Source organism: Gelidibacter sp., assembly GCF_035515035.1.
GTDB lineage: Bacteria > Bacteroidota > Bacteroidia > Flavobacteriales > Flavobacteriaceae > Gelidibacter.
Map to the genome: position 1 here is coordinate 1 of NZ_DATJCA010000169.1, position 57,671 is coordinate 57,671.

Genomic DNA, 57,671 nt, shown 5'->3' on the forward strand with positions numbered 1-57,671 from the left:
GTTTAATGACTCCACAATTTTTTCGTGTTGCCCCAACAATAGCGTGGTAAGAAAGTTCCGATATAAAGGATAGAAATCACAGAACCTTATAAAAAGAAAGAACCGAGGTCCCTCAACCTCGGTTCTCCTAATTTGCGTTTAATATATTGCGTAGATTTAGGGTCACTAAGTCAACAACATATGCAAATATTAATTAATTAATCCATTGAACTAAAACCTAAATTTCAGTACACTTCAAATGTAAAACTATTATTCAAATTATCAGTTAAAATACATAATAAATCGATGAAAAGCGTCAAATTTTAACATTTGCCGACCAAAAGCTGCATTTCAACGACAAAAAACAGTGATGTTTTATTGAAATTTACATCCCAGGAGGATCAATTTTTTTGAGATATAAACGTTAATTATTAAAATTAACTTGCGAGACGTATCTTCGTAACGTAAGAAATAAATTTATGAGAACCTTAATTCTTCTTTTTAGCCTAATTACTGCATTGTCTTTTGGTCAAGAACTAGGCTATTCTGAAACACAGATTAGCGTTTCAAAATGGATTGATGGCAGTTTGATGGTTCCTAATACTGGATCTGATCAACTTGCCATTATTATTGGTGGCTCTGGTCCTACGGATAGAGATGGCAATCAGAACTTTTTAAAAACCAACAATCTCAAGAAATTGGCACAAGAACTTGCCCTAAATGGGATTGCTACTTTTAGATATGACAAACGGATCGTAAAACAGATCAAAATGAATTCTGTGGATCCCAACATTAAATTTGATGATTTCGTTTCAGATGCCATTGATGTGGTCAATTATTTTAAAACAAAACAGAAATTTAAAAACATCTATATCATTGGTCATAGTCAAGGGAGTTTGATAGGTATGCTGGCCGCGCAACAAAATGTCAACGGCCTTATTTCTCTGGCGGGTGCAGGCCAATCCATTGATGCCGTTGTTATCGAACAGGTCCAAAAAACCGCACCTATGTTTACTGATGAGACTAAACGGGTTTTTGACATTCTAAGATCTGGAAATACAACCACCGATTATCCACCGGCGCTTGCCTCTATCTTTGACAGCAGCGTACAGGAATTTATGATGAGTTGGATGAAACATGATCCCGCGGTAATCATTAAGAAATTAGACCTTCCCATTTTAATTATTAATGGTACGAAAGACCTCCAAGTTAGTGTTAAAGAAGCAGAGGCACTACATCAAGCCTCAGTAAAATCAGAATTAAAACTTATTGAGAACATGAACCATGTTTTATTTATAATCCATGGAGACGATCAGGAAAATGCCAAATCCTATAACAATCCCAACGGAAAGGTTTCAGAAGAATTAATAAAAGATATTGTGGCTTTTATAAACAAGTAAGCGCCAAGGATTGCCATAAAAAAAGCATCCCGAAATCGAGATGCTTTTTTACTAACTAACCAACCAAATCATAATATTAACGTCTCTAAAGGTTAACTACTCCTTGTTTGTAATGTAGAGCATAATTATTACAACATACTCTATCACTTTCCAAATTCCGTGCCAAAAACATTATATGGGTTAAAAATCCTAGAATTGTCCTCTTGATTCTTCTATGATAACATTTTCTATGGTGGTCGCATCAACTACATCCCTTTCAAAGATCATCTATATAAGAACTCAAAAACAAGATTGGTGATGTAGGATATAGGATCGCGCGGATTTTTATAATACCAACTACCCTACAAGATAACTAGCAGTGCTCTTTCTAAAAGCAACCATAAAATTCCACTTTTTTTAAAACTTAAATTGTGGTATTTTGCGGTTCAAACTCACTAACCATGTCGCATTTTTATAAATTTTTCTTGTTTTTAGGAATAGTTATTCTCACTTCGGTTTCATCAAACGCTCAAACTTTGACCTTTGATAAAGCTAATGACAACTATTCTGAAAATTTTGATGTCTCAGTAAACATCGATTCTATAAGCTTTAATAGGTTTCAGATCAAACTCTCTACCAGCAATCCTGCACTCATTATCAATCAGGTCATCTTAAATAAGAAATTCTCAAAAGGAAGCTTAAAATTTGCCTCAAGTGGCTCCACCTATACTATTGATTATTCAACTGAAGCCCCAATTACGATTACAAAAAAGGAGAAAATATTCGATTTAAAATTGAATACGACCAATCGTTTTTCTGATGAAAACTTAATTGTTATCAAGGAAAACAATTTTTATAACCAAGCAAATCTTCTGTCTGTCACAGGACATGTTAAGCCTTCAACAGTCAATCAATTCGTGCTTTTTAAGAATGACGCCATCGTTTTTGGACTTTTAATGCTCTCACTTGGTTTTGTTTTTTATACTGAATCGAAAAAAGAAGGTTTCTGGCCAAAGTTTTATAAGTACATTCCAGGACTTTTAATGTGTTATATGATTCCGGCAATTTTCAACTCCTTAGGATTGATTTCTGCTGATGTTTCAGAGACTTATTATATTGCGAGTCGCTATCTCCTACCGGCTTCATTGGTTCTATTGACCATCAGCATCGATTTAAAAGCGGTTTTCAACTTAGGATGGAAAGCTTTGGTCATGTTTTTTACCGGAACTATCGGAATTATAATCGGCGGTCCAATTGCAATCTTGATCATCTCGACATTTTCTCCTGAAACCGTAGGAGGTGCCGGTTTTGACGCGGTCTGGAGAGGCTTGGCCACTTTAGCGGGGAGTTGGATTGGCGGAGGCGCCAATCAAGCAGCAATGTTGGAGATTTATGGTTTTAACCAAGAGTTATACGGAGGTATGGTTTTGGTTGATATCGTAGTGGCCAATATTTGGATGGCTGTACTTCTATTGGGGATTGGCAAGCGAGAAAAGATAGACAAATGGCTAAAAGCTGACAATACCGCAATTAACGCCCTACAGGAGAAAGTCCAAACGTTCAGTGAAAAAACAATCCGTATTCCGTCATTGACCGATTTTATCATGATCCTGTCATTTGCCTTTGTCGCCGTAGGAATTGCACATTATGGCGCAGACGTCATTTCAACCTACCTCTCCAATAATTTTGTTGCGGTGAGCGACCCTAGAAGTGCCTTATCATCTTTTGGGAGCCAATTCTTTTGGTTGATTTCAATTGCAACTTTAATTGGTCTCTTATTATCCTTTACAAAAGCTAAGAATTATGAAGGTGCTGGCGCCAGTAAAATAGGGAGTGTGTTTATTTACATCTTGGTGGCGACTATTGGGATGAAAATGGATTTGGGCAAAATTTTTGAAAATCCAGGACTTATTTTAATCGGTTTGGTGTGGATGGCTATTCACGCTGCATTCCTTATCCTTATTGCGAAACTTATTAAAGCCCCATACTTCTTCTTAGCCGTTGGAAGTCAAGCAAACGTTGGTGGCGCGGCTTCAGCTCCAGTTGTCGCAGCAGCCTTCCATCCATCATTAGCAACGGTTGGTGCGCTGTTGGCTGTCTTTGGTTATGTCGTAGGAACCTATGGTGCGCTTTTATGTGCTGAGCTCATGAGAATAGTTTCTGTAGGTTAGCTTTTATAGGAATTTTATAAGATATTTGCCGACTTTTCGAGTTCAGGGTTTAGAGTTTAGAGTTTAGAGTTTTAAAAATAGAAAGTTAAATACGAAAAAAGAATAAATGAAAAGATTAGCGTTTATCATCACCTTACTTATTGTATCGTCCTGCGCAAAGGACAAGTCAAATTTCACACTTAAGGGTACCATTAAAGATTTAAAAAAAGGAACAGTATATCTTCAAAAGATTGAAGATAGCACCCTTGTGTCTATTGACTCTCTTAATATAATTGGGGAATCACCATTTGAGCTTCGCACCTATTTGGATGCACCAGAAGTTCTCTTTTTGAAACTTGATAAAAATGGTGAAGACAGTGGCATTATCCCTTTTTTCGCCGCCGAAGGAATTACAGAAATCAACACCACATTGAAAAACTTCTTTATGGATGCAAAAATCAAAGGCTCCGTTCAACAACAAAAATTAGAAGAATATAAATCGGTAATGGACAAGTTTAAGGATAAAAACCTTGATCTTATCAAAAATAACTTAGAAGCAAGAAGAAGCCAGGATTCTCTTGAAATAGATTCTAGTTTAAAGGAATACAACAATTTGATTATCAGAAAATATTTGTACACCATTAATTTTGCTATCAACAACAAAGAAAGTGAAATTGCGCCTTATTTGGCAGTGACAGAAATCCCTGATGCCAATCTTAAATATTTGGACACCATCAATAAGGTATTGCCTCCAGAAATTAAAGCCTCCAAATATGGAAAGGAATTGCAACACTTGATTGATGAGCGAAAAAAAGAATAGTTTTTCGCTTTTAATATCTATCGTTATATCTATCGTTAATCAACCATAAAATTGAAATACTTAACATAGATATCCGTTACTTTGTAAAAGAGATACAGAAGAATGGACGTTAATAAGGCAAAACTCATCAAATGGGCTAAGAGAACAGGCTACGGTTTAGGCATTCTCTTAGCTCTTTTTATTTTCTTTTATGCGAGTATTTATTTTGGTCTCTGGGGGAAAATACCGGATTCAAAAGAATTGGCACGTCTAAAACAAAGTCAAGCCACCCAAGTATTGGATGCTAACCATGATTTGATTGGTAAAATTTATGTCTACGATAGGCAGTCCATCAAATACTCTGATTTCCCTCAACATCTAATTGACGCTTTAATTGCTACGGAGGATGTACGGTTTTATGAACATAATGGTATAGACAACAAGAGTTTACTACGTGTGTTCTTCAAAAGCATATTACTGTCCAATGATTCATCGGGCGGAGGGAGTACGATTACCTTACAATTGGCTAAAAATCTCTTTGGAAGAAAAAACTATGGTGCCTTTGGGATTTTGATCAATAAAATCAAGGAAAGTATCGTCGCAAAACGGATTGAAAATCTTTATTCCAAAGAAGAGATCCTCACACTATATCTTAACACGGTGCCGTTTCCGGATAACACTTACGGCATTGAAAGTGCTTCAGAAAAATTTTTCAATTCCCATACCAAAGATCTGACCCTAGTACAGTCGGCAGCATTGGTTGGATCTCTTAAGGCAAACACGAGTTATAATCCGCGACGTTATCCCGAGAAATCAAAAGCTAGAAAAAACGTGGTCATCCAGCAAATGGAAAAATACGGCTATCTCTCTGCTTCTGAAGCCACCAAAGCCAAAACCGATAGCATTGCCATAGACTATCAAAATTATGCGCCCAATGAAGGTTTAGCCCCTTACTTTAGAGCACAGATTAAAAAACAATTGGACAGTTTACTCAAACAGGAAAAATACTTCAAACCTGATGGTGAGATGTATAATATTTATCATGATGGTTTAAAAATCTACACCACCCTAGATAATACCATGCAGCGTTATGCCGAAGCAGCGATGAAAGAACACATGAGCGATTTGCAACAACAATTTGAAAAAGCCTATGGACAGAATGCGCCTTGGTTAAAGGGAAAACATGCCTTTGATGCTGCAAAGAAACGCTTACCAGTGTACAAAAAACTCAAATCGCAAGGTTTAGATGAAAAAGCCATTGAAGATTCGCTAAAACAAAAACATCAAACCGATCTCTTTTCTTGGGATGAAACCACCGTAAAATCCATGTCTACATTAGACAGTTTGGAATACTATTCAAAATTTCTCAACGTTGGCCTAGTGTCTCTGGATCCTTCCAATGGTGCCATAAAAGCTTATGTGGGCGGAATAGATTATGGTTTTTTTCAGTTTGACCATATTGTGCAAAGCAAACGACAAGTAGGTTCTACATTTAAACCCATTGTTTATACCGCAGCTTTGGAAAACGGGATGGATCCGTGCACTTATTTTCCCATAAAAGCCATTACGTATACAGATGTAGATAATTGGCGCCCCACAAATGCTGGAGGTTCTGAAGATGATGACATGAATTATTCACTTCAAAATGCTTTGAGCAATTCCATAAACACCATTGCTGTAAAAGTTCTTTACGAAACTGGCATACCTCACGTTATAGGTCAAGCAAAAAACATGGGCATCAAAAGTAATATAGAGGCCGTTCCGTCCATTGCGCTGGGCTCTTCCAACCTTACGGTCTTGGAAATGGCAACAGCGTATACTACTTATGTAAATGGAAGCAAACCTTCAAATCCTGTTTTTATTACGAAAATAGAAGACAAAGACGGGAACATTATTGCCTCCTTCGAAGATCTCCATCCAGAGGAGAGCTCTCGGACCGATATGGCCTTTAGTGATGATACTAGGCAAGTGATGTTAGAATTCATGAAAGCCACAGTCAATGACGGCACTGCGGCGAGATTAAGATCAACCTATCAATTACCTAATGCCATTGCAGGAAAAACGGGAACCACGCAAGATAACAAGGACGGGTGGTTTGTTGGGATTATGCCAAAGTTAGTTACGGTAACCTGGGTTGGGAACGACAATCAACAAATAGGGTTTAGTTCTACCGGACTTGGGCAAGGCGCTAGCTCAGCACTGCCCATTTTTGCGAAATACATTCAAAAATTAAACGCTGATTCTAATTATAACACGATCACCAAAGCCTCTTTTGAAACCCCATCTGAAACGGTCTTAAATTCCTTGGACTGTGAGCCTACAAAAACTGACGGCTTTTTCAAACGACTGTTTGGCAATAATAAGGACGAACGCAAGTTTGAAAAGAAAGAAAAAAAGAAAGGTGGTGGTATTTTTGGATGGCTAAAAAAGAAAGATAAAGAGGAGGAATAATATCTTAAATATTTAATTATAAGATGTTTACATTCTGAATTTTCTAAAATATAGAAATAAAAAAACCTCTTCTTATATTATAAAAAGAGGTTTGTCTATTAATTGATTTTGTCTCCATTTTTATCGAAAAAATGGTATTCAAGATATGTGTAAGCATCTCTGGGCATCACTTTTACCCATTTTTTATGTTCTAAAAACCATTTTGATCTTAAGGAGGGAAATCCTTTGGTCAAAAAGGCTGCTATAAAAGGATGTGTGTTTAAGGTCACCTTTTTGTAGTCTTTTTTGAAAATCCGTTCCATGTCTTGAGTAATGCGTTGAACAACCTTGATAGGTGCTTCAATGTCCTCGCCACTGCCATCTGGATTTTCTTCTTTTGTTTCAATATTCCTTTCTGGGCGCACCCGTTGCCTGGTTATTTGTATCAGACCGAATTTGCTAGGAGGTAATATCTTATGCTTTGCTTTATCATCCTTCATTTCTTCACGAAGATGATTGTACAGTTTTTTCCGATTCTCTGCGTTGGACATATCAATAAAATCGACCACAATAATGCCACCCATATCGCGTAAACGCAACTGTCGGGCTATTTCTGTAGCTGAAATTAAATTGACTTCTAAAGCAGTATCCTCTTGATTTTTTTCTTTGTTGGATCGATTGCCACTGTTCACATCAATCACATGGAGCGCTTCGGTGTGTTCTATCACAATATACGCGCCCTTTGCCATAGAGACGGTACGTCCGAAGGAGGTCTTGATTTGTCTCTCAATACCATGTTTTTCAAAAATGGGCACGCCATTCTGATAATGTTTCACAATCGATTCCTTTTTTGGTGCAATTTGATGCACATAATCTTTGATTTGCATATAAAGTTCCTCATCATCCACAACAATACTTGAGAACGAATCATTAAAAATATCCCTCAAAATTGAGGACGCTTTGTTCATTTCTCCAAGTACCTTACTTGGGTGGGGGGCTTTGTGGAGTTTTCTGCACATTGCGGTCCAACGGCCCAACAAATTCTGCAAATCAGTGTCTAACTCAGCCACTTTTTTACCTTCCGCAACAGTCCGGACAATAACGCCAAAACCTTTAGGAGTAATGCTTTTGACCAATCGTTTCAAACGATCTTTTTCTTCCTTGGATTCTATCTTTTGAGAAATAGAAATTCGGTCAGAAAATGGCACCAAAACAATATACCTTCCGGCAATTGACAACTCGCTACTAAGGCGAGGTCCTTTGGTTGAAATTGGTTCTTTTACAATTTGGACCAAGATGGATTGATTTGATTTTAAAGCATCGGCAATACTGCCGTTCTTATCAATATCTTTTTCAAATTGAAAATTTTTGAGTAGAAAATCTGTGTGTTTCCCTGTGCTTACACGTTTTATGAATTTCAAAAGCGAAGGCAATTTTGGGCCTAAATCATGATAATGCAAAAACGCATCTTTCTCATAACCTACATTAACAAATGCAGCATTTAGCCCAGGAACAGCTTTCCGGATTTTGGCGATAAACACATCACCAACCGAAAACTTGTTATCCTCTTCATCTTTATGTAATTCAATAAGTTTTCCATCTTTTAATAAGGCAAAATCAACAAAGTCTGAACTCGAACGAATAATTAATTCTTTATCCATGTTGTTAATTTAAATCCGTTGCAACATACATCACAACAGATGGATTATACTAAATTTTTTGACACAGGATTCCCGATAAAATATCGGGATAATTCCGGTAAATCTATCTGGTCCACAACCAGCGGAGCAGCATAAATTTTATATCAAAGAACGTTATTGTAAAACTGAAAAAGTAGTTAAAAAACTACTTTTTCTTTTTGTGACGGTTAGCGCGTCTACGTTTTTTACGCTTATGCGTCGCTACCTTATGTCGTTTTCTTTTTTTACCACTTGGCATAAATCAAGTCTTTTTTTAGATTAATATTTCCTTTAATGTTTTACTCTACTTCAACATTCATTTTTACACTTTCTACAAATACTTTTGCAGGCTTAAATGCAGGAATGTTGTGTGCTGGTATTTTGATAGTGGTATTCTTAGAAATGTTTCTACCTGTTTTCTCAGCTCTTGTTTTGATAATAAAGCTTCCAAAACCTCTTAAATAAACGTTGTCTCCACCTTCTAAGGATGTTTTCACTTCATCCATAAACGTCTCAACCGTTGCTTGGACATCTCCTTTTTCCATTCCTAATCTCTCAGAAATCTTAGCTACTAGATCAGCTTTTGTCATTGTTATTAATTTTTAGGGTTATCTATTAATTATAAGGGATGCAAATATAGGCATTTTAATTTCAATATTTCAAGCCTAATTAATTAAAATTTAAGGTTGTAAAGGTTTATTTTTGTCAAGTTTTACAAATAAAAATGGATTTCAACAAGACATTAATCATTTGGTATTCAGAACATAAGCGAGACATGCCTTGGCGTAACACCAAAAACCCCTATTACATCTGGCTGTCAGAAATAATCTTACAACAGACCCAAATTACGCAAGGACAGCCTTATTATAATGCTTTTATCAGCAAATATCCAACAATTTTTGACCTGGCAAATGCCCAAGAAAGTGAGGTTTTAAAACTTTGGCAAGGTTTGGGTTATTATTCCAGGGCTCGAAATCTACATGCCTCGGCAAAATATGTCGCCAATGAACTCGAAGGCGTTTTTCCAAACACATATAAAGACCTTTTAAAACTGAAAGGTGTTGGTGACTATACAGCCAGTGCAATAGCCTCCATTTGTTTTAATGAGCCAACAGCAGTGGTTGATGGAAATGTCTATAGGGTATTGTCTCGTTATTTCGGAATTGACACCCCTATAAATTCCACAAAGGGTATGAAAGAGTTTAAAGCACTAGCCACAACTTTAATTGATCATCAAAACCCATCAGATTACAATCAGGCTATTATGGAGTTTGGTGCCATACAATGCAAACCAAGAAATCCTAATTGCAATACCTGTCCTTTAAATGTAAGTTGTGTAGCCCTTCAAAAAGATCGGATCCACGAACTGCCGGTTAAATTGAAAAAAACTAAAGTCAGCACAAAATATTTCAATTTCCTCGTGATGCTTTCTACCGACAAAAAAACAGTTTTTCAAAAAAGAACCCATAAAGGCATTTGGCAGAACCTTTACCAGTTCCCCCTTTTGGAAACGGATAAAAAACTCAAGATTGCCGATTTTAAAAAGCATCCTTTTATAGAGTCCTATTTGGGGAACATCCCTTTTGAATTTAGCCTTTACAATAATCAGGATATTGTGCACAAACTTTCGCATCAGCATTTACATACCAAATTTTGGATTATAGAAATCGATAAACTTCCACAAAAAAGTATCGCTATTGCAGATTTAAAACGCTATCCCACGTCTATGCTGATCAGTAATTTTATTGATGAGTTTTTTGATGGTTAAATCATGAAGAGGTCATACACAGATTTACACAGAGAAAAGTTGAGCTACGCAGAGCTCTCATAAATACACGTGATTTTCGTGTTAAAAATTAAGTTATAGTATTTCTCTTAAATCTTTATGCTCCATTAATAAAGAATGACATCAAGAAAATCGTCAATTCCACTTAATAAATTCGAACCCCAGAAATATTAACTCATATTTTTTTATTACTTTTAAGAAAATCAATGCAAATGGTTAATTTTGCAGCTAAATACTAAAACAACTATGTCAGGTACTTTAAATAAAGTCATGTTAATTGGACACTTGGGAGATGATGTAAAAATGCACTATTTCGATGATAAAAATTGCGTTGGGAGATTTCCGTTGGCCACCAACGAGACTTATACAAGCAAGCAAACCAATGAGCGTATTACCAACACCGAATGGCATAATATAGTTGTACGTAATAAAGCCGCGGAAATTTGCGAGAAATACCTGAGTAAAGGCGATAAAGTCTATATTGAAGGCCGCATTAAAACAAGAAAATGGACTGATGATAAAGGTATTGAACGCTATTCAACAGAAATACAATGTACAGATTTTACATTTTTAACCACTAAAAATGAAAGTCAGGATACTGCTTCAAACCAAGGGCAATCTGCAACAAACCCAAATCCAAACGTTGCGGATCCTAAACAAGATGATGATTTACCATTTTAAAAAATCTAACTAATTTCTTTTGTATTGGACCCTGAACCCACGCTATTACTATTCTTTCAATCTTCTGAGAACTTCGAGTTTATTATAGGTATCATTTTAATAGTTGTTCTACTAATTTGCTCTGCGCTTATTTCAGGTGCCGAAGTTGCATTTTTTTCCTTAACCCGTTCCGATATTGATAAGGGTTTGGAGGAGAAATCGACTGCATTCCAAATTATTTCACGACTATTGGAACGCCCTAAAAAGCTATTGGCCACCATTCTCGTAGCCAATAACTTCATCAATATTGCCATTGTTATTTTATTTGCGTCCATTGGAAAGTTTCTTTTTCATCAAATAACCATTACTTGGCTTCGCTTTACTTTGGAAGTGGTAGTTGTCACCTTCATGATTCTCCTTTTCGGAGAGATCTTACCTAAGATTTATGCCAATAGAAACCGAATCAAATTCGCAATATTCATGGCGCAACCCGTCCAATTTCTGGACATCTTTTTTTCTCCAATTAGTTTGCCTATGCGTTCAATTACCATTGGCATCCACAATAAACTCGGGAAACAAAAATCCAACCTTAGTGTGGACCAATTATCCCAGGCCCTAGAACTTACGGGCGAGCATGAAACCAGTATAGAAGAACACAAAATCCTACAAGGAATAGTCTCTTTCGGTAATACGGACACCAAGCAAGTGATGCGTCCGCGGATTGACATTTTTGCGTTGAATACCGAACTAAAATATTCTGAAATCATTCCAGAGATCATCAAAAACGGCTATTCAAGAATTCCCATTTATAAAGAAACCATTGATAATGTGGTAGGCATTTTATATGTTAAAGACCTCTTACCTTATATTGACCGAAAGCAATTTGATTGGACTGCATTGTTGCGCGAACCGTTTTTTGTACCGGAAAATAAAAAGCTGGATGATTTAATGGCAGAATTCCAAGAGAAGAAAGTACACTTAGCAGTGGTAGTTGATGAATATGGCGGTACTTCCGGTTTAGTATCTTTGGAAGATGTCATTGAAGAGATTGTAGGTGACATCAGTGACGAGTTTGACGATGATGATTTGACCTATAGTAAAATTGATGAGTACAACTATTCTTTTGATGGTAAAACACCGTTAAAGGATTTTTATAAAATTGTCAATCTTGAGGACGACTCCGATTTTGAAAATCATAAGGGAGAAGCAGAGACCATTGCGGGCTTTGTCTTGGAAATTTCAGGAATATTCCCAAGACGAAACAGTAAAATAAATTTTAAAAATTACGTTTTCACCATTGAAGCATTAGATAGAAAGCGAATCAAACTAGTAAAATTTACCATTTTAAAATGATGAAAACCAAACTTTTTGTTTTTGTATTGAGCGTTTTACTCTGTTTTTCCTGTGGAGATGACCCCGTTCCAAAACCAAAAGGGTTTTTACGTTTGGATTATCCCAAAGCAGAATACCAAGAAACAGATGTTGATTTGCCCTTTGTTTTTGAAAAAAACACCTTGGCGGATCGTGTCAGAAAAATTAAAATGGATTCTAAAGACCTTACTTATGGCGTCAATATCGACTATCCGACACTAAAAGGGACTATTTACTTGACCTACATCAAAGTAACGGAAGATAATCTTATTCCACTTATTAGGGATTCCCAAAACCTCACCCAAGAACACACGCAAAAAGCTGATGTTATTGAAGGCGATTTTTATGAGAACAAAGAACATCAAGTCTATGGCATGTTTTACGAAGTTGGCGGCAATGCAGCATCACAATCCCAATTTTATGTCACAGATAGCATTAATCATTTTCTAAATGGATCGCTTTATTTTTATGCGAAACCAAATTATGATTCCATTCTACCGGCGGCAGACTATTTAAAAAAAGATATTAGGCACATCATGGAAACCTTAAGATGGAAATAAACAACTTCCACTTTTGTAAATTACAATAATCATTATATTTGCTAAACTTTTCAACACAACATGAAATATAAAAGAATCCTACTCAAATTATCTGGCGAAGCCTTAATGGGAGACCGTCAATACGGAATAGATCCGCAACGACTGGCAGAATATGCCGAAGACATTAAAGCCATTACAGAAAAAGGCGTTGAAGTAGCCATTGTAATAGGTGGAGGAAACATTTTTAGAGGTGTTGCAGGGGCAAGCCATGGCATGGACCGAGTTCAGGGCGACCATATGGGAATGCTTGCCACAGTTATTAACGGTCTAGCTTTACAGAGCGCCCTGGAGGATGCTGGTATACCAACACGCCTGCAGTCTGCAGTTCATATCAATCAAGTAGCAGAGCCGTTTATAAGACGTAGAGCAATGCGTCATTTAGAAAAGGGCCGTGTGGTCATTTTTGGTGGCGGTACTGGAAATCCTTATTTTACAACCGATTCCGCAGCTGTTTTAAGAGCAATTGAAATAGAAGCCGATGTGATCTTAAAAGGTACTCGTGTAGATGGCATTTACAATACCGATCCTGAAAAAGATAGATCTGCGATAAAGTTTGACCATATCACGTTTGATGATGTGCTACGTAAAGGACTAAAAGTGATGGACACTACAGCGTTTACACTAAGTCAGGAAAATGAATTACCTATCATTGTGTTTGACATGAACAAAAGAGGAAATCTTTTAAAAGTGGTTTCCGGAGAAAAAATTGGAACAAAAGTAAATCTATAGAACAAAAAAGCCATTTGTCCGCTTTTTTGAAATGTTTTAGAAATTAAAAATTTTAATGATGAACGAAGAGATCAATTTTATATTAGACAGCACAAAAGAAGCGATGGAGAATGCCATCAAGCATCTTGAAAAACAATTCTCAAACATTAGAGCAGGTAAAGCAAGCCCAGCCATGTTGGGCAATGTCATGGTCAACTATTATGGGGCCCAAACACCATTGGCCCAAGTGGCCAACGTGAACACACCTGACGGTAGAACAATTTCTGTACAACCTTGGGAAAAAAAGATGCTCCAAGAAATTGAGAAAGGCATCCAGATTGCAAATTTAGGTTTCAACCCAATGAACAATGGTGATCTTATCATTATTAATGTGCCACCTTTAACTGAAGAGCGCCGCCGTGAATTGGCAAAACAAGCGAAGGCGGAAGCAGAAGATGCCAAAATTGGAGTGCGTAGTGCAAGGAAAGATGCCAATACAGAAATCAAAAAACTGGAAGATCTTTCTGAAGATTTTCAAAAAGGCATAGAGAACGACATACAACAATTAACAGATAAGTACGTTAAGAAGATTGATGAAGCTTTTGAAATAAAAGAAAAGGAAATCATGACCGTATAATTAAAAGCGACTAAAGTCGCTTTTTTAGCTTTATATCAATTTAATACCCGTTCATTATATGCATAAATACTGCGTTTGGATTTTTTTTATCATTTGCATATGGTCAGCGCAGTCACAAGTTCCTGAAAAAATAGGAGACACACTCAGCATCGTTGAACAGGACTCAATCAAAAAAAGTAAATTCTTCAAGCAAATTGGGAACGGCTTCTTTCCCACAAAATATATTGATATTGATTTAAGATACTTGATCAAATACAATCAGTATGAAGGGATAAGAACAGGACTTGGCGGAAAAACCAACGATAACCTTTCTGACAAATACCGAATGAATGGTTACGTAGTGTATGGATTTAAAGACCATAACTTCAAATACAGCCTTGGTGGCGGATTCAGGCTTTCCAAACGCTCTGACACATGGGTTGACCTCTCTTACACGGACGATTTGCAAGAAACAGGAAGTTCCTCCTTTTTGACCGATAAACGCTTCTTTTCGTTTTTCGAACCCCGATTATTGAACATCAGCTTATTTCATCATCATATTACCAAAACTGTTTCTCTTGAACATCAAATCACACCTTATTTGCTGTCAGAAATTGAACTGTCAAGAAGTAATGTAAACGCTACTTACGACTACACTTTTTTCGTAGATCAAACCCCTTTTAAGGAATTTCGAATGAGTATCGCAAAAGTATCCTTACAATGGAACCCATTCAATACCTTTGAGCCAGTTGGTGACATAGATGTTGAGAAAGAAGGTTTTCCCAACTTTACCCTACAGGTATCCAAAAGTTTTAAAGATGTTTTAGGTGCCGATTTTAATTTCATTAAAGCCGATTTCAGATCCATTTATATCTTGGATTTAAATACCCAGGATGAATCTTTTACTGAAGCCACTTTAACCGGGGGCCTTGCTCTAGGTAAAACGCCGTTGACACATCTTTACCATACCTACCCCAATAATCTGGATAAGGAAACCGTTTTACAGCGATTTTCGGTTGCAGGAATCAATAGTTTTGAAACTATGTATTTCAACGAGTTTTTTTCGGACAAATTCGCAACACTTCAATTAAAACATTATCTCAAACCTTTTAATATCTCTAAACGCATGCAGCCACAAATGGTTCTTATTTCACGTTTTGCATTAGGAGATATGGATCATATAGAGCGGCATCAGGAAATTGAATTTGGCACGCTCAATAAAGGCTATTATGAAGCGGGTTTTGAAGTGAATAAAATTCTTTTTGGTTTTGGATTAAGTTTTGCCTACCGTTATGGCGCTTATCATCTGCCTAAACTCGAAGATAATATTGCTCTCAAGTTTACTTTTAATATTAGTCTGTAAGTAAAAGTTTAATCTTTTGTTTTTTTACCTTTGCTGCAGCAATAAACACTATGTCCAAACTGTCTACAAAAAGATTCTGGGAGGTTGTAGCGCGATTGATCTTGCGCAACAAAATAATTATTCTCGTTCTTATCGTTTTAGCCACGCTTTTCCTGAGTACGCAATGGAAAAATATGCGCTTTACGTTTACGGAGGCCAATCTTCTGCCTGATGACCACGAAGTCAATATCGCTTACAATCAATTTTTGGAGATATTTGGTGAAGAAGGCAATCTCATTGTTCTCGGCGTCAAAGACCCTTCACTATTTACTGTAGAAAAGCTTAATGCCTGGAACCGTCTTTCAGAAAGTTTTAAGCATTATGACGAAGTTGAAACTGTTCTTTCGATAAAGGATTTACAAAAACTCGTTAAAAATACTGAAAAGGAAAAATTTGACTTGCTGCCATTTATCAAGGATTCCTTGCCCTCTTTAGCGGAAATTGACACCTTGCAACAAGAACTTTTTCAGAAGTATCCCTTTTATGACAACTTTCTTTTCAATAAAGAAACGCGTACTATAAGAACGGCCATATATCTTAACAAAGACATCGTCAACACCTCGGCAAGAAAGGACTTCATTATTGATATTCTTCAAGTAAATGTACAAGAATTTGAAACAAAATACGACTTAGATGTCAGGGTTTCAGGCATGCCATATATCAGGACGCTCAATTCACAAAACATCGTGGATGAAATTGGTTTGTTCATTGGCGCGGCGTTGTTGGTGACCTCCTTCATTTTCTTTTTATTTTTTAGATCGTTCAGGGCCACATTAATTGCGTTGGTTGTAGTCTCATTTGGGGTAATGTGGACCTTTGGTATCATTGGCCTTTTAGGTTATGAAATCACGGTATTAACCGCTTTGATTCCGCCTTTGATCATCGTGATTGGGATCCCCAATTGCATATTCTTGATCAACAAATACCAGCAAGAGGTTAAAAATCATGGTAACAAGGTCAAATCCTTACAGCGTGTCATTACTAAAATTGGAAATGCTACATTAATGACCAACGCTACAACAGCTGTAGGTTTTGCAACTTTTATCTTGACAGAAAGTGCGCTGCTAAAGGAATTTGGAGTGGTAGCATCCTTAAGTATTATTGCCATTTTTTTGCTCTCAATACTTATTATCCCTATTATTTATACGTTTTTACCTTTTCCCAAAGAACGTCATTTAGAACATCTTAACCGCCGTTGGACCAGTGGGTTTGTTAATTGGATGGAACGTATGGTCAAAGAACGCCGCATCACCATCTACATTACAGCAGTGTCTTTGTTGACCGTAAGTTTGATTGGAATTTTTCAAATTAAAATTTCTGGAAGTCTCATTGAAGACATGCCTCAAAACACTGAATTCTTCAAGGACATTCGCTTTTTTGAAAGTGAATTTAATGGCATCATGCCTTTGGAAATTATGGTGGATACCAAACGAAAGAAAGGCGTTATGAAATTGAGCACACTTAAACGCATGAATGAATTGGAAGAGCGTATGATGGAAATACCTCAGTTATCACGTCCAATTTCCGTAGTTAGTTTGGTTAAATACTCCAAACAAGCGTATTATAATGGCAATCCAAAATATTACCAGTTGCCAACCAGTCAGGAAAACAGTTTCATCTTATCTTATGCTAAAAACTCTAATACTGAAGCTGATCTTTTAAAAAGTTTTGTTGACAGCACTGGCCGATACGCACGTATAACCACTTTTATGAAAGATATTGGCACGGACAAAATGGAACGGATAGAAGAAGATCTCCAATCAGAAATCAACAAACTGTTTCCTGTAGATAACTATAACGTCATCATGACCGGAAAAGCCTTGGTGTTCCAAAAAGGCACCAATTATTTAGTCAAGAATTTAGCCATCTCCCTATCACTTGCCATTTTCTTGATTGCCTTATTTATGGCCTATTTGTTCAGATCCTTCAGAATGATTGTCATTTCATTGATTCCAAATCTTTTGCCTTTATTGATTACCGCAGGATTAATGGGCTACTTGGGTGTTCCTCTAAAACCTTCTACAATTTTAGTGTTTAGTATTGCCTTTGGTATTTCTGTGGATGACACCATTCACTTTTTGGCAAAATACCGTCAAGAATTACAAGCCAATAACTGGAAGATCAAAAAATCAGTCTACGGTGCCTTACGAGAAACTGGAGTAAGCATGTTCTATACCTCCATCGTTTTATTCTTTGGATTTTCGGTATTTACACTATCAAACTTTGGAGGTACGGTGGCATTAGGCGCCTTGGTATCGGCTACCTTGTTATTTGCAATGTTGTCCAACTTGTTGTTATTACCCTCCTTACTTTTATCCTTGGAAAGAAGTATTGCAAACAAGGAAACGATGAAGCAGCCATCCATTAATATAATACCTGAGGATGACGACACTGACGAAAATTCCAACTAAGTAAACCTCAAATTTTACCATTTGGGTTGGAATTTAGAATTTCATAGTTTGTACTTGAAACCTCATAGCCTTTTTTTATCTTTGCACTCTTAAAATTTATGAAGATGACATCAAAAACTGTTGCAGAACTCTTGAAAGCCGATTTCAAATCGGAAGACATTGACATTAAAGGTTGGGTAAGAACCTTTAGAGCCAACCGCTTTATTGCTTTAAATGATGGTTCTTCCCTCCAAAACATCCAATGTGTTGTGGACTTTGAGAACACTGACGAGAAAACCTTAAAGCGCATAACCACCGGTGCTGCAGTTCATATAAAAGGCCAATTGACCGAAAGTCAAGGCAAAGGACAATCTGTTGAAATCCAAGTGGAAAAGATTGTCATTTTAGGAGATTCTGATCCGGAGACGTTTCCTATCCAACCTAAAAAGCACTCATTTGAGTTTTTACGTGAAAACGCACACTTACGTACCAGAACCAACACATTCAGTGCCGTGATGCGTTTACGTTCTTCCCTCTCTTTTGCCATTCATAAGTATTTTAATGAACATGGTTTTTATTATATGCACACGCCAATCATTACTGGAAGTGATGCTGAAGGTGCGGGTGAAATGTTTCGTGTAAGTGCTTTGGATCCTAAAAACCCACCATTGACTGAAGATGGCGAGGTGGATTATAAACAAGATTTCTTTGGTAAGGAAACCAATTTAACAGTTTCTGGACAGTTGGAGGCTGAGGCTTATGCTATGTCATTAGGTAAAGTTTACACATTTGGTCCAACTTTTAGGGCTGAAAACTCCAATACGTCTCGCCATTTGGCAGAATTTTGGATGATTGAACCAGAGGTTGCTTTTATGGATTTGGCTGGCAATATGGATTTGGCCGAAGATTTCCTAAAATCAGTGCTGAAATATGTATTGGAGCATAACCGTGAGGATATAGAGTTTTTAGAGCAACGTTTGTTGGATGAAGAAAAAACCAAGCCACAGGCTGATCGTTCAGAATTAAACCTGATTGACAAATTGAAATTTGTGATCGAAAATAATTTCAAACGCGTCAGTTATACAGAAGCAATCGATATCCTAAAAGATTCAAAACCAAACAAAAAGAAGCAATTCAAATATCCAATTGAGGACTGGGGGACTGATCTCCAAAGTGAACACGAGCGTTTTTTAGTTGAAAAACACTTTAAATGCCCAGTAATTTTATTTGATTATCCAGCCAATATCAAAGCGTTCTATATGCGTTTGAACGAAGATGGAAAAACCGTTCGCGCCATGGATATCTTATTCCCAGGCATTGGCGAAATGGTTGGCGGTTCGCAACGTGAAGAACGTTTGGACGTTCTCAAAGAAAAAATGAGAGCCTTAAACATTGATGAAGAAGAGTTATGGTGGTATTTGGAATTACGCAAATACGGTACCGCAGTACATTCTGGTTTCGGACTGGGCTTTGAACGTTTAGTGATGTTTGTCACTGGAATGGGAAATATCCGTGATGTGATTCCTTTTCCAAGAACGCCACATAACGCAGACTTCTAAATAGTAAAAAAAACAAAGTTTTAAGCTTCAAACTCAGCAGCTATAAGGTCTGAAAACGTAAATTTTTCACAAAACAATCTGCATTCATTCCTAATGTAGATTGTTTTTTCTATTTTTAGAGTAAATCTTTTAAAACCCATGCTTAAACAGTATTTACAGTTCAAACTATCACAAAAATTGTCGCCGCAACAAATTCAGTTGATGAAGCTGATCCAATTGCCTACGCAAGCATTTGAGCAGCGTTTAAAGCAGGAAATGGAAGAAAACCCGGCGTTGGAATCTGGTAAGGAATCGGATGAATTTGACGACCAGCATGATGAATTTGACAATACTCAGGATGATTATGAAGAGCATGAGCAGATTGGAGAAGACATCAATGTTGATGAATACTTGAGCGATGACGACATTCCTGATTACAGGACCCAAGTTAGCAACTACAGTGCAGATGATGAGGATAGAGATATGCCTTTTGCCGCAGGCACATCCTTCAACCAATATTTAACCAATCAGCTTAACACCTTCAGATTGACTGATGATGAACGTGATATTGCTGAGTTTTTAGTGGGCAGTGTAGATGAAAGTGGCTATATCCGACGTTCATTGGCCGAGATTACTGATGATCTTGCGTTTACCCAAAATGTATTTACGGATGAAAAATCAATAGAAAAAGTACTTCATGTGATCCATCAATTGGATCCTGCTGGGGTTGGAGCACGTAATCTACAAGAATGTTTGAGCATACAATTACATCGAAAGGAGAAAAATCCGGATGTGGAATTGGCAATTGAAATTATTGACAATGCTTTCGATCAGTTCACGAAAAAACATTATAAAAAGTTAATTCAAAAATTTGACATTAGTGAACTTCAACTTAAAGATGCCATTGAAGAAATAGAACGTCTGAATCCAAAACCAGGAGGTTCCTATTCAGGAAACAATCGTGTTGTAGAACATATTGTTCCTGATTTTGCAATCAAAATTGTGGATGGTGAGCTCGAACTCACTTTAAATGGTAGGAATGCACCAGAACTTCATGTATCTAGAGAGTACACGAACATGATGAAAGGCTATAAGGAGGCCAGGGACAAATCCAAATCGCAAAAAGACGCGGTAATGTTCATAAAACAAAAGCTTGATGCTGCCAAATGGTTCATAGAGGCCATCAAACAGCGTCAGCAGACCTTATTTGTAACGATGAGTGCAATAATGCACTATCAGAAGGATTACTTTTTAACCGGCGATGAGCGCAAGCTTAGGCCCATGATCTTAAAGGATATTGCAGAAGAAATAGATATGGATGTGTCAACAGTGTCCCGTGTAGCGAATAGTAAATATGTGGACACTCCTTACGGCACGAAATTGATCAAGGAATTCTTTTCTGAATCCATGACAAACGATCAAGGCGAAGAAGTTTCCACAAGGGAAATAAAAAAGATTCTTGAAACCGTCATTGAAAACGAAGATAAACGCAAGCCACTTACCGATGAAAAACTGGCAGCGATCTTATTGGAAAAAGGGTATCCTATTGCGCGACGGACAGTTGCTAAATACAGGGAACAATTAGATATTTCTGTAGCGCGACTACGAAAACAATTATGATTCACTATCTTTTAAAAAGTATTTCCTATATTTTTCATCCTTTGCTCATGCCCCTACTTGGGGTAGTTTTTTATTTCTCAAAAACACCGCGTTTTATTCCTGAACCGGTAATGAAAGCGAAGATTTTTTCAGTTACTATCTTAACGCTCATCTTACCAATACTTTTATATTTTCTTCTAAAGACTATTAAAAGAGTAGAATCTCTAGAGCTTAAAACAAGTAAAGAGCGGATTATTCCTTTGATACTAAATGTTTTGATCATGATATTGATCTTAAAGAGAGTGCTGCCTTATAACGAAATACCAGAATTATACTATTATTATTTAGGGATTCTCTTTTCCACCTTAACGTGTTTATTCTTGGCCATTTTAAGGTTTAAAGCCAGCATCCATATGATTGGAAGTGCCGGGTTTTTCATGTTTGCGATAGCGTTGAGCATTAATTTTAAGATTAATATTAACGGCACAATCGCTTTAATGTGCATTATTATGGGCGCTATAGCGACTTCTCGGCTGCACTTAAAAGCACACACGAATGCTGAGCTGTTGGTTGGTTTTTTCGTTGGATTGCTGCCGCAACTGGTGTTATTGAATTACTGGCTGTAGAACGCTTGTAACTACGGAATGATAACGTAGGCTAGCGCATACTTTAGTGCTATCAAATTAAAGCACATAAAACATTAAACCAATCTTTATACTGTTCATATCTATTGATTTCCCGTCCAATTGTGCTGAATCCTTAAAAATAGAATTCAGGCCATAATACACGTGAAAATTCCAGGTGGAATACCCGGCGCTGAGCGTGAGCCCATATTGTAATTTGTTAATATCATCGATATTATTCAATTTAACATCGTCAATGCTGCCAATAAATTTCGACGAATTATAAAGCACATAACCAAGTTTGACACCTGTGTGTACGCGCCAAAATTTATATTCTTTTGGTGTAGAAGTACGCCATCTATATTGTAGGGGCATTTCCACTAAATAAGTAGTGAACTTATTTCTTTTGATTGTAATCTCATTTTCATTAATAATTTGATAGGTATATGTCCCATCTTCATGTTGTGAAATTAACATGTTTTGATTGTAAGAATTTACCGAAAATCCCAGTCCAATTCCAAAAGCCTTATTTCGACGTTCATTAATGGGCATGTCCTTGATAACGCCCAAATGAATACCACTAGAAAAACCACTCTGTTTGATCTCACTAGGCTTTTTACCCAACAGGTCATAGGTAATTGAAAAGTAAAACTGATCTTCCTTGTATTTATAGTCCACAAAAGTGGTATCTATAGGTTGCTGTGCTAACAAAGCTGAGGTTACGCAAGCGAACACGATACTTAATATGGCTGTTTTCATCCTACAAATATAAATGATAATGCCCCGTCTTTAAATTTAGTTCATAAAAAAAGCATCCTATTTTAATAGGATGCTTATATAGACTATTTAACTAATAAACCTATATTACTTGTTTTGGGAAATATCACCTTTTTTGGTAGTATAGTTTATTTTCAATGCATTCTCTTTTCTAAGTTCCTGTTTAACGTCACTCACCAGACCCATATTGGCATTTTCATCCACTTTGAGAGCAACGGTCAAAAACGGCACTAATTCCTCTCTTTTTGACGCTCTTTCTGCTGCAATAAAAGATTTAATGTCTACCAGTTCGGCAAACTTATCATTAAGCTGGATCCGAGATTCTTTTCCATATTGTCCTTGGAAAGCTTCTTGTGGTTTTCCAATATAAATATACATTATCAAATCCTTCTTATCAAGTTTTTCAACCTGGTCAGCATATGGTAATTTGTTTTCAATCTTCAATGTCGTTTCACGCATTGTAGTTGCCACCATAAAAAAGAATAATAGCATAAATACAATGTCAGGTAATGACGCTGTCGATATTGCCGGTAAATCTCCTGACTTCTTCTTATTAAATTTGGCCATTATTGATGTTTTTCTAAATTATTATTGAACTTCTGACAATTTCTGAGGATAATCAAGTTTTACCCTATCGATTTTTTCTTTCAGAGATTCCTTGTTTCCTATCCAATTGACATCGCTATAATTGGCTTCCATTTCCTTTAAAGTTTTTCCATAAAGTTCCATTGCCCTTCTATCCCTCAATTCATTATAAGCTGCTACCAACTCATTCTGAACAGAAATATAAGTACCATACTTAGTTTCTCTCTCATTTTTTAATGAAATGATGGCCTTGTCTGGATTGTCAGATGACTTAGGATCTTTTCTACCTTTACAGTATGTACACGCATCATCTCCTGTACCACCGCCGTTGTCCAAAAATTCAACAGCCGCTTTTCTCAAATCTTTAAGTTCCATCAACTCATCTTCAACCAGTAATTGGTTTCTTCCGTTAATAAGTACAGTAAAAATGTTCTTCTGTCTAATAATAGGTGGTTCAACCTTCTCGTCATCAATAGGAGGTAGCCTTCTGTTTAATCCTGAATCTGTTTCAATGGTAGTAGTTACCAAGAAAAAGATAAGAAGTAAGAATGCAATATCAGCCATGGATCCTGCATTAACTTCGGGTGCTGATCTTTTTGCCATAATTACTTAGTTATTTTTTTGATTCCTGATAATAACATTGCGGCCGCAGCAGCAATAATAAGAATGTAAAATGCGACGAGACCTGCACCTACCATGTGTGCCTCACCTTCTGTAGCTGGTGCTCCGTTATAAAAATAATTACCAGCATCCGAACCACTAGACAATACGTAAGATATTATCAATACTCCTGCAAAGGCCCCTACGCCAATTAACGTGCTTTTCAAAGAACTTGTATTTGTGAACAAGTTTTGAACTACGAAAATTAAAACTAGAACAAGCGTCAATGCAAAAATAATGTAAGTTACATAAATCATTGGATCAAGGATGGCACTATCGCCATCTGTAGCCGCAGATTGAATTGCTGTATCTCCTTTCGATATAATTGTCACCAAAAAGATAATACCCGCAAGACCCAAAAGTGCCGCTACTATTTTTAATATTTTGTGTAAATTCATAATTTTCTTTAATTGTGCGGTTTATCTTTTGTATCTCACTAGCATATCCATCAAAGTGATAGATGCATCTTCCATATCATTTACAATACTATCAATCTTAGCGATGATGTAATTGTAAAAAACTTGAAGAATAATAGCTACGATAAGACCAAATACCGTGGTTAAAAGTGCTACTTTAATACCACCTGCAACAAGTGAAGGCTGCATATCTCCCGCTGCCTCAATTTTATCAAAGGCTTGAATCATACCAATTACCGTACCCATGAAACCAAGCATTGGCGCCAATGCGATGAACAATGAAATCCAAGATACGTTCTTCTCCAACTGACCCATTTGCACACCACCGTAAGCAATAACAGCTTTTTCAGCAGCATCCAGATCTTCATCAGCCCTATCCAAGCCTTGGTAATAAATAGAAGCAACAGGTCCTTTTGTATTTCTACAAACTTCCTTAGCAGCTTCGATACCACCTGATTGTAAAGCATCTTCTACATTTTGAACTAATTTTTTAGTATTGGTAGTTGATAAATTTAAGTAGATAATTCTTTCAATGGCAATTGCAAGTCCTAAAATTAAACAAAGCAATACAATACCCATAAATCCCGGGCCACCTTCAATAAAACGTTTCTTTAATTCTTGATGAAACCCAAGTTCTTCTGTTTCAGCAGTGGCCGAATTTTCGTCTTGAGTTACTGTTGCAACGGTTGTAGTTGCCATTGACGCTGTAGCCGCATAGTTATTTGCACTTACAGTTCCGAAAGCCATGATTCCTGCAATGGCTAGGGTAGAAAATAGTCTTTTCATTGTTCTGATCTTAATTTTATTAGTTAAAGTGTTAAAGATATAAAAAAATTGCAATTAAAAAATAAAAATGCGGGAGAGTATATCAGATTTAATATTGTTTCCAATCGTTGATCTCACCCATGGATTGCAAAATGAATTTCAATTAAATAGTTTGACTTTACTCAAAAGGAAAACTATCATCTTAAAATTAAATTGCAGAGAGGAAGGGATTCGAACCCTCGACACCCTTTTGAGGTGTACACACTTTCCAGGCGTGCGCCTTCGACCGCTCGGCCACCTCTCTAAAAATTAAAGCTCAATTGCTTTGCCAAATAACGAAAAAAAATATTGGCGTAAAAAATTTTATTCGTTAATTTTAAAACATTTCCCCTCTTAAGGATGTTTCAAAGATGGTTTTGAACGTTTTAGCAGAAATTTTCTCACCCAACATATACATCAATTTAGTCACAGCAGCCTCTGTTGTGATGTCTTTTCCGGAGATAACACCTATATTCTTGAGTTGGGAACTGGTTTCATACTGCCCCATAATGACACTTCCGCCAGAACATTGTGTCACATTTATCACAGGAATTCCTTTTTTTATCGTTTTCTTGAGAAGATCAATAAACCAATTTTCTGTAGTTGTGTTTCCCGCACCATAAGTTTCTATGATGATTCCTTTAATATGAGAAGACGAAAACATACACTCTAAAACCGATTTTGAAATTCCCGGAAACAACTTTATTAATGCGATATTATTTTCAAGTTTTTTGTGAACCGTAAATTTTTTACGCACGTTTGGTTTAAAAAGATGCTCCTTTGACACTTTTAAATGTACTCCTGACTCTGCCAAATCAGGGTAATTTAAAGACTCAAAGGCTTCAAAATGTTCTGCATTGATTTTTGTGGTTCTATTTCCCCGATAGAGTTTATATTCAAAATAAAGTCCGACTTCTTTAATGACCGGTTTGCCATGATGGCGCAAAGAAGCCATTTGAATGGACGTAATCAGGTTTTCCTTGGCATCGGTACGCAAATCACCAATGGGCAATTGAGACCCTGTGAGAATAACTGGCTTGGCTAAGTTTTCCAACATAAAACTCAACGCTGAGGCGGTATAGCTCATGGTATCACTACCGTGTAAAACCACAAACCCATCAAACGAATCGTAATTGAGCTCGATAATTTCAGCAATTTGAACCCAATAATCGGGATTCATATTAGACGAATCAATAGGTTCTTCAAAGGAAATAGTTCTGATTTCGCAATCCAACAGTTTCAGTTCTGGGATTTGCTTAAGCAGATTGCTAAAGTCAAAAGCCTTGAGAGCACCGGTATCAGCATCTTTGATCATACCAATGGTTCCGCCTGTATAAATTAATAAAATGTTGGGTTGTTGGTTGGACATAATTATACTTTAAATATGGCTTTAGAATTTTCAGTTGTAATTTCGGCAATTTTCTCCTGGGAGAGGCCGTAGAGTTCAGATAGTTTTTCAAGTACCTTTATAATGTAGGCACTTTCATTGCGTTTGCCTCTAAATGGTGTTGGCGCCAAATAGGGGGAGTCTGTTTCTAAAACAATATGTTCTAAATCAATTTGATTTAAAAACTTGTCGACGCCACCATTTTTAAAGGTAACCACACCCCCAATACCCAATTTCATATTGAACGATATAGCGCGTTTTGCCTGATCCAAATCGCCAGTGAAGCAATGGAAAATGCCAAATAGATCCTCAGATTTTTCAACTTCCAAAATTTCAAAAATTTCATCAAATGCATCCCTGCAATGGATCACGATGGGAAGTTGATACTGTTTTGCAAGATGTATTTGATGTTTAAAGGCCTCTTGCTGAATTTTTAAGGTGCTTTTGTCCCAATATAAATCAATGCCAATTTCTCCAATTGCGATAAATTTTCTTTGGGAAAGCTGTTTTTCAACATGGCTCAACTCGGCTTTATAATTTTCTTTAACTGAAGTAGGATGCAAACCCGTCATCAAATGGACGTAATCTGGGAAATCAGCCTCCAGTTGAAGCATGGCTTTAGTATAAGTAGAATCAATGGCAGGAATAAAAAAACGGGTCACATTAGCTTTTATGGCGCGATCCACCATTGCTTTTCGGTCTTCATCGAAAGCACTACTATATAAATGGGTGTGTGTATCTGTAACAGTCATCCTGCAAAAGTATAAGTTCTTTTGCAAATAATACAAATTAACGACTATAGTGTTAAAAGAAGTCGTTGCGAAAGTATGGCCCTATTATGCCCGTTTTTTTAAGAAGTTCTGTACGCATTTATCATCTTCTACATTTTTAGGAATAAATTTTAAAACCACTGTATTTCTGTTTTAATCATGATTCTTCATCTGTCTTGAGTTTTTGTTCTAAAAAAACGTCAGTCTGACGAGCCGCATTAAAATCTGTATCACACCCAAGCTGATTTCCAAATGTCGGAATTACTTAGACTTTATTATTTCATTAGGGTATTGTCAGCGGTAATTGTCCTATTTTTATGGCTTAGAAAACGTAAACCCAAAATTTAGATGATTGATAGTACGGACAGGTCACTTCAGGACTTTCTTTTAGAGAAAGGATATATAAAAGTCAAATTAAAGTTGACCAAAACAAACCACTTTGAAATAAGAGCAACGCTAAATGGTGTCAAAGGTTTGTTCATTTTAGACACTGGCGCATCAAATTCATGCGTAGGTTTTGAAGCTATTGAAACGTTCAAACTAACTGCTAAAGATTCTGAAGTCAAAGCCGCAGGTGCTGGTGCAACTGATATGTTCACCCAAGTTTCCAAAAAGAATAAACTTAAAATTGGAAAATGGAAGAAGGACAAAGTTGCTCTCGTACTCTTTAATTTAACCCATGTCAATACGGCACTTCTCAACCATAATTCAAAACCAGTAGACGGTATTATAGGTGCCGACATTTTGAAAAAAGCCAAGGCCGTAATTGATTATGACAAACGCTATTTATATTTGAAATTGAAATAACACCCCTCTTTTTTAATAATTTAATAGCTTATCTTTAAATCCCTTTCTTTTTTTTAATATATGGCAACCTCCATCATTATAGCAGACGATCATCCTCTTATTTTAAAAGGGCTTACCGATTTTTTAAAGGAAAAAGATTACAATCTCATTGGAAGTGCCGCAAACGGCAAGGAAGCATTAGAGATGATTATATCGAAGAGACCAAAAATTGCCATCCTAGATATCCAAATGCCTTTTTTAAGTGGTTTGGAAATCGCTGAAAAGTGCAAGGAATTAAATCTATCTACAAAAATCATCCTCATTACATTTGAAAAGGACGAAGCTATATATAAGCATGCAAAAGCGCTTGAAATATATGGGTATGTACTTAAAGAATTCGCACTCGTTGAAATTGAAAATTGTATAGCTTCAGTATTGGACGGAAAATCCTATTTCAGCCCGGAACTTATCGAGTATTTAGAAATCCCTAAACCGCCAAAAGAATTAGAGCTTTTAACTCCAACTGAAATTGAAGTTTTAAAACTTATAGCCTTAAACAAGACAGCTAAAGAAATAGGTAACATTCTGTTCATTTCTGGCAGAACGGTCGAAAAACATAAAAGCCATATCATTAGAAAATTGGAGTTAGAGTCAAAAGGAGGAAGTTTAGCACTCTATGCTAAGGAAAACGAAGAGTTTCTTGATAAAAATACGTAGTTCTACGTATTGTTTGACAGTGGGATAAAAGCCATCTTTACATTGCTATTAATCAATTTCTCGTTAGGAGAATCAGAGAGCTCTGGATTGTCAATAATCCAGAGCTTTTTCAGAAGAGTATTAGTAGGACTACTATTTTCAAACCATTATTTCTTTTTTTGCTCCCATTTTAATTTCTTCTTTTACAGTTATTCCTACGGGTAACCTCGTGGGAATATTTAATTTAATCCAACAAGTCATCAAAAAAATCTAAGGGCCACCTCTTTTTTCTTGGATTATGCCTTCATTTTATGAGAAAAGAACATAAATGCTCAAAAAATACGTAGAACTACGTATTGTTTGGCATTATATAATTGTCGAAATTTACCATGCTATTAATTCTTAGGGGAATTATTCATAAGGCTCTGGATCTTTATTGGTTCAGGGCTTTATTGTTTTATTATCCAATTAGATTAAAAAATACGTAGAACTACGTATTGTTTAACATCACATTATTGGTGAAATTTACAGTACTATTTAAGTGATCTCATATTAAGGGCATGATATAGGCTTAAGTAAGTGAATAGAAGCAACCTAAATCTCTAAAAAACCTATGAAAATCATGAAAGATAATTTCAAAAGCGGCAATCGTTTACTAATCATAGGCTTGATAGCAAGCGCAATATTGATTATCACTGCAAATATTCTGGTTAATTTCTTTTAATTGTTAGTTAGTCAAAAAAAGGGCAACTTATTTAAATAAGTTGCCCTTTTTTAATTTATAAATGTTTTATTTTTACTTATAATTCCAAAGCTCTCTTAACATCATTATCCATTAAGAGTTCGATCGGGTTTTCTAGAGCTTCTTTGATTGCTACCAAGAAACCGACACTTTCTTTACCATCAATAATTCTATGGTCATATGACACCGCCAAAAACATGATGGGCCTAATTTCAACGTGCCCGTCAATAGCCACAGGACGTTCAACAATATTATGCATTCCTAAAATTGCACTTTGCGGCGGATTGATGATTGGTGTAGACAACATACTACCAAAAACGCCTCCATTGGAAATAGTGAAGGTACCACCGGTCATTTCATCTACAGTAAGTTGTCCATCACGCGCTCTGAGGGCCAATCGTTTTACTTCATTTTCCACCCCTCTAAAGGATAGGTTTTCAGCATTTCTAATCACTGGAACCATCAATCCCCTTGGACCCGAAACGGCAATACTGATATCACAAAAATCATAACTCACCATTTCCTGACCATCAATCATGGAGTTGACTGCAGGATATTCTTTCAAGGCCCTAACCGCTGCCAGAGTAAAGAAACTCATAAAGCCTAATCCAACACCGTGCTTGCTTTTGAAGGTTTCTTTGTATTCCTCTCGCAATTTGAAAATTGCGGTCATATCTACCTCATTAAAGGTGGTCAACATTGCAGTTTCGTTTTTGGAAGCTACCAAGCGTTCTGCAACCTTACGGCGCAACATAGACAATCTTGAACGAGATACCCCGCGTTTCCCTCCTGTTGGCGTTCCCATTGAAGGGGTAGCTTTTACAGCATCCTCCTTAGTGACACGGCCATCTTTTCCTGTACCGCTAACCTCTGAAGCGGACATATTCTTCTCTGCCAATACTTTTTTGGCTGCAGGACTAGCTGCTCCAGTAGCATATGATGTTTGGTCAGGACTTGAAGCCTTCTTAGGTTCTTCTTCCTGTTTAGGGGTTTCTTTTTGCTCTTTGGAAAGTTCTTTCTCAACATTTTTGTCACCAGAGTCCTCATCACCTTTACTCTCAGACTTAGAATCTGAACCACCTGCAGGTTTTTCGGCAGATGTATCAATCAAACATACCACTGCGCCCACGGCCACTGCATCTCCTTCTTCAGCCTTTAAGGTGATAATTCCACTGGCTTCTGCTGGAAGCTCCAATGTGGCTTTATCACTATCTACTTCAGCGATAGCTTGGTCTTTTTCTACATAATCACCATCCGCAACTAACCATGCTGCAATTTCTACTTCTGTAATGGATTCTCCTGGTGAAGGAACTTTCATTTCTAAAATCATCGTATTCTATATTTTAGTATTATTTCTATTTATCGTTGGTTGTTCTTTGTTTTGTCAAACACATAGTCAATCACCTGCTGATGTCGACGTTTAGATCGTATTGCACTTCCTGCGGCTGGCGCGCCGTAAGCACGTCGCGACGCTATTCTAAACGACTTGGACTCTTCAAAATGCATCATCATAAAGCTGTAAGCTCCCATATTGCGAGGTTCTTCTTGTGCCCACACAATATCATCGGCATTTTTATATTTTTTCATGATCTCTCTCATCTGTTTTGCAGGCAAAGGAAATAATTGCTCTATTCTCACCAATGCAACATCATCTCTATTTTGTTCCTCTCTGACTTCTAAAAGATCATAATAAAACTTCCCGGTCATAAAAACCAAAGTTTTCACTTTGTCTACCTCAGCTTTTGCGTCATCAATGACCATTTGAAAACTTCCATTTGCAAATTCATCTACCGAGGATACTACCAAAGGATGTCTCAACAAGCTTTTTGGTGTAAATATAATGAGGGGTTTTCTAAAGTTGGTCTTCATCTGTCTTCTCAACAAATGGTACATATTGGCAGGGGTCGTACAATCGGCTACAAACATATTGTCATTTGCGCAAAGTTGTAAAAAGCGTTCCATCCGTCCTGAAGAGTGTTCTGCACCTTGGCCTTCATAACCATGTGGCAATAACATAACCAATCCGTTTTGCACTTTCCACTTATCTTCTGCAGCAGAGATATACTGATCCACCATAATCTGTGCACCATTACCGAAATCACCAAACTGCGCTTCCCAAATGGTTAATGTATTAGGACTTGCCATGGCATAACCATAATCAAAACCTACAACGCCATATTCAGAAAGCAGTGAATTGTAAATATAGAATTTTCCTTGTTCGTCACTTATATGGTTTAAAAGTATAATTTCTTCTTCACTATCTTCCACTTTTATAACGGCATGACGATGCGAAAACGTCCCACGCTCAATATCCTGCCCAGACATCCGTACATCATGACCTTCTTGCAAAAGAGTACCATAGGCCAAATGTTCTGCCATGGACCAATCCAACTTGTTTTCATCAAACATAGTTTTCCTGGATTGAACGAGCCGTTCTATTTTACGTATGAATTTTTTATCTTTAGGTAAATTGGAAATGACTTCGGCAATCTTGGATAATTTTTCCTTTGGGAAAGTTGTATCCACATCTTGCATCATCATATTAGCATCAGCATATTCATAACCTGTCCATTCATCTTGCATAAATGGAGTAATTACGGTTTTTTCCTGCTTTCGGGAATCCTCTAATTCTTCTTCCAAAGATGCTTTATAAACTTCTTCCAGGTTTTTGACATACTCCTGATCAACAATACCTTCCTTTATAAGAATTTTAGCATAAATCTCTCTCGGATTTTCATGCTTTGCAATGGCTTTATATAATTTTGGTTGCGTAAAACGTGGTTCATCACCTTCATTATGTCCATATTTTCTATATCCCAAAAGATCAATAAATACGTCACGCTTAAAGGTCATTCTAAAATCTAAGGCAAACAGCATGGCATGCACCACAGCTTCAACATCATCCGCATTAACGTGTAATACCGGAGACAGGGTCACCTTCCCAACGTCAGTACAGTAAGTACTTGAACGCGCGTCAAGATAATTGGTAGTAAATCCAATTTGGTTATTGATCACGATATGGATGGTACCATTGGTCTTATAGCCATCCAAATTCACCATTTGTATCACTTCGTAAACCAAGCCTTGGCCGGCAATAGCAGCATCTCCATGAACAATAATAGGTAATACCTGCGACGGATCATCAACATATTTATCATCTTGCTTAGCTCTTGCAATCCCTTCAACCACTGCTCCTACCGTCTCCAAATGAGAAGGATTTGGCGCAATGTTCAAGTTTATTTTTTTACCACCTTTGGATTCTCTATCGCTAGTCCATCCTAAGTGATACTTAACATCGCCATCAAATATTTCCTGTTCGTAATCCTTTCCATCAAATTCGCTAAATATGTCTTTAGCCGATTTTCCGAAAATGTTGATCAGGGTACTCAAACGGCCTCTATGTGCCATTCCCATCACAAATTCCTTCACGCCCATTTCGGCTGCGCTCTCAATCAGGGTGTCAAGGGCCGGAATCAAAGATTCACCACCTTCCAATGAAAAACGCTTTTGACCTACATACTTGGTATGCAAAAAGCTTTCAAAGGTTACCGCCTCATTCAGTTTGCTAAGAATATGTTTTTTCTGGTCAGAAGAGAATTTAGGCTGGTTATCATTGATGTTCAATTTTTTCTGAATCCATTCAATTTCCTTAGGGTTTCTTATATACATATATTCCAAACCAATGGAAGAACAATAAATCTTTTCTAGGTGCTCTACAATACTTTCTAAAGTCTGTGGGCCAATCCCTAAAACCTCTCCTGCGGAAAAAACAGTCTTGAGGTCTTCTTTTAAAAGTCCAAAATTTTCAAGCGCCAAAGTAGGCTCATATTTTCTTCGCTCCCTTACCGGATTGGTTTTGGTAAACAAATGGCCTCGGTTTCTATACCCGTCAATCAGTCTGATGACGTTGAATTCCTTGTGCAGATGATCAGGAATTTCTGGCGAAATACAGTCAACATCATCAACGTTGGCAACATTGCCAACATTGCCAACATTGCCAACATTGGCAACTTCACTGTTTTCGGAACCAAAGTCAAAGCCTTGAAAAAAGGCCCTCCAGCTCGGTTCAACGGAATCTGGGTATTGTAAATATTGATCGTATAATTCAGCGAAAAAAGCTGAGTGAGCGGCATTTAAAAAGGAATATTTATCCATCATTTTGTAAAACGTTCAGATGTTTTCAAATTTTATTCAAAAATACAACTTTTAGTAAAATAAGAATTGCTTTTAGTATATTTATATGATATAACTGTATCAATAAACAAAATACCAAATTTATGCGATTCTCACTAAAAAAAACCCTGTTTTCTTGCCTAATTATGATATCATTAACCTTAAGCGGCTTGGCGCAAATAAATGCTAGGCAATCTTCCCCAGATTTCTGGAGTCATGTTCGCTTTGGTGGAGGGATCGGGTTGAGTTTTGGCGACGGTTTTTTCAGTGGAACATTGGCACCTAGTGCTATTTACGAATTTAACGAACAATTTGCCTTAGGTGTTGGGTTAAATGGCACTTACAACAAGCGGAAAGATTTTTATAGCTCGACGGTTTTTGGAGGAAGTCTGATAGGATTGTTCAATCCCATCCAAGAAATTCAGCTCTCGGCCGAGTTTGAGGAGCTCAACGTTAACCGGAAATGGGACGATAGGTACAACATTGAAAACGAGAACTATTGGTATCCCGGTTTATTTTTAGGTGCCGCCTTTAGAACAAGTAATGTTGCGGTTGGAATGAGATATGACGTGTTATATGATAAAGAGAAAAGTATCTACGCCAATGCTTGGGCTCCTTTTGTTAGGGTTTATTTTTAAATAAAACGCCCAAATCATTCTGAGAGAATAGAACTGTGTCCCTATATAATGAAGTAGACTTTTACTTCGAAAGTGATTTAAGAGGTGAACTTATTCCTATAATACACTTTTTGCCATTCGCGTTTGAGGATCAAAAACATGACATTTTCTGCCAACTCAATGGTATCATTACCATCCAACTGTTTTATTTTTTCTTCGGAAACATCTACGATATATAACAGGTTAAGATAATCCATGAATTTGTGCTGAATGAGACGATACACTTCTTCGTGCAAAAGCAACTTCAAACTTGTAGGCAAAACTTCAGAATCAAATTCCAGATCTACATTTGCCAATGCCAAATCTTTATTGAGTTGCTCCACAAGTTTACTATAAAGCTCCCATTTATTGGCTTCATTAACCAATTCATCAAACGTTTTTAATTTTTCCATTGAACCTTAAACTCCTCTGTTCATTAAATCATTGCCAAATGCCCTTAAAGCTTCCTTTTTGTTTTCTGGAATAGAAAGTTCGTGCAGCACTGCGAATGCCTTTTTTGTATAATTTTCAATTTCTTTACGGGTAGCATCTGCCGAGCCACTCGATTGGAAAATTTGCTTTACAGTTTCAATTTTTTCTGCGGGATCAGTCGGATTGATGCCAAACAAATGTTGCAACTGTAACTTATCTTCTTCATTGGAAAACTCAACAGCTTTTATGTATAAATAAGTTTTTTTGTTTTCTATAATATCACCCCCAACTTGCTTCCCAAAGTTCTCCGGATCCCCAAACGCATCCAAATAATCATCCTGAAGTTGGAATGCTATACCCAATAAACGTCCAAATTCATAAATATACTCTTGATCCTCTTTTGATGCGGAAGCCACTATGGCGCCCATTTTCATGGCCGCACCCACCAATACCGCCGTTTTGAATTCTATCATTTTGAGATATTCCTCTACCAAAACATCATCTCTATCTTCAAAATCCATATCATATTGTTGTCCTTCACAAACCTCCAAAGCAGTTTTACTGAACAATTTTGCCAAATCCTGAAAGGTTGTGGCATCATAACGCTCAAAAAGCTGATAGGCTAAGATGAGCATGGCATCTCCTGATAAAATTCCTGTATTGACATCCCATTTTTCATGAACTGTTGGTTGGCCGCGACGCAACGGAGCAGCATCCATAATATCATCATGGATCAAAGAAAAATTATGGAAAATCTCGATACTTAAAGCGGCATCAAGCGCATGTCTATAATCATCATCAAAAGCTTCGGCAGTCATCAATGTTAAAATTGGCCGCAGGCGCTTACCGCCCAACTCTAAGATATAAAGTATAGGATCATATAAAGAAGCTGGTTCTTTTGATCGGATATTTTCTTCTAAATAGGCAACAAAAGCAGTGTGGTAGAAAGAAATTTTTTGCATAGGACAAAAATAAGGGAAATACCATGAGTAAAGCAAAACTAAAATCCGTTTTTACAACTTTACTAAACTTTGGAAACTATTTTTGTTTTTAAAGTTTCCTGTTGTACTTTTGCATCCGATTATGCGAGAAAAAATTATAAATAAAGCTACAGAATTGTTTTTGACACTCGGTTTTAAAAGTGTCACTATGGACGATATTGCCAATGAATTGGGCATATCTAAGAAAACCATATATGTTCATTTTGAAAATAAGACCAAATTAGTGGAATCCTCCACATTGGAAATGTTTGAAATTATTGCCCATGGTATTGATTGCATTTGTGAATTAAAAAAAGATCCAATTGAAGAAGTTTACGACATAAAACAGTTGGTAATGGAGCATTTAAAAAATGAAAAATCATCACCTTACCATCAATTACAAAAATATTATCCTAAAATATTCAATTCCTTAAGGTCAAAACAATACCGTTTGATGGAAGATTGTGTTGCGAATAATTTAAAACGTGGCATTTCTCTAGGACTTTATCGGAGCAACCTGGAAATTGAATTTATTTCAAAAATGTATTTCACCTCTATTATGGCATTAAAAGACAAGCAACTGTTTCCCTTGAAAAATTATTCCATGGCCTCCTTAATGAATCTTTACCTAGAATATCACGTTAGGGGCATTTGCACACCAAAAGGTCTAGAAGCACTCTCCAAAACCATCAACAATCAAATATAGTCCCATGACAAACAAGTTTTATATACTCTTAATTCTGGTCCCTTTCCTAGCATTCTCACAGGAGGCATCAAAAACCTTCAGCTTACAGGAAGCTATTGATTTTGCACTTGTCAATAACAGAAGGGCCATCAACTCACATCGCGACATTGAAGCTGCAAAGGCACAAAAATGGGAAACAACGGCCAGTGGTTTGCCTCAATTAAATGCCTCAGTTGATTATCAAAACTTTTTAAAACAGCAGGTTCAAGTCATTCCGGCAGAGTTTTTTGGTGGTAATCCAGGAGAATTCGCCGAGGTCATTTTTGGGACCAAACAAAACATCAACGCCACCGCAACTTTAAGTCAACAAATTTTTGATGGCTCTTACCTTGTAGGCTTACAATCTGCAAAAGTCTTTTTGGAGATTTCACAGAACGCCAATACCAAAACGGAATTGGAAGTGAGGAAGGCGGTTATCAATGCCTACGGAAATGTATTGTTGGCTGAAGAAACCGTTCAAATTTTAGAACGCAATTTAAAAGTGCTTCAAAAGAACCTCAACGAAACCACAAAAATATTTGAAAACGGATTGGCTGAAGAAGAAAGTGTAGAACAGCTACAAATTACCCTTACCGGTATTGAAAGTAATTTAAAAAACGCAAGCCGAATGAAAACTTTGGCTTACCAAATGCTTAACATGACCCTTGGTTTGGAAATAAATTGGCCGACAGTTTTAACTGATGATTTGGAACGTTTAACCCAAGAACACATTTCTCTAGCCCTATTAGATGCCGAAGTTAATGTTGAAAACACTATTGATTATCAAATTGCAGAGAACGATAAAGTTTCCAAGGAGCTTTTGGTTAAATTAGAAAAAAGCAAGGCTTTGCCAACCCTCACCAGTTTCATCAATGGCGGCTATTCAGCATTTACTGATGATTTCACCTTTATGGACAAGGATCAGAAGTGGTTTGGATCCTCGTTATTTGGTGTCAGTCTTAACATTCCTATTTTCAGTTCCGGGATGCGAAGTGCCGCAACACAACGCGCACAGATAAACTTGGAAAAAGCAAAAACCGACCTTATTGAAAAAGAACAAAACATTCAATTTGAGATTGCGGCAGCAAAAAGTGATTACCTCTTTGCCATAGAAGACTATGAAAATAAAAAACAGAATTTAAAACTTGCAGAGCGTATTGAAGCGAAAAATGAAACCAAATTTTTTGAAGGTATTTCGTCAAGTTTTGATTTGCGCCAAGCACAAACGCAGTTATACTCCGCACAACAACAATATTTACAGGCCATGTTAGATGTGATCAATGCCAAAGCTGAGTTGGAGACTGCGTTGAATGTGATAACGTATTAACCGCAAAGAACACAAGGAGAATCGCAAAGGTCGCGATGATAATTCATCTTGCGATCCTTGCGAATTAACCTTTGCGAACCTAGCGTTTAAAAAAATGCAAATAAACAATACTAAATATGAAGTTCAAATTTGATAACAAATCATGACAGAAAATGAGATTTCAAAATCATCTTTAATTGCGCCCTAAAAGTACACAAAGCATTAGGCCCTTGGACTTCTCGAGAGTTCTTATGAAGCATGTCTTTTTTATGAGCTGAAAAAAACAGGAATCTTAGTTGAAAAACAGAAAGCTTTACCTTTAATATATGAAGAAGTAAAACTAGATATCGGATATAGAGTCTATTTGATTATTGAAAATAAAGTCATTATTGAAATCAAATCTGTTGAAGCTTTAAATGATGTCCATATTGCCCAAATACTAACCTATCTAAAATTATCAGATTGCAAATTAGGTATGCTTATCAACTTTAATGTTACTCTAATCAAAAACGGAATAAAACGCATCGCAAATAACTTATAACAATAAATACCTCAGTACAATAAAACCATTCAAACATGAAATACATACTCACCATCTTAACATTAAGTGTACTCCTTACCTCTTGTGGGAAAGACAAAAAAATCACGGTTGAAAAAGCATTGGAAAGCAACAACCTAGAAATCATTAGAAAAAAAAGAGCAGAACTTGTTGATGAACAACAACTAATTCATGACAAGATTGTGCGGTTGGATGAAAAAATTTCGGTATTGGACACTACTAAAAATGTACCGCTCATTACCACCATTAAAGCTACTCAAGAAGAATTCAATCACGTATTGGAACTTCAGGGAAATGTAACCACTAAAGATTTAATGATCATAACCCCTGAGTACAGCGGCATTTTGACTCATGTTTATGTTAAGGAAGGCCAACGGGTGAGCAAAGGCCAATCACTTGGTAAAATTGATGATGGTGGTTTGAGCCAACAATTGGCGCAACAGCAAATTCAAACGGATTTAGCACAAACCACTTTCGAACGTCAAAAAAGATTATGGGATCAAAAAATTGGAAGTGAAATCCAGTATCTTCAAGCCAAATCCACTTATGAAGGTCAAGTGGAAGCGGTTAACCAAATAAAACAACAAATAGCAAAAACAATTGTAAAAGCACCCTTTTCAGGAACCATTGATGCGGTAATATCCGAACAAGGTAGTGTTGTTGCGGCAGGACAAACCCAATTAATGCGCATTGTCAACTTAGACAATATGTATATTGAAACTGAAGTTCCTGAGCGTCACCTTAAAAATATTACGGTAGGGAAAGATGTAGAAGTCAATTTCCCAATACTTGGTAAAACACTACTTGCCAAAGTTCGTCAAACCAGTAATGTGATCAACCCGTCCAACAGAACATTCAAAGCCGAAATTGGTATTCCAAATAAAGAAGGTACGTTTAAACCCAATCTAACGGCACGTCTAAAAATCAACGATTATACCAATGAAAATGCCATTTTGATTGCGCAGAGCATTATTTCTGAAAATGCCGAAGGTGAGCAATATGTTTATGTGGTTAAAGATAAAGACGATAAGAATCAAGGTACAGCTACCCGAGTGATCATCAAAACTGGGCGGACCCAAGGCGATCTGATTGAGGTTTTGGAAGGGATAGAACCTGATGCAGAACTGATTAATGAAGGCGCAAGAAGTGTAAAAGACGGCCAAACCGTAGAAGTACTAATACTAGACAACGAACAGAATGACTAAAAAGAAAAAGCAAGTGGAAAAGGAATTTGGCTTGTCTTCATGGGCAATTACCAATAAAACCACGATGTATGTGTTGATTGCCGTGATTTTCTATTTAGGAATTTCGGCCTTTTTCAGCATGCCTAGAGAGAGTTTTCCGGAAGTCAACATCACTAAAGTTTTTGTGAGTTCCATTTTCCCTGGAAATACCGCTGAAGATATTGAAAAACTGATTACAGATCCGCTCGAAGACCGGCTAAAAACCTTAAGTAATGTGGTGGAGATTACTTCGACCTCTCAAGAGGATTTTTCTATGGTCGTGGTAGAGTTTGATGAAAACATTACTGTAGAACAAGCCAAACAAAAGGTAAAGGATGAAATAGATAGTGAAACCGCTAGTGAAGATTGGCCTACATTTAATGACGCCAAAGTGGTTCCCGATGTCTTTGAAATGAGCCTTTCTGAAGAAATGCCAATTCTTAACATTAATATTTCTGGAGATTATACAGTTGAAAAACTAAAGGAGTTTGCTGAATACCTTCAGGATGAAATTGAAGATATTCAAGAAATTAAAAAAGCAGACATTCGTGGTGCTCAAGAAAAAGAGATTGAAGTTGCCGTGGACATCTATAAAATGATGGCGTCTCAGGTCACTTTCAATGATATTATTGGCGCCATTAAAAATGGGAATGTGACCATGTCTGCAGGAAATTTAATTGCCAGCGGACAACGACGTACCATTCGTATTTTGGGCGAAATTGATTCTCCTAAAGAATTAGAAAACTTTGTCGTAAAGTCAGAAGACGGGAACGCTATCTATCTTAAAGATATTGCCAAGGTGTCTTTTCAGGAAGAGGACAATACGACGTTTGCACGCGAATTTGGAAATCCGGTCGTCATGCTGGACGTTAAAAAACGTGCCGGAAAGAACATGGTTGATGCTGTAGAGCAAGTTAAGGTTATTATTGATAATGCTAAGGCTGACGTCTTTCCACAAGATCTCAAGGTGTCTATCGCCAATGACCAATCTACCGTAACTATTGGCCAGGTAGATGACTTAGTTAACAACATTATTTTTGGCGTCATTCTGGTCGTTACGGTACTGATGTTTTTCTTAGGATTTAAGAATGCTATTTTTGTCGGATTTGCGATTCCCATGTCCATGTTCATGTCCTTAATGATCTTGAATCTTTTAGGCCATAGCTTGAATACGATGGTCCTCTTTGGACTGATTATGGGCCTTGGAATGTTAGTGGATAACGGCATTGTTGTGGTTGAAAATGTCTATCGATTGATGGATGAAGAAGGCATGACCCGTGTGGAAGCTGCCAAAAAAGGTATTGGTGAGATTGCTTTTCCAATCATTATTTCAACCGCTACAACAGTGGCGGCATTCATTCCCTTAGGATTATGGCCTGGAATTATGGGTGAATTCATGATGATTTTACCAATTACCCTATCGGTAGTTCTGGGATCTTCATTATTCGTCGCCATATTTTTCAACTCTGTATTGGTTTCTCAATTTATGAGTATTGAAGATAAGAACATGCCGTTAAAACGCATTATCGTCATCACAAGTGTGATGGCTATTATCGGGTTGATCGTATTTTTTGTAGCTGGCGAATACCGTGCTCTCGGATCACTCATGATCTTTACCGCCATTATGCTTTGGGTATATCGTTTCTTCTTAAGAAAATGGGCGAATAACTTTCAAAACAGTACGCTCGTTAAATTAGAAAACTGGTATGAACGGCAGCTTCGTAGAGCACTCACCGGAAAGATGCCATATGTTTTAAGCCTCGGAACTTTTGCGCTGTTGATTTTGGCGTTTGTTGGGTTTGGCGCATCCTTGTCATCGCAACGCACAAAAGTGGAGTTCTTTCCAGACAACAAACCCAATCAAATCATTGTATATATTGAGTATCCACAGGGGACTGCCATTGAAAAAACCAATGCCATCACCAAACTGATAGAGAATCGTGTCTATGACGTCATAAATGACAAGCAGTATCGGGAAGGCGATTACAACTTTTTGGTAGAGAGTGCCGTATCTCAAGTTGGTGAAGGTGCCGGAGATCCTCAAGCAGATATGGGGTCCGCTGCTGAAATGCCTCATAAAGCCAAGATTACGGCCTCCATGCGAGAATATAAATACCGCAAAGGTGCAGACAGTGAATTGTTACGTCAAAAAGTTCAGGAAGCTTTGGTAGGCATCTATCCTGGCGTACTTATATCCGTAGAAAAAGACGCGAATGGTCCTCCGGTAGGAGCTCCAATCAATATAGAAATCCAGGGTGAAGATTACAACGAGCTGATTGCAACTGCAGAGAATATGCGCGAATTTATAAACGCCAAAAATGTTGCGGGAATTGACGAGCTTAAAATTGATGTTAATAAGGACAAGCCAACCATGCGGGTCATCATTGATCGAGAAAAAGCTGGCGAACTTGGTGTAAGCGCTTCACAGATTGGACAGCAACTACGTAACTCCATTTTTGGAGCCAAAGCAGGCATTTATAAAGAAGGAGGTGATAATTATGATATTTACGTCCGTTTTAATCAAGATAATCGGTATAACATAAACGCACTTTTCAACCAAAATATCACATTTCGGGATAATAAAGGCCAGATAAAGGACATTCCATTATCTACCCTCATTAAATATGAAAACACTTCAGGGTTTAGTGCGATAAAGCATAAGGGCACTAATCGTGTGGTTACCGTCTATTCAGCGTTATCTCCTGGATTTACGGATGCCGGCGCCATCGTAGCACAAATTCAAAACGAAATGAAAAGTTTTGAAGGGATGCCCGAGAACATTAAAATTGATTATACAGGACAGATTGAAGAACAACAAAAACAAATGACATTTTTGGTTGGAGCGTTTTTAACGGGGCTGGGCCTAATTTTCTTTATCCTTATTTTCCAGTTCAACTCCATATCAAAACCTGCCATTATTATGTTGGCTATATTCTTGAGTTTTATTGGCGTCTTTGGGGGCATCGTCATTACAGGAAGTGCTTTTGTGATTATGATGACCATGGTTGGGATTATTTCCTTAGCCGGAATTGTGGTGAATAACGGGGTCGTACTTTTGGATTATGCCGAATTGCTCATTGAGCGTAAAAAATACGAACTCAACATCGAAAAAACAGATTATTTAGAAATTGAGGACCTTTTTGAAAGTATTGTTAAGGCCGGGAAAGCGCGTTTGCGACCTGTATTATTAACCGCGATTACCACCATTCTTGGATTGGTGCCTTTGGCCATCGGTCTCAACATTAATTTCTTCTCATTATTTAAAGAATTTGACGCCGATATTTATATGGGTGGTGATAACGTCGTGTTCTGGGGACCTTTAGCTTGGACGGTTATTTACGGATTGTTGATTGCAACTTTCCTTACGCTGATAGTTGTGCCCATATTATTCTTTTTGGTGACCACGTTTAAAATGTGGTTGCGTGCTAAGATTAAATCAGTCAATAAAGACCTAGATCAAGAATTGGCAGAATAGACACAGTCAAATAAAACACCATTAAAAGACCAACTGATATCCCATTCAGTTGGTCTTTTTTTTATCGCATCTTGAGATAGATTAAACCATTGTTGGCTGGAATAAAACGATCCACTATAACTCGAAAGTCTATAATTCTATATTGGCAGCCTGAAAATCTGCTCCTTAAAATCGCTGGTAAAGAATATGAAAAAACACCTGATTTCATAGAAACTAAAGTAGCGGCAATAAAATTATACGATTATAACCTGTACTAGATAATAAAAACACCCTAAATGTTTATGATGACCATTTAGGGTGTTAGGTATTTAGAAGTTAAATCCGTTTCTCCTACTTCTTGTGTTTTTCAGGAAATGGAATTGGCTTTACAGAGCTGTCATGTGCGTGATAATACTCTTCCAGTAGATTCATTGTAGCCGTCAACAAGTCCTTTGTTTCTAACAGAATGCTAAAATATAAGGTGGTATTTTTCGGACTTGATTCTTCTGTTCGTGTTCGCTCGACCTGTTTTTGGATCTTGCCCGTTACAAGAGATACAATTTCCTTTTTCCTGCCTAAAATGATTCCTATTTCCTCAAATGAATGAGATTCAAATGCGTTTCGTGAGTTGTTGAACAAGCGCTCAAAACGTTCATCCACTTCTTTAAGTTCCTTTATTTGGCTGAACTTTAATTTTTTATGGTTGTTGTGGATGTGTTTATGACTCATTTTAGAAATGTATTCCAAAGACTGGGTCATGTCCTGCAAATACCCTAAAATATTGATGTAAAAATTACTGGCGCCAACACTTGAATCGTCTAAGTTTTTAATAAAATAGAAGATGTTGTCACGCAGTTCTTCAACCTCATCAGAGAGTTTTCGAACTTGTTTCTTATTTTTCTTCAACAGTGAAAGATCCTGTAAAGCAAGTCCGTTAATAGCGTTGGTGTAAATCCTATTCCCACGTTTGATAACATTGGCAATGTTCTTTGCACTTTCATGAATCACGCCTTGTACAGAACTGCTTTCGGTTTTGTTCAAACGATCTTCAGCTTTCGTTTCCTTCACCTTTTCTCTATGTGCAATGGAACTTTTGATCAGCAAGCCAAATGCAACCAACAATAAAATCGGGAACATGACCTTGATATTCAAATTCAGTAAGTAGGCCACTAAAGCCGCTGAAAGGAAGGCACTGATAGCGGTAAAAAACCATCCACCAATCACATTGATCACACCTGCCACTCTATACACAGCACTTTCAGCTCCCCACGCACGGTCGGCCAGGGATGATCCCATAGCAACCATAAATGTAACGTAGGTTGTGGATAAAGGCAATTTCCAAGACGTTGCAATGGCAATCAAAACAGCAGCAACCATAAGGTTTACAGCAGCTCTTACCAAGTCAAAAGAAGGTAATTCGTGTACTTTATCCCTTGCCAATTGAATGACAGGAGGCTCAAACTGCTTATCTATTTTAGCTTCCCAAGATTTGGGCAAGATATATGAGGATGCTTGTGACAATCCCATCGCTATCCTAACGAAGATTCTTGATAAAAAATTGGGTTGAAAACGTTCTTTAGTATCCCCTTGACTTGAAAGGTCAATAGAAGTTTTTACCACATTTTTCGCCTTAGAGGAAAACCAAAGGGTCAATACCATAATGACACCTGCCAAGAACAATAATAAAGTAGGAGTTGAAGCGGATTCGCCCAAACTCTTCATGGAAAATTCTGAGGCCGACAGACCAAGCGTATTGACCGCCGGATCCATGAAATCAGTATAGGCCTGAAATGCCCCAATTGTAGGCCCGATAAAGTTGACCAAGTCATTCCCCGCAAAAGCTAATGCCAATGCAAAAGTACCTACCAAAATGACCAACTTATAGATATTAGTCTTAAAAAACTCAATCAGGGCGTAGGACAATATGACCCAAAAAGTAAAACTGATGGTCACGATATATAATGCTTGATGCTCTAAAAACGCTTTTATGGTTTCACCTCCAATAAGATCATAACTTTGGCTGGCAAAATTGGTGCCCCCAATACCTTTTATGAAAATGAAATAAGTTATTGAAGTCAAAGCAAAACCTCCAAATAGCGCCCCCACCCAATTCGCTTTCCTTTCAAAATCGTAAGAAAGCAAGAGTCTGGCCACCCATTGTACAAAGGCACCAATAGAAAATGCCACCACGACAGAAAGCAAAATTCCGAAGATAATTTCCGATACCTTATCTGTATTGATATAATCCAGGACTTCCATATAACCTCCACCACTATGACTTATTTTAATCAAGGTCATCGCAACAGACGCACCTAGTAGCTCAAATACAATTGATACCGTTGTGGAAGTGGGCAGCCCAATGGAGTTAAAGAAATCTAACAGTAAAATATCAGTGAGCATGACCGCCATAAAAATGATCATAATTTCGCTGAACATAAATTGCTCAGGATGGAAAATCCCATTACGAGCTATTTCCATCATCCCACTTGAAAATATCGCACCAATTCCAATTCCAAGACTCGCCACGATCATTAACGTTCGAAAAGAAACTGCTTTTGAACCCATCGCCGAATTTAAAAAATTCACGGCATCATTGCTGACACCAACCACCAAATCAGCAACTGCTAAAATGGCTAAGGCAATGATCATGTATAAGTAAATATTGTCCATAATATCGTATAAAATAGTTTACAAATATCCTGACAGTTTTTGAAGGACATGTTACCTAAATGTTATTTTTTAAAAATGAATGGCAAATTGTAATCGCCACAGTAATTGGTCATTTGAAAAATTCATGGTTAAATAGCTCACATCAGATTGCACTTTTAATTTATGACCTATAATGTATTTTGAAACCCCTAAAGTGTACTGATTTTGAGCATTATCAGATGTAATATCTTTATCAAAGTCTATGTTTGTATATCTTCCTGAAACTTCCCAATTGCTTTCAAATAGATAACCTGCCTGAAAATTCAGTCCGTTTCCTATCTGGACGGCATCCCCAGTAAGCGTTCCGTCAGAATTCTTCGCCAGCGGATCGGCAGCTGTTCTATCGGCATATTCCGCCATCAGTGAAAATCCTTGATATTTAAACATGGCATCAATAAAAACGGTTGAAATATTCGTTTCAAAAAAACCGGTATCTGTCACCATATATGATCCTTGGTTACTTCCAGTTTTGACTGCATTGTTATTGAAATCATACGTAAAGCCCACAGCTAATTTAGGCGTGTCCTCTCGGTAGATATCACTACCTATATAATCTCCGTTTTTTGTGAAATTGCCGAAAGGAAGAAGTTCCAATCGTGATGTGTATTGAAAACCACCAAGGTTACCAGAGGTAATGTTGCGTCCTTCGCCCTGAGACCATGCAAATGCCTCCTTAACGACAAACTTTTCAGAAAGTTTAAAATGATGTCTTAATTGAAATCCAAGATCCCGATCAATATTATAATTACCGTTCAAAAGTGACCTATCCACCATCTGAAGATTGCCTGAAGATATGATATGGTCCCTATTCCCTGGAAGTTTCGTCTGTCCGAACCATAATTCGAAGTTTTGATAAAAATTCCATTTCATAACGGCGTCTAAAATATAGCGAGGTGCATTAGAGGTATATTCCGAACCTCCAGAAATATCCCTATTGGAAAGACCGATTGCTATTTTATAAGTTAATTTGGGGGAGTAGGCAAAACCATCAAGTTTGAGGCGTGCCCTTCTGATTAAAAAACTCGTTTGTTCATTAGCAAAACTGGCGTCTTCCTCTTCCCATTGTGAGAATCCCTGAAACTGCATTTGCATCCCTACCTTCATGGACCACGTACTGTCTTTTCCTTTAAGATTAAGAATACCCTCTCCAAACTTAGGAGCATACATATCCTGAGCATGCACAATTGAAGCTGTAACAAAAAACAATACCAAAAGTGCTGGTCGAAATGCCATTAATCAGAGTTCTTTTTCAACGACAAAGAACTGACTTTAATGTTAACTTAACGTTTCCTAATCGTTAAGATTTTTAAAAAACACCTAAGGTGAACATATCCTTTCTCAAGAAATTAAACCGAAAAAGTTGTGTTTACATCAGGCTTGTAGAATTATAAGCTTCTTTCTACTGTCCATTAAAGGTATTCATTGTAATGTTTACACCTGCCGTTCCAAAAGATTTTATGAGCTCAAAGGCCTTGTCCAGGCGTTCTGGTAATTTCGCTTCTTCTTCTGGGGTCCATTCTCCCAAAACATAATCTACTTGTCGACCTTTACTAAAGGCATCACTAATACCAAACCTAAAACGGTTGTAATTGATAGTTTGCAATTTGTCTTGCGTGTCCTTTAATCCATTATGGCCACCATCACTACCTTTGGTCTTTAGGCGAATGGTGCCGAAAGGTAAATTCAAATCATCAGTAATTACCAATAGGTTTTCAAGGGGAATATTCTCTTTGTTCAGCCAATACACGATGGCCTTCCCGCTTAAATTCATGTAGGTGCTAGGTTTTAATAAAATAAACTGTCGCCCTTTAAATCTATATATGGCCACGTCTCCTAATTTTTGGGTCTCAAAACTCAAACCTTCTTTTTTGACTAAATGGTCCAAGATTCTGAAACCAATATTATGACGTGTGTTGGCATAATCACTACCAATATTACCTAAACCTACAATGAGATATTTTTTCATGGTATTTTCTTCAACAGGTGTTGCGTTTTTTGAAGAACTAAAAAATTTGCGTAAATAACTTAGCATTTAAGTTCTATATTAAATTTTACTACAGTGAAAATAACCTTTTATGAGAAAAGTTTCGGAATTTATCCGGTAAACAATCTTCAATGGGAAAAACAAAAGATATTAACGGGAGCTTAGTTCCCACCAAAATGGCGGGATTATCCCGAAAATTATCGGACAACAATTCTATTCCTACGCGCCTTCGGTTTTTAACAAAAACAGATAGTAGCATAAAACTTAGAGATCCCGATAAAGGCGGGATTGGTTCATCCAACATATTCCAATCCGCCTTCGGCTTTTAACACTACAGATTGTAGCATAGAATTTAAAGATCCCGCCAAAATGCGGGATTAGTTCAATCAGCAAAACTCAATGCGCTTCGCTTTTAAGTTTTGGGTTTCACTAAAAAAAGCATCCTGAATGAACAGAATGCTTTTAAATATGTTGTGAAACAAGATTTATTCTTGACCTTCTGCAGGTGTTTCAGCGCCTTCAGCAGTTGCTTCAGCTCCTTCTGCACCTTCCGCTCCTTCTTCAAGTTCATCCTCATCTTCACCTTCAAATTCGGCAATACTTGCTCTAGAACGTCTTACTTGACATACGACGGTATTGTCCGGATGTAAGAATTTATAATCAGGATTTTCCAATTCAGTAATGTATAATTTACTTCCAATTTTTAAAGGTGTAATATCAGCCTCTATAAAATCAGGTAAATTTGCTGGGATAGCTTTAACTTTAAGCTTACGTTGGTTTCTTTGTAAAACACCACCATTTAATACCCCTTTTGAAGTTCCTATGATATGTACAGGAATTTCCATCATAATTTCTTTGTCATCAAATAATTGATAGAAATCGATGTGTAAAATTCTCCCAGATACTGGGTGAAATTGAATGTCTTGCATAATGGCATTATAAGACGTTCCATTTTCTACGGCAATCACAACTGTATGCGCATTTGGCGTATAAACCAGTTTAGAGAAAGCCAATTCAGGTGCTGAGAAATGCACTGGTTTGTCTCCTCCGTATAGTACGCAAGGAACCTGACCAGCATTACGTAAGGCTTTTGTTGCTTTTTTGCCCACGCTTTCTCTTTGAGATCCGTTGATTGTAATTGATTTCATTTAAAATTTATTTATTAATTATTACTATTATTTAATCTTAATTATTGTGCTTATTGTACAACTCTACATTAAAAACTTAGAACTAATGGACTTGTTATAATGTACGTTATGCATAACATCAGCAAACAAATCGGCACAACTGAGGACTCTGATTTTGTCGCTTTTTTGTTTTAAAGGAATGGAATCGGTCACGATCAATTCTTCCAATTTTGAATTCTCCAAACGCTCATAAGCATTTCCTGATAGGATAGGATGTGTACAAATAGCCCTCACACTCAAGGCGCCACGCTCCATCATCAAATCTGCCGCTTTAGTCAAGGTTCCAGCGGTATCAACCATGTCATCTACCAACACCACATTTTTACCCGTCACCTCACCAATCAATTCCATATGTGAAATGACATTGGCCTTTTCACGTTGCTTGTAACAGATGACCACATCACTTTCCATTGTTTTGGAATAGGCATAAGCTCTTTTGGAACCCCCCATATCAGGTGAAGCAATAGTCAAGTTGTCAAGATTCAGACTTCTCAAATAAGGTAGAAATACTGTAGATGCAAATAAATGATCAACTGGTTTTTCAAAGAATCCTTGAATTTGATCCGCATGCAAATCCATAGTAATAATTCGGGTTGCACCTGCTGCTTCTAGCATTTTTGCTACAAGCTTGGCAGCAATCGGTACTCTTGGTTTATCCTTTCTATCCTGTCTTGCCCAACCAAAGTATGGTAAAACTGCAGTAATATGTCTTGCTGATGCTCGTTTTGCGGCGTCAATCATCAATAACATTTCCATTAAGTTCTTAGGACCAGGATGCGTAGATCCGATGATAAAAATTCGAGTCCCTCTTATCGATTCTTCATAAGATGGCTGAAATTCGCCATCACTATAGGTGGACGTAATAACGTTGCCTAAAGACGCACCAAATTTGGCGGCTATTTTTTCAGCGAGTTCTGTGCTCTGTGAACATGCAAAAATCTTGGCTTCTGGAACATAATCAGGCATTGTAAGAGAGTGTTTTATAACCAATTAATCCTCGTTTTCTTTAACAGGCTGCAAATTTAAGAATTTAATTGGACAGAAAAAGTATAAAAGAAAGATATTTTAGTTGTTTGTAGAAAAAAATTTTATAATTTTGCAGTCCCGATTTAGTACATCCTTGCTCAAGTGGTGGAATTGGTAGACACGTTGGATTCAAAATCCAATGTCGCGAGACGTGCGGGTTCGATTCCCGCCTTGAGTACAGAAAGAAAAAGCCGAGATATAAATCTCGGCTTTTTTATTTCAGATATAACAATTAGGATTTAAGCATGTCTTATAAAACAATCTTTCTTAAGATTTGAGTTTTTCCTTAAACTCATTAATGATACCACCTTTAAGCAGCATATTTATCTGGCGGTCGCTTAAAGTATGTTTAGTCTCAAATTCAAGGTTTTTACCTGAATCATTACTGACCTTGACTTTAATGGGCTTCCGGTCTATAATATCGTTCCTTAAATTTTTAAAGCTCACGGTATCTCCCTGCTCGATCTTGTTATAATCTGTGATAGACTTAAACTCAAGAGGCAATATCCCGAAATTTGCAAGGTTTTGCCAAGCAATACGAGCATAGGACAAGGCTATTACGGCAACTTGACCCAGATATTTAGGTGCAAGTGCAGCGTGTTCCCTACTAGATCCCTGGGCGTAATTCTCCTTGGCGATTACAATGTGCCCGCCATATCGGGTTTTTGACTCCATGGCCCTATCATAAAAAGTGTGGTCAATCACCGAAAAGGTGTATTTACTGATTTCTGGAAGATTACTTCTAAAGGGCAATACCTCTGCTCCTGCTTTCAAAATCTCATCGGTAGATATATCATCCCCCATTTTTAAAAGAACCGGCACTTCATAATCGTCCATCAGTGGATTAATATGAGGCAATGCTTTAATATTGGGACCTTTCTTCAATTCAATTTGAGAACCATCCTCGGGAGGAGCGACCAATAGTTCGGTATTGATGATTTCCATTTCTGGATTTTCATATTGGGGATAGCTCATGCCATATAATTTCTCAAGGTCTCTAGGATCAGTAATCTTTCCTGTTAGGGCAGAAGCCGCGGCCGTTTCAGGACTGCAAAGGTAAACCTGGTCATCTTCCGTCCCCGACCTGCTTGGGAAATTTCTCGGCATCGTCCTTAAGCTGATGGTGTCCGAGGCCGGAGCCTGGCCCATCCCGATACACCCCATACAACCCGACTGATGGAACCTTGCCCCTGCTTTAATCAAGTTCGCAAAGGCGTGGTTATCGATCATATTTTGGATAAGTTGTCTGGATGTTGGGTTGATATCAAATGATACTTCGCTATTGACCGATTTGTCTTTTACAATTGCGCCAGCAATCCAAAAATCACGTAGCCCTGGGTTAGCGGAAGATCCGATGACTACTTGGCCAATAGGTCTTCCTGCAACTTCACTCACAGCAACTACATTTCCAGGACTAGTTGGTTGGGCAATAAGTGGAACCAACTCGTCCAACTTAATTTCTTCATGTAAATCATATTCACAACCTTCATCGGCCACAAGTTCTATCCAATCTTCTTCCCTGCCTTGAGATTTTAAAAAGCGTTTGATCTCACCATCGCTGGGGAATACGGTAGTAGTAGCCCCTAATTCGGCACCCATATTGGCAATGACGTGACGGTCCATAGCGCTTAGGTTTTTTAACCCGTCCCCGTAATATTCCAAGATTTTCCCGACCCCGCCCTTAACACCATGCCTGCGGAGCATCTCCAGAATAACATCCTTAGCACTTACCCAATCCGGAAGTTTTCCTGTCAATTTAACGCCCATCACCTTCGGCATCCTAACAAAAAAGAGTTCGCCCGCAATGGCAGCGGCCACATCCAGTCCCCCTGTACCAATGGCCAACATCCCCATAGAACCTGCGGCACAACTATGGCTGTCCGCTCCAACCATCGTTTTTCCTGGTTTACCGAAACGTTCCATATGCACCGGGTGACTAACCCCATTTCCTGCCCGGCTGTACCATAAACCAAAACGCTGTGAAGCCGACAAAAGGAACGCATGGTCATCCGCATTTTTAAAATCGGTCTGCAGCAGGTTATGATCTACATATTGAACAGCAATCTCCGTTTTAGCTTTCTTTAGGCCCATCGCCTCCAATTCCAATTGAACTAAGGTGCCCGTTGCATCCTGTAATAGAGCTTGATCTATTTTTATGCCTATTTCCGATCCTGGGGTCATGTCTCCAATGATCAAATGCGAGTCTATAAGTTTTTGGGTAACATTATGTTGTTTCATGATATTATGTGATTTTTAATAGGCAGTAGATAACATGCCATAATTATTTTTTATATCGTGATGAATCCGGCGTTTTAGGAAACAGAATTGCAGGTCATGGACTATGGATAAATCCAATCCACAATGTGACTAAGATACAAATTTAAGGATTGCAAGGCGAGTTAAATATCTAATTGTCCAATAATTAGAGAAATATGGTTCTGTAAATAGAGGCTTCAACAAACCTGATGGGGCCTTTTTTCTTCTAAATAGTGATGATAGTGTTTTTTGTAAATAAAAAAATTATAGCAACCAATCTAAGGTCTTTTTCATAATTTCTGTCACCTCCACTCTTTTACAAATTCCTCCAATTATTCATACTTCTTAAACCAAGCCAAAATATGCGCCACCTTACTGATCAAATTACTTGGTCTTTGAACGATATTATGATAGGCTTCAGGAATTTCAACTAAAACGGTTTCTATTTTTCTAAGTTTTAAAGCATGATAAAGTTGCTTTGCCTCACTTGGCGGCGTTCTTAAATCGTTCATTCCTACCATGACCATCGTTGGCGTTTCTATATTGCCCACCAATGAAATTGGCGAAAATTTCCAATAGGCTTCAAAATTTTCCCAAGGTTGCCCATCATAACGTGAATTAGCATAGCCATAATAATTATCCGCTACCAAGGTTTTACTGATCCAATTGACCACAGGTTTCACTACTGCTGCAGCTTTAAAGCGATTATTCTTTCCAATCATCCAGGTGGTCATGATACCGCCAGCACTGCCTCCGGTAACGTATAATTTATCATTATCAACAATGCCCTTTTCAACTAAATAATCCACCCCATCCAAGACATCGTTATAATCTTGACCTGGATAATTATTCTTTAATAAATTCCCGAATTCTTCGCCATAACTTGTACTCCCACGCGGATTGGGATAAAAGACCACATACCCCTCAGCAGCAAACAACTGGATTTCAGCGGTAAATCGGTCACCATAATTCAAAATGGGTCCGCCATGATTCTCAACGATCAATGGATACTTTTTAGAGGCGTCATAAAATGGCGGTTTAACAATCCAACCTTGAATGTTCCTGCCGTCAAAAGTGGAGGTGTACCACACTTCTTCGGTTTTGCCCAATTCACGAAACGCAAGCACATCGGCATTTAAATTGGTGATTAACCTAGCCGGTTTTTTATTTTGGATGACCGCTAATTCCGCTGGATATTCTGGTCGCGATTGCGTATAGACCAGGGTGCCATTTTGGGACACGGCATACGACCCTGACGCATACGGTCTTCCAATGGTCGTTCCACCAACATTATCAGCCAATTTTGTAATTTTTCCCGAGGTGGTAATATGTCCTATTTTGGTATTCCCTTTTTCGTCATACATAAAATACAAGCCTTTCCCGCTCGAGTCCCACGTAATATCAGAAACGCTGGAATCTAAATTTGAAGAAATAACACGTTTGTTACTGCCATCGCTGTTCATCAAATGCAACAACGTGTTTTGATGGTCCTCCGCGCGATCTTCATACCCTAAATACGCCACCGTTTTTCCGTCGGGCGATACTTGAGGAGAATGGTCGGGTCCATCTTGAGAGGTTAACGCTGTAATTTCTTTGGTAGCAACATTCACCTTATAAACTTCGCTATTTCTAAATCGGTATTCCCAATCTTCAAATCGGTTTGAGGAAAAATAAATCTCTTTCCCATCCGGAGAAAAGGACAGATTGCCCCGATGGCTATAATTATCACTGGTCAATTGTCTGGCTGTACCTCCTTCGGCAGGAATTACAAAGACATGCGTAAATCCTGGTTCCATATACCCACTGCCATCGGCTTCATGCTTGAGTCGGTCAGTAATTCGCGCTGGTTCCGCCCATTTAGCACCTTTAGGTTTTTCCGGTAATTTCGCCACAACTGGCGGTTTTTCTGAAATGAACATGGTAAATGCAATCCATTTTCCATCAGGCGACCAGGTTAACGCACTTGGCGATTTTTCCAATTGGGAAATTCTGGCAATTTGACCAGTTTCTGTCCAATACATATATATTTCTGACCCTTCATCCGTCGTACTTGAAAACACAATACGATCCCCATTTGGCGACCAACTGGCTTGTGATTCGCTGACTTCGCGTGACGTCAATTTGCGATGAGACGTCCCGTCAGCGTTGACAATCCAGAGGTTGCCTTTGGTATTGTCCTTCATCATATCAAATCCATTTCTTTTATAGACCACTTGCGAGCCGTCAGGAGAAATCTGTGGATCAGTAACCCACTCCAACGCGAAAACATCCATAGGCTGAAAGGGTAGTTTTTGCGTTTGCGAAACGATAAATTGAATACTAAAAAAACCTAGTAAAAGACTGAGAAATCGGACCATAAAAAAGAATTAAATTTTAAATGCTCAAGTTACTGATTATTTAAAATTACAGCACTAAGAAAATTTGGAGGAGATATATCAGCAGAAAGACTATGAATTATGCGACACTTCCTGCAAGAACAAGTTTTTGGCGACATTTTCCGAAACCACCAATTCAATAGCATTGAATTTGATTTTCACCGAATTATCAAAAGGCTCTTTATGGATTATTTGTATTGTGGTACCGAGACTGATATGATTCGCATCCAAATACTTTAGAAAATCACTCGAGCTGTCATGCACGCCTACACAAACATATGTCAAACCTTCCTGGGCATCCGAAAGACTCGTTTTGTCTATCTGTTCAATATTCCCATGTTGATCCGGAATGGGATCGCCGTGCGGATCTACTTTCGGGAAACCCAAAAACTCATCGAGTTTATCCGTTAATTTTTCTGATTTGATATGTTCCAGTTGTTCGGCAACGTCATGCACTTCATCCCAAGAAAAATTAAGCTTTTCCAACAAAAAGACTTCCCAAAGCCTATGTTTTCTCACCACCTTAACGGCATGGGCACGACCAGCCTTAGAAAGCGTAACGCCTTGATACGGAATATAGGAAACCATATTTTTCTCGGCCAACTTCTTGATCATATCTGTAACAGAAGATGCCTTGGTTTGCATTTCTTCAGCTAACGCATTTGTCGATACATCATTGGAAGACTGATTTTCTAGATGGTAAATAGCTTTAAGGTAATTTTCTTCTGCGAGTGTCATACAAAATAAGATTATCCACAAATATAAATTTTTTTTAGACAAAAAGATTATTTAGTTTTGTCTAAACTTTTAATTCGTGTTATAGTTATCTAACTTTGGCTAGCAGCATAAGCCACTATCATTCGGATTGAACCATCCAAAATTTGATTTTAATAGAGTATTTATTCAGCAACAGGTTGGATTTTATAATTATCACTAAAACTTTGCTCTGTTGTTCACTTAAATAAAATCCTATGAGGCTTGCGTGATCCATTTTAATACCGATGAATTTACCAACTTCCCACTTAACTTGTCATAAGAAATAGCTAATAATCAGCCATACATCCTCATTTTTTTAGTACTTTCGTAACATATATTTAGACTCATGAAAAAAATAGTTTGCGTTTTATTAACTTTAATTTGTTTTTCGGCCTGTAAAGATGCGACGCCAGACAACGGCAACCTCAACATCGTAACTACCACCACCTTAATCACCGATTTATTGAACAACATTGGCGGTGATAAACTGAATGTTGAAGGGTTGATGGGAAGTGGGGTTGATCCACACTTATATAAAGCAAGTGCCGGAGATGTTACGAAATTGGCAAATGCCGATTTGATCTTTTATGGCGGATTGCATTTGGAAGGCAAACTCGTTGATGTTTTTGAAAAAATGGAAAGTCAGAATATTAAAACCATTGCCGTTTCGGATGCTTTGGATAAAAGCACGTTAATTGGATCAGAATATTTCGCCTCAAATTATGACCCGCATATCTGGTTTGATGTTCACAATTGGGAACTCATTACCACCTTTGTGGTCCAACAACTTTCTGAAGCCGATCCTGAAAACAAAACACTTTATGAGGAAAACGGCAAAACCTACCTTGAGAAATTAAAAGTCTTGGATGTAGAGATCAAAGCCATTATAGACACGCTTCCAAAAGAAAAAAGAATTTTGGTTACCGCTCATGACGCCTTTAATTATTTTGGACAAGCCTACGGATTTGAAGTGGTCGGTTTGCAAGGTCTATCCACGGCTACTGAAGCTGGGGTGCAGGATGTTCAAAATTTGTCTAACTTTATTATCGATAAAAAAATAAAAGCCATTTTTGTGGAGAGCTCGGTACCAAGGCGCACCATTGAAGCCCTTCAAGCTGCCGTGAACTCAAAAAACCATCACGTCGAAATTGGAGGTACCTTATATTCTGACGCTTTAGGAAACGCTGGCACCGTTGAAGGGACTTATATTGGGATGTTTAAATATAATGTAAATACGATTGTGAATGCGTTGCGATAATTCCTGCGAAGGCAGGAAACCGTTTGGTTCAACATAGTTAATCTGGGGAAAATCAGAACTCATATAATGGAATCTCTACATTAGAAGAAATCCAGAATATCCAACTTCAAATTTTGACTTCCAACAGCATGACGAGCAATATTGCTTTAAAACAACACAGAGTTCAAATGAAATGAAATCAATGGACAACATAAAAAATACGCATTCCCAGGACGATTCTCCTGCCTCCCTGTCTGCCGACGAGGCAGGCGCAAGAGTTTTGGCGGTAAAGGTGGACGATTTAACCGTGGCTTATAACTACAAGCCGGTGCTTTGGGATATCGATCTTGAAATCCCTGAAGGCGTCCTTATGGCCATTGTGGGTCCTAATGGGGCTGGAAAATCCACCTTGATCAAAGCCATTTTAGGAATTCTAAAACCTATTGCCGGAAGTGTTAGTATTTATGGCAAACCTTACCATAAGCAGCGTTCCCATGTGGCTTATGTGCCACAAAAAGGAAGTGTGGACTGGGATTTCCCTACCGTTGCATTGGATGTGGTGATGATGGGAACTTATGGCAGCTTGGGTTGGATCAAACGTCCGGGAGTCAAAGAAAAAAAAGCAGCCCTGGAAGCTTTAGAAAAGGTAGGCATGCTCCCTTTTAAAGACCGACAGATCAGTCAGCTTTCTGGGGGTCAACAGCAACGGATATTTTTGGCAAGAGCCTTGGTACAGGATGCGTCCATCTATTTTATGGATGAGCCTTTTCAAGGTGTGGATGCGACTACGGAAATTGCCATTATCAATATTTTAAAGGAATTACGAAAAGCAGGAAAAACGGTAGTTGTTGTGCATCATGACTTACAGACCGTTCCTGAATATTTTGATTGGGTCACTTTTTTAAACGTTAAAAAAATCGCTACAGGTCCTGTAAAAGATATTTTTAATGATGATAATTTGACCAAGACCTATGGTATTAATTATAAGGTGAGTGTGCAGAAATAGCACAATTCCTGCGGAGGCAGGAATCTTAGGAATAGCAGCCAACTCACAAACTATATTAGAGCTTTTGCGCAATGATTAAACAATCACGATGATTAAAAAATAAAAATAAAGTCAACCACTGACAAAAATCGTTGAATAACCTGAAAGGTTTGAAGAAAATAAATCTATGATTATTGAAACAATCACAATGATTTGAAATTATAAAAATAAAAAAGATTCCTGCCTGCGCAGGAATAGGGTATGAATTTACAGGACTATTTTTCTTTAGTTTTTAGCGATTACACGCTTCGCACCATC

The 57,671-nt window shown here is 37.6% G+C and carries 48 protein-coding genes and 2 tRNA genes (1 of these 50 running past the window's edge); 28 read left to right on the forward strand and 22 right to left on the reverse strand.

Annotated elements, in window-relative coordinates:
* Positions 1 to 458: 458 nt before the first annotated feature.
* The 4 genes from VLZ86_RS14360 to VLZ86_RS14375 all read left to right on the forward strand — a co-directional run bounded on the left by VLZ86_RS14360 (position 459) and on the right by VLZ86_RS14375 (position 6,758).
* Positions 459 to 1,379, forward strand: a complete 921-nt coding sequence (locus tag VLZ86_RS14360) for an alpha/beta hydrolase (protein ID WP_325452541.1) — start codon at positions 459 to 461, stop codon at positions 1,377 to 1,379.
* A 935-nt stretch (positions 1,380 to 2,314) separates the two neighbouring features.
* The gene (locus tag VLZ86_RS14365) at positions 2,315 to 3,529 is read left to right on the forward strand and encodes a DUF819 domain-containing protein (protein WP_325452648.1); all 1,215 of its coding nucleotides are present in this window, start codon (positions 2,315 to 2,317) and stop codon (positions 3,527 to 3,529) included.
* 106 nt (positions 3,530 to 3,635) lie between these two features.
* Positions 3,636 to 4,328, forward strand: a complete 693-nt coding sequence (locus VLZ86_RS14370) for a DUF4369 domain-containing protein (RefSeq protein WP_325452543.1) — start codon at positions 3,636 to 3,638, stop codon at positions 4,326 to 4,328.
* A gap of 102 nt (positions 4,329 to 4,430) precedes the next feature.
* Positions 4,431 to 6,758: a transglycosylase domain-containing protein gene (locus tag VLZ86_RS14375; protein ID WP_325452545.1), complete on the forward strand. Its 2,328-nt coding sequence runs from the start codon at positions 4,431 to 4,433 to the stop codon at positions 6,756 to 6,758.
* Positions 6,759 to 6,856: 98 nt separating this feature from the next.
* Here the strand turns inward: VLZ86_RS14375 and VLZ86_RS14380 are convergent, their stop codons facing one another.
* Together VLZ86_RS14380 and VLZ86_RS14385 are read right to left on the reverse strand one after the other, a co-directional pair.
* Entirely contained in the window at positions 6,857 to 8,398 is a 1,542-nt protein-coding gene (locus VLZ86_RS14380) for a ribonuclease E/G (RefSeq protein WP_325452547.1), read from the reverse strand.
* Positions 8,399 to 8,715: 317 nt separating this feature from the next.
* Positions 8,716 to 9,006 (reverse strand): HU family DNA-binding protein, encoded by a 291-nt coding sequence (locus tag VLZ86_RS14385; RefSeq protein WP_163518142.1) that lies wholly within the window; start codon positions 9,004 to 9,006, stop codon positions 8,716 to 8,718.
* Positions 9,007 to 9,140: 134 nt separating this feature from the next.
* Here VLZ86_RS14385 and mutY point away from each other — a divergent pair, with 134 nt between their 5' ends.
* The 11 genes from mutY (at position 9,141) to VLZ86_RS14440 (ending at position 21,711) form a co-directional block, all read left to right on the forward strand.
* Positions 9,141 to 10,184 carry an A/G-specific adenine glycosylase gene (mutY, locus tag VLZ86_RS14390; protein ID WP_325452552.1) on the forward strand — a complete coding sequence of 348 codons (1,044 nt, stop codon included), beginning with the start codon at positions 9,141 to 9,143 and terminating at the stop codon, positions 10,182 to 10,184.
* Positions 10,185 to 10,448: 264 nt separating this feature from the next.
* Entirely contained in the window at positions 10,449 to 10,883 is a 435-nt protein-coding gene (locus VLZ86_RS14395) for a single-stranded DNA-binding protein (RefSeq protein WP_325452554.1), read from the forward strand.
* A gap of 24 nt (positions 10,884 to 10,907) precedes the next feature.
* Positions 10,908 to 12,215 carry a gliding motility-associated protein GldE gene (locus VLZ86_RS14400; RefSeq protein WP_325452556.1) on the forward strand — a complete coding sequence of 436 codons (1,308 nt, stop codon included), beginning with the start codon at positions 10,908 to 10,910 and terminating at the stop codon, positions 12,213 to 12,215.
* Entirely contained in the window at positions 12,212 to 12,793 is a 582-nt protein-coding gene (gene gldD, locus VLZ86_RS14405) for a gliding motility lipoprotein GldD (protein ID WP_325452558.1), read from the forward strand. Before VLZ86_RS14400 ends, gldD begins: the two co-directional genes overlap by 4 nt.
* Positions 12,794 to 12,853: 60 nt before the next feature.
* Positions 12,854 to 13,561 (forward strand): UMP kinase, encoded by a 708-nt coding sequence (gene pyrH, locus VLZ86_RS14410; protein WP_325452560.1) that lies wholly within the window; start codon positions 12,854 to 12,856, stop codon positions 13,559 to 13,561.
* A gap of 58 nt (positions 13,562 to 13,619) precedes the next feature.
* Positions 13,620 to 14,177: a ribosome recycling factor gene (gene frr, locus VLZ86_RS14415; RefSeq protein WP_325452650.1), complete on the forward strand. Its 558-nt coding sequence runs from the start codon at positions 13,620 to 13,622 to the stop codon at positions 14,175 to 14,177.
* A 58-nt stretch (positions 14,178 to 14,235) separates the two neighbouring features.
* Positions 14,236 to 15,519 (forward strand): hypothetical protein, encoded by a 1,284-nt coding sequence (locus tag VLZ86_RS14420; protein WP_325452562.1) that lies wholly within the window; start codon positions 14,236 to 14,238, stop codon positions 15,517 to 15,519.
* 50 nt (positions 15,520 to 15,569) lie between these two features.
* The gene (locus tag VLZ86_RS14425; RefSeq protein WP_325452564.1) at positions 15,570 to 17,969 is read left to right on the forward strand and encodes an efflux RND transporter permease subunit; all 2,400 of its coding nucleotides are present in this window, start codon (positions 15,570 to 15,572) and stop codon (positions 17,967 to 17,969) included.
* A gap of 104 nt (positions 17,970 to 18,073) precedes the next feature.
* Positions 18,074 to 19,507: an asparagine--tRNA ligase gene (asnS, locus tag VLZ86_RS14430; RefSeq protein WP_325452566.1), complete on the forward strand. Its 1,434-nt coding sequence runs from the start codon at positions 18,074 to 18,076 to the stop codon at positions 19,505 to 19,507.
* 138 nt (positions 19,508 to 19,645) lie between these two features.
* On the forward strand, positions 19,646 to 21,106 hold the full coding sequence (rpoN, locus tag VLZ86_RS14435; protein ID WP_325452568.1) for an RNA polymerase factor sigma-54: 1,461 nt from the start codon (positions 19,646 to 19,648) through the stop codon (positions 21,104 to 21,106).
* Entirely contained in the window at positions 21,103 to 21,711 is a 609-nt protein-coding gene (locus VLZ86_RS14440; RefSeq protein ID WP_325452570.1) for a hypothetical protein, read from the forward strand. The genes rpoN and VLZ86_RS14440 overlap by 4 nt, the downstream gene beginning before the upstream one ends.
* 57 nt (positions 21,712 to 21,768) lie before the next feature.
* Here VLZ86_RS14440 and VLZ86_RS14445 read toward each other — a convergent pair whose 3' ends face one another.
* From VLZ86_RS14445 to VLZ86_RS14480, 8 genes are all read right to left on the reverse strand, one after another.
* Positions 21,769 to 22,467 (reverse strand): porin family protein, encoded by a 699-nt coding sequence (locus VLZ86_RS14445; RefSeq protein ID WP_325452572.1) that lies wholly within the window; start codon positions 22,465 to 22,467, stop codon positions 21,769 to 21,771.
* A gap of 105 nt (positions 22,468 to 22,572) precedes the next feature.
* A complete protein-coding gene (locus tag VLZ86_RS14450; RefSeq protein ID WP_325452574.1) occupies positions 22,573 to 23,052 on the reverse strand; it encodes a biopolymer transporter ExbD in 480 nt (159 codons plus the stop codon).
* Between the two features lie 21 nt (positions 23,053 to 23,073).
* On the reverse strand, positions 23,074 to 23,673 hold the full coding sequence (locus VLZ86_RS14455) for a biopolymer transporter ExbD (RefSeq protein WP_325452576.1): 600 nt from the start codon (positions 23,671 to 23,673) through the stop codon (positions 23,074 to 23,076).
* Positions 23,674 to 23,675: 2 nt separating this feature from the next.
* Positions 23,676 to 24,128 carry a hypothetical protein gene (locus tag VLZ86_RS14460; protein WP_325452578.1) on the reverse strand — a complete coding sequence of 151 codons (453 nt, stop codon included), beginning with the start codon at positions 24,126 to 24,128 and terminating at the stop codon, positions 23,676 to 23,678.
* Between the two features lie 21 nt (positions 24,129 to 24,149).
* Positions 24,150 to 24,932, reverse strand: a complete 783-nt coding sequence (locus VLZ86_RS14465) for a MotA/TolQ/ExbB proton channel family protein (RefSeq protein ID WP_325452580.1) — start codon at positions 24,930 to 24,932, stop codon at positions 24,150 to 24,152.
* A 195-nt stretch (positions 24,933 to 25,127) separates the two neighbouring features.
* A tRNA-Ser gene (locus VLZ86_RS14470) sits at positions 25,128 to 25,215 on the reverse strand.
* A gap of 72 nt (positions 25,216 to 25,287) precedes the next feature.
* On the reverse strand, positions 25,288 to 26,319 hold the full coding sequence (locus VLZ86_RS14475) for an asparaginase (protein ID WP_325452582.1): 1,032 nt from the start codon (positions 26,317 to 26,319) through the stop codon (positions 25,288 to 25,290).
* Positions 26,320 to 26,321: 2 nt separating this feature from the next.
* The gene (locus tag VLZ86_RS14480; RefSeq protein ID WP_325452584.1) at positions 26,322 to 27,089 is read right to left on the reverse strand and encodes a TatD family hydrolase; all 768 of its coding nucleotides are present in this window, start codon (positions 27,087 to 27,089) and stop codon (positions 26,322 to 26,324) included.
* Positions 27,090 to 27,455: 366 nt separating this feature from the next.
* On the opposite strand from VLZ86_RS14480, the gene VLZ86_RS14485 reads away from it, so the two are divergent.
* Together VLZ86_RS14485 and VLZ86_RS14490 are read left to right on the forward strand one after the other, a co-directional pair.
* On the forward strand, positions 27,456 to 27,914 hold the full coding sequence (locus VLZ86_RS14485; RefSeq protein ID WP_325452586.1) for a retropepsin-like aspartic protease: 459 nt from the start codon (positions 27,456 to 27,458) through the stop codon (positions 27,912 to 27,914).
* A gap of 60 nt (positions 27,915 to 27,974) precedes the next feature.
* Positions 27,975 to 28,610, forward strand: coding sequence for a response regulator transcription factor (locus VLZ86_RS14490; RefSeq protein WP_325452588.1), 636 nt, complete (start codon positions 27,975 to 27,977; stop codon positions 28,608 to 28,610).
* A gap of 779 nt (positions 28,611 to 29,389) precedes the next feature.
* On the opposite strand, the gene odhB is transcribed toward VLZ86_RS14490, so the two are convergent.
* Both odhB and VLZ86_RS14500 read right to left on the reverse strand, forming a co-directional pair.
* A complete protein-coding gene (odhB, locus tag VLZ86_RS14495; protein WP_325452591.1) occupies positions 29,390 to 30,661 on the reverse strand; it encodes a 2-oxoglutarate dehydrogenase complex dihydrolipoyllysine-residue succinyltransferase in 1,272 nt (423 codons plus the stop codon).
* A gap of 29 nt (positions 30,662 to 30,690) precedes the next feature.
* Positions 30,691 to 33,486 (reverse strand): 2-oxoglutarate dehydrogenase E1 component, encoded by a 2,796-nt coding sequence (locus VLZ86_RS14500; RefSeq protein ID WP_325452652.1) that lies wholly within the window; start codon positions 33,484 to 33,486, stop codon positions 30,691 to 30,693.
* A 164-nt stretch (positions 33,487 to 33,650) separates the two neighbouring features.
* On the opposite strand from VLZ86_RS14500, the gene VLZ86_RS14505 reads away from it, so the two are divergent.
* On the forward strand, positions 33,651 to 34,142 hold the full coding sequence (locus tag VLZ86_RS14505; protein ID WP_325452593.1) for an alpha-ketoglutarate decarboxylase: 492 nt from the start codon (positions 33,651 to 33,653) through the stop codon (positions 34,140 to 34,142).
* A 77-nt stretch (positions 34,143 to 34,219) separates the two neighbouring features.
* Here the strand turns inward: VLZ86_RS14505 and VLZ86_RS14510 are convergent, their stop codons facing one another.
* Both VLZ86_RS14510 and VLZ86_RS14515 read right to left on the reverse strand, forming a co-directional pair.
* Positions 34,220 to 34,573 (reverse strand): hypothetical protein, encoded by a 354-nt coding sequence (locus VLZ86_RS14510; RefSeq protein ID WP_325452595.1) that lies wholly within the window; start codon positions 34,571 to 34,573, stop codon positions 34,220 to 34,222.
* Positions 34,574 to 34,579: 6 nt separating this feature from the next.
* Positions 34,580 to 35,554 carry a polyprenyl synthetase family protein gene (locus tag VLZ86_RS14515; protein WP_325452596.1) on the reverse strand — a complete coding sequence of 325 codons (975 nt, stop codon included), beginning with the start codon at positions 35,552 to 35,554 and terminating at the stop codon, positions 34,580 to 34,582.
* Between the two features lie 121 nt (positions 35,555 to 35,675).
* Between VLZ86_RS14515 and VLZ86_RS14520 the strand changes: the two genes are divergently transcribed.
* The 5 genes from VLZ86_RS14520 (at position 35,676) to VLZ86_RS14540 (ending at position 42,859) form a co-directional block, all read left to right on the forward strand.
* Positions 35,676 to 36,278 (forward strand): TetR/AcrR family transcriptional regulator, encoded by a 603-nt coding sequence (locus VLZ86_RS14520; RefSeq protein WP_325452598.1) that lies wholly within the window; start codon positions 35,676 to 35,678, stop codon positions 36,276 to 36,278.
* A 4-nt stretch (positions 36,279 to 36,282) separates the two neighbouring features.
* On the forward strand, positions 36,283 to 37,623 hold the full coding sequence (locus VLZ86_RS14525) for a TolC family protein (RefSeq protein WP_325452600.1): 1,341 nt from the start codon (positions 36,283 to 36,285) through the stop codon (positions 37,621 to 37,623).
* A 268-nt stretch (positions 37,624 to 37,891) separates the two neighbouring features.
* The gene (locus VLZ86_RS14530) at positions 37,892 to 38,143 is read left to right on the forward strand and encodes a GxxExxY protein (RefSeq protein WP_325452655.1); all 252 of its coding nucleotides are present in this window, start codon (positions 37,892 to 37,894) and stop codon (positions 38,141 to 38,143) included.
* A gap of 35 nt (positions 38,144 to 38,178) precedes the next feature.
* Positions 38,179 to 39,366 carry an efflux RND transporter periplasmic adaptor subunit gene (locus VLZ86_RS14535; RefSeq protein WP_325452602.1) on the forward strand — a complete coding sequence of 396 codons (1,188 nt, stop codon included), beginning with the start codon at positions 38,179 to 38,181 and terminating at the stop codon, positions 39,364 to 39,366.
* Complete coding sequence (locus tag VLZ86_RS14540) at positions 39,359 to 42,859, forward strand: efflux RND transporter permease subunit (protein WP_325452606.1); 3,501 nt, start codon at positions 39,359 to 39,361, stop codon at positions 42,857 to 42,859. The genes VLZ86_RS14535 and VLZ86_RS14540 overlap by 8 nt, the downstream gene beginning before the upstream one ends.
* 330 nt (positions 42,860 to 43,189) lie before the next feature.
* Here VLZ86_RS14540 and VLZ86_RS14545 read toward each other — a convergent pair whose 3' ends face one another.
* The 3 genes from VLZ86_RS14545 to pth all read right to left on the reverse strand — a co-directional run bounded on the left by VLZ86_RS14545 (position 43,190) and on the right by pth (position 47,513).
* A complete protein-coding gene (locus VLZ86_RS14545; RefSeq protein ID WP_325452608.1) occupies positions 43,190 to 45,508 on the reverse strand; it encodes an inorganic phosphate transporter in 2,319 nt (772 codons plus the stop codon).
* 69 nt (positions 45,509 to 45,577) lie between these two features.
* The gene (locus VLZ86_RS14550; RefSeq protein ID WP_325452610.1) at positions 45,578 to 46,780 is read right to left on the reverse strand and encodes a porin; all 1,203 of its coding nucleotides are present in this window, start codon (positions 46,778 to 46,780) and stop codon (positions 45,578 to 45,580) included.
* A 166-nt stretch (positions 46,781 to 46,946) separates the two neighbouring features.
* On the reverse strand, positions 46,947 to 47,513 hold the full coding sequence (gene pth / locus VLZ86_RS14555) for an aminoacyl-tRNA hydrolase (RefSeq protein WP_414652562.1): 567 nt from the start codon (positions 47,511 to 47,513) through the stop codon (positions 46,947 to 46,949).
* A 149-nt stretch (positions 47,514 to 47,662) separates the two neighbouring features.
* Here pth and VLZ86_RS14560 point away from each other — a divergent pair, with 149 nt between their 5' ends.
* Positions 47,663 to 47,860, forward strand: coding sequence for a hypothetical protein (locus VLZ86_RS14560; RefSeq protein WP_325452614.1), 198 nt, complete (start codon positions 47,663 to 47,665; stop codon positions 47,858 to 47,860).
* Positions 47,861 to 48,016: 156 nt separating this feature from the next.
* Here VLZ86_RS14560 and VLZ86_RS14565 read toward each other — a convergent pair whose 3' ends face one another.
* Both VLZ86_RS14565 and VLZ86_RS14570 read right to left on the reverse strand, forming a co-directional pair.
* The gene (locus tag VLZ86_RS14565; protein ID WP_325452616.1) at positions 48,017 to 48,679 is read right to left on the reverse strand and encodes a 50S ribosomal protein L25/general stress protein Ctc; all 663 of its coding nucleotides are present in this window, start codon (positions 48,677 to 48,679) and stop codon (positions 48,017 to 48,019) included.
* 63 nt (positions 48,680 to 48,742) lie between these two features.
* Complete coding sequence (locus tag VLZ86_RS14570) at positions 48,743 to 49,684, reverse strand: ribose-phosphate pyrophosphokinase (protein ID WP_325452618.1); 942 nt, start codon at positions 49,682 to 49,684, stop codon at positions 48,743 to 48,745.
* A gap of 156 nt (positions 49,685 to 49,840) precedes the next feature.
* Between VLZ86_RS14570 and VLZ86_RS14575 the strand changes: the two genes are divergently transcribed.
* Positions 49,841 to 49,922 (forward strand) — tRNA-Leu (locus VLZ86_RS14575).
* Positions 49,923 to 50,011: 89 nt separating this feature from the next.
* On the opposite strand, the gene VLZ86_RS14580 is transcribed toward VLZ86_RS14575, so the two are convergent.
* The 3 genes from VLZ86_RS14580 to VLZ86_RS14590 form a co-directional block, all read right to left on the reverse strand.
* Positions 50,012 to 51,982: an aconitate hydratase gene (locus tag VLZ86_RS14580; RefSeq protein ID WP_325452620.1), complete on the reverse strand. Its 1,971-nt coding sequence runs from the start codon at positions 51,980 to 51,982 to the stop codon at positions 50,012 to 50,014.
* Between the two features lie 350 nt (positions 51,983 to 52,332).
* Positions 52,333 to 54,357, reverse strand: coding sequence for a S9 family peptidase (locus VLZ86_RS14585; protein ID WP_325452622.1), 2,025 nt, complete (start codon positions 54,355 to 54,357; stop codon positions 52,333 to 52,335).
* Between the two features lie 90 nt (positions 54,358 to 54,447).
* The gene (locus VLZ86_RS14590; protein WP_325452624.1) at positions 54,448 to 55,113 is read right to left on the reverse strand and encodes a metal-dependent transcriptional regulator; all 666 of its coding nucleotides are present in this window, start codon (positions 55,111 to 55,113) and stop codon (positions 54,448 to 54,450) included.
* A 364-nt stretch (positions 55,114 to 55,477) separates the two neighbouring features.
* On the opposite strand from VLZ86_RS14590, the gene VLZ86_RS14595 reads away from it, so the two are divergent.
* From VLZ86_RS14595 to VLZ86_RS14605, 3 genes are all read left to right on the forward strand, one after another.
* Positions 55,478 to 56,389: a metal ABC transporter solute-binding protein, Zn/Mn family gene (locus tag VLZ86_RS14595; RefSeq protein ID WP_325452626.1), complete on the forward strand. Its 912-nt coding sequence runs from the start codon at positions 55,478 to 55,480 to the stop codon at positions 56,387 to 56,389.
* A gap of 181 nt (positions 56,390 to 56,570) precedes the next feature.
* Positions 56,571 to 57,374 (forward strand): metal ABC transporter ATP-binding protein, encoded by an 804-nt coding sequence (locus VLZ86_RS14600; protein ID WP_325452628.1) that lies wholly within the window; start codon positions 56,571 to 56,573, stop codon positions 57,372 to 57,374.
* A gap of 240 nt (positions 57,375 to 57,614) precedes the next feature.
* On the forward strand, positions 57,615 to 57,671 hold the start of the coding sequence (locus VLZ86_RS14605) for an iron chelate uptake ABC transporter family permease subunit (RefSeq protein WP_325452630.1). 1,071 nt of this gene lie beyond the right edge of the window; 57 of the gene's 1,128 nt are visible here — the first part of the coding sequence; it begins with the start codon at positions 57,615 to 57,617; the stop codon falls past the right edge of the window.

Excerpts from the sequence above, each read along its gene's own strand:
- VLZ86_RS14360 (WP_325452541.1), top strand. The coding sequence starts at position 459 with ATGAGAACCTTAATTCTTCTTTTTAGCCTAATTACTGCATTGTCTTTT.
- VLZ86_RS14365 (WP_325452648.1), top strand. The coding sequence starts at position 2,315 with ATGCTCTCACTTGGTTTTGTTTTTTATACTGAATCGAAAAAAGAAGGT.
- VLZ86_RS14370 (WP_325452543.1), top strand. The coding sequence starts at position 3,636 with ATGAAAAGATTAGCGTTTATCATCACCTTACTTATTGTATCGTCCTGC.
- VLZ86_RS14375 (WP_325452545.1), top strand. The coding sequence starts at position 4,431 with ATGGACGTTAATAAGGCAAAACTCATCAAATGGGCTAAGAGAACAGGC.
- VLZ86_RS14380 (WP_325452547.1), bottom strand. The coding sequence starts at position 8,398 with ATGGATAAAGAATTAATTATTCGTTCGAGTTCAGACTTTGTTGATTTT.
- VLZ86_RS14385 (WP_163518142.1), bottom strand. The coding sequence starts at position 9,006 with ATGACAAAAGCTGATCTAGTAGCTAAGATTTCTGAGAGATTAGGAATG.
- mutY (WP_325452552.1), top strand. The coding sequence starts at position 9,141 with ATGGATTTCAACAAGACATTAATCATTTGGTATTCAGAACATAAGCGA.
- VLZ86_RS14395 (WP_325452554.1), top strand. The coding sequence starts at position 10,449 with ATGTCAGGTACTTTAAATAAAGTCATGTTAATTGGACACTTGGGAGAT.
- gldD (WP_325452558.1), top strand. The coding sequence starts at position 12,212 with ATGATGAAAACCAAACTTTTTGTTTTTGTATTGAGCGTTTTACTCTGT.
- pyrH (WP_325452560.1), top strand. The coding sequence starts at position 12,854 with ATGAAATATAAAAGAATCCTACTCAAATTATCTGGCGAAGCCTTAATG.
- frr (WP_325452650.1), top strand. The coding sequence starts at position 13,620 with ATGAACGAAGAGATCAATTTTATATTAGACAGCACAAAAGAAGCGATG.
- VLZ86_RS14420 (WP_325452562.1), top strand. The coding sequence starts at position 14,236 with ATGCATAAATACTGCGTTTGGATTTTTTTTATCATTTGCATATGGTCA.
- VLZ86_RS14425 (WP_325452564.1), top strand. The coding sequence starts at position 15,570 with ATGTCCAAACTGTCTACAAAAAGATTCTGGGAGGTTGTAGCGCGATTG.
- asnS (WP_325452566.1), top strand. The coding sequence starts at position 18,074 with ATGACATCAAAAACTGTTGCAGAACTCTTGAAAGCCGATTTCAAATCG.
- rpoN (WP_325452568.1), top strand. The coding sequence starts at position 19,646 with ATGCTTAAACAGTATTTACAGTTCAAACTATCACAAAAATTGTCGCCG.
- VLZ86_RS14440 (WP_325452570.1), top strand. The coding sequence starts at position 21,103 with ATGATTCACTATCTTTTAAAAAGTATTTCCTATATTTTTCATCCTTTG.
- VLZ86_RS14445 (WP_325452572.1), bottom strand. The coding sequence starts at position 22,467 with ATGAAAACAGCCATATTAAGTATCGTGTTCGCTTGCGTAACCTCAGCT.
- VLZ86_RS14450 (WP_325452574.1), bottom strand. The coding sequence starts at position 23,052 with ATGGCCAAATTTAATAAGAAGAAGTCAGGAGATTTACCGGCAATATCG.
- VLZ86_RS14455 (WP_325452576.1), bottom strand. The coding sequence starts at position 23,673 with ATGGCAAAAAGATCAGCACCCGAAGTTAATGCAGGATCCATGGCTGAT.
- VLZ86_RS14460 (WP_325452578.1), bottom strand. The coding sequence starts at position 24,128 with ATGAATTTACACAAAATATTAAAAATAGTAGCGGCACTTTTGGGTCTT.
- VLZ86_RS14465 (WP_325452580.1), bottom strand. The coding sequence starts at position 24,932 with ATGAAAAGACTATTTTCTACCCTAGCCATTGCAGGAATCATGGCTTTC.
- VLZ86_RS14475 (WP_325452582.1), bottom strand. The coding sequence starts at position 26,319 with ATGTCCAACCAACAACCCAACATTTTATTAATTTATACAGGCGGAACC.
- VLZ86_RS14480 (WP_325452584.1), bottom strand. The coding sequence starts at position 27,089 with ATGACTGTTACAGATACACACACCCATTTATATAGTAGTGCTTTCGAT.
- VLZ86_RS14485 (WP_325452586.1), top strand. The coding sequence starts at position 27,456 with ATGATTGATAGTACGGACAGGTCACTTCAGGACTTTCTTTTAGAGAAA.
- VLZ86_RS14490 (WP_325452588.1), top strand. The coding sequence starts at position 27,975 with ATGGCAACCTCCATCATTATAGCAGACGATCATCCTCTTATTTTAAAA.
- odhB (WP_325452591.1), bottom strand. The coding sequence starts at position 30,661 with ATGATTTTAGAAATGAAAGTTCCTTCACCAGGAGAATCCATTACAGAA.
- VLZ86_RS14500 (WP_325452652.1), bottom strand. The coding sequence starts at position 33,486 with ATGGATAAATATTCCTTTTTAAATGCCGCTCACTCAGCTTTTTTCGCT.
- VLZ86_RS14505 (WP_325452593.1), top strand. The coding sequence starts at position 33,651 with ATGATATCATTAACCTTAAGCGGCTTGGCGCAAATAAATGCTAGGCAA.
- VLZ86_RS14510 (WP_325452595.1), bottom strand. The coding sequence starts at position 34,573 with ATGGAAAAATTAAAAACGTTTGATGAATTGGTTAATGAAGCCAATAAA.
- VLZ86_RS14515 (WP_325452596.1), bottom strand. The coding sequence starts at position 35,554 with ATGCAAAAAATTTCTTTCTACCACACTGCTTTTGTTGCCTATTTAGAA.
- VLZ86_RS14520 (WP_325452598.1), top strand. The coding sequence starts at position 35,676 with ATGCGAGAAAAAATTATAAATAAAGCTACAGAATTGTTTTTGACACTC.
- VLZ86_RS14525 (WP_325452600.1), top strand. The coding sequence starts at position 36,283 with ATGACAAACAAGTTTTATATACTCTTAATTCTGGTCCCTTTCCTAGCA.
- VLZ86_RS14535 (WP_325452602.1), top strand. The coding sequence starts at position 38,179 with ATGAAATACATACTCACCATCTTAACATTAAGTGTACTCCTTACCTCT.
- VLZ86_RS14540 (WP_325452606.1), top strand. The coding sequence starts at position 39,359 with ATGACTAAAAAGAAAAAGCAAGTGGAAAAGGAATTTGGCTTGTCTTCA.
- VLZ86_RS14545 (WP_325452608.1), bottom strand. The coding sequence starts at position 45,508 with ATGGACAATATTTACTTATACATGATCATTGCCTTAGCCATTTTAGCA.
- VLZ86_RS14550 (WP_325452610.1), bottom strand. The coding sequence starts at position 46,780 with ATGGCATTTCGACCAGCACTTTTGGTATTGTTTTTTGTTACAGCTTCA.
- pth (WP_414652562.1), bottom strand. The coding sequence starts at position 47,513 with ATGAAAAAATATCTCATTGTAGGTTTAGGTAATATTGGTAGTGATTAT.
- VLZ86_RS14560 (WP_325452614.1), top strand. The coding sequence starts at position 47,663 with ATGGGAAAAACAAAAGATATTAACGGGAGCTTAGTTCCCACCAAAATG.
- VLZ86_RS14565 (WP_325452616.1), bottom strand. The coding sequence starts at position 48,679 with ATGAAATCAATTACAATCAACGGATCTCAAAGAGAAAGCGTGGGCAAA.
- VLZ86_RS14570 (WP_325452618.1), bottom strand. The coding sequence starts at position 49,684 with ATGCCTGATTATGTTCCAGAAGCCAAGATTTTTGCATGTTCACAGAGC.
- VLZ86_RS14580 (WP_325452620.1), bottom strand. The coding sequence starts at position 51,982 with ATGAAACAACATAATGTTACCCAAAAACTTATAGACTCGCATTTGATC.
- VLZ86_RS14585 (WP_325452622.1), bottom strand. The coding sequence starts at position 54,357 with ATGGTCCGATTTCTCAGTCTTTTACTAGGTTTTTTTAGTATTCAATTT.
- VLZ86_RS14590 (WP_325452624.1), bottom strand. The coding sequence starts at position 55,113 with ATGACACTCGCAGAAGAAAATTACCTTAAAGCTATTTACCATCTAGAA.
- VLZ86_RS14595 (WP_325452626.1), top strand. The coding sequence starts at position 55,478 with ATGAAAAAAATAGTTTGCGTTTTATTAACTTTAATTTGTTTTTCGGCC.
- VLZ86_RS14600 (WP_325452628.1), top strand. The coding sequence starts at position 56,571 with ATGGACAACATAAAAAATACGCATTCCCAGGACGATTCTCCTGCCTCC.